The 50865-nt window shown below is 50.6% G+C and carries 48 protein-coding genes (1 of these 48 cut by a window edge); 33 read left to right on the top strand and 15 right to left on the bottom strand.

Features of this window, described 5'->3' with window-relative positions:
* The 4 genes from KB213_RS09920 to KB213_RS09905 all read right to left on the bottom strand — a co-directional run.
* Positions 1–965 (bottom strand): anhydro-N-acetylmuramic acid kinase (locus KB213_RS09920; RefSeq protein ID WP_249110466.1); only part of this gene is annotated, 965 nt, incomplete at its 3' end.
* Between the two features lie 26 nt (positions 966–991).
* Positions 992–1756, bottom strand: coding sequence for a GntR family transcriptional regulator (locus tag KB213_RS09915; RefSeq protein ID WP_211682655.1), 765 nt, complete (start codon positions 1754–1756; stop codon positions 992–994).
* Complete coding sequence (locus tag KB213_RS09910) at positions 1753–2682, bottom strand: N-acetylmuramic acid 6-phosphate etherase (RefSeq protein ID WP_211682653.1); 930 nt, start codon at positions 2680–2682, stop codon at positions 1753–1755. The genes KB213_RS09915 and KB213_RS09910 overlap by 4 nt, the downstream gene beginning before the upstream one ends.
* Positions 2683–2686: 4 nt before the next feature.
* On the bottom strand, positions 2687–4147 hold the full coding sequence (locus tag KB213_RS09905; RefSeq protein ID WP_346266702.1) for a sodium:solute symporter: 1461 nt from the start codon (positions 4145–4147) through the stop codon (positions 2687–2689).
* A 589-nt stretch (positions 4148–4736) separates the two neighbouring features.
* Between KB213_RS09905 and KB213_RS09900 the strand changes: the two genes are divergently transcribed.
* Positions 4737–6890 (top strand): TonB-dependent receptor, encoded by a 2154-nt coding sequence (locus tag KB213_RS09900; protein WP_211682649.1) that lies wholly within the window; start codon positions 4737–4739, stop codon positions 6888–6890.
* A 196-nt stretch (positions 6891–7086) separates the two neighbouring features.
* Here KB213_RS09900 and KB213_RS09895 read toward each other — a convergent pair whose 3' ends face one another.
* Positions 7087–8094: a magnesium transporter CorA family protein gene (locus KB213_RS09895; protein WP_211682646.1), complete on the bottom strand. Its 1008-nt coding sequence runs from the start codon at positions 8092–8094 to the stop codon at positions 7087–7089.
* A gap of 32 nt (positions 8095–8126) precedes the next feature.
* Entirely contained in the window at positions 8127–8999 is an 873-nt protein-coding gene (locus KB213_RS09890; protein ID WP_211682645.1) for a glycosyltransferase family 61 protein, read from the bottom strand.
* Between the two features lie 581 nt (positions 9000–9580).
* On the opposite strand from KB213_RS09890, the gene trpB reads away from it, so the two are divergent.
* Together trpB and trpA are read left to right on the top strand one after the other, a co-directional pair.
* A complete protein-coding gene (gene trpB / locus KB213_RS09885; protein ID WP_211682711.1) occupies positions 9581–10825 on the top strand; it encodes a tryptophan synthase subunit beta in 1245 nt (414 codons plus the stop codon).
* Complete coding sequence (trpA, locus tag KB213_RS09880) at positions 10822–11649, top strand: tryptophan synthase subunit alpha (protein ID WP_211682643.1); 828 nt, start codon at positions 10822–10824, stop codon at positions 11647–11649. The genes trpB and trpA overlap by 4 nt, the downstream gene beginning before the upstream one ends.
* Here trpA and KB213_RS09875 read toward each other — a convergent pair.
* Entirely contained in the window at positions 11646–12200 is a 555-nt protein-coding gene (locus KB213_RS09875) for an HdeD family acid-resistance protein (RefSeq protein ID WP_211682641.1), read from the bottom strand. The genes trpA and KB213_RS09875 overlap by 4 nt on opposite strands.
* 239 nt (positions 12201–12439) lie before the next feature.
* Between KB213_RS09875 and accD the strand changes: the two genes are divergently transcribed.
* The 3 genes from accD (at position 12440) to KB213_RS09860 (ending at position 16278) form a co-directional block, all read left to right on the top strand.
* Positions 12440–13312 carry an acetyl-CoA carboxylase, carboxyltransferase subunit beta gene (gene accD / locus KB213_RS09870; protein WP_068171009.1) on the top strand — a complete coding sequence of 291 codons (873 nt, stop codon included), beginning with the start codon at positions 12440–12442 and terminating at the stop codon, positions 13310–13312.
* A 6-nt stretch (positions 13313–13318) separates the two neighbouring features.
* Positions 13319–14662, top strand: coding sequence for a bifunctional folylpolyglutamate synthase/dihydrofolate synthase (locus tag KB213_RS09865; protein WP_211682639.1), 1344 nt, complete (start codon positions 13319–13321; stop codon positions 14660–14662).
* Between the two features lie 107 nt (positions 14663–14769).
* The gene (locus tag KB213_RS09860; protein ID WP_211682637.1) at positions 14770–16278 is read left to right on the top strand and encodes a replicative DNA helicase; all 1509 of its coding nucleotides are present in this window, start codon (positions 14770–14772) and stop codon (positions 16276–16278) included.
* A 138-nt stretch (positions 16279–16416) separates the two neighbouring features.
* Here KB213_RS09860 and arfB read toward each other — a convergent pair whose 3' ends face one another.
* The 5 genes from arfB to KB213_RS09835 all read right to left on the bottom strand — a co-directional run bounded on the left by arfB (position 16417) and on the right by KB213_RS09835 (position 23791).
* Entirely contained in the window at positions 16417–16842 is a 426-nt protein-coding gene (gene arfB / locus KB213_RS09855; protein WP_211682635.1) for an alternative ribosome rescue aminoacyl-tRNA hydrolase ArfB, read from the bottom strand.
* Between the two features lie 126 nt (positions 16843–16968).
* Positions 16969–18594, bottom strand: a complete 1626-nt coding sequence (locus tag KB213_RS09850) for an efflux transporter outer membrane subunit (protein WP_211682633.1) — start codon at positions 18592–18594, stop codon at positions 16969–16971.
* The gene (locus KB213_RS09845) at positions 18591–19772 is read right to left on the bottom strand and encodes an efflux RND transporter periplasmic adaptor subunit (protein ID WP_211682630.1); all 1182 of its coding nucleotides are present in this window, start codon (positions 19770–19772) and stop codon (positions 18591–18593) included. Before KB213_RS09845 ends, KB213_RS09850 begins: the two co-directional genes overlap by 4 nt.
* Positions 19772–22936, bottom strand: a complete 3165-nt coding sequence (locus KB213_RS09840; protein WP_211682628.1) for an efflux RND transporter permease subunit — start codon at positions 22934–22936, stop codon at positions 19772–19774. The genes KB213_RS09845 and KB213_RS09840 overlap by 1 nt, the downstream gene beginning before the upstream one ends.
* Before the next feature lie 462 nt (positions 22937–23398).
* Positions 23399–23791, bottom strand: a complete 393-nt coding sequence (locus KB213_RS09835; protein WP_211682626.1) for a helix-turn-helix domain-containing protein — start codon at positions 23789–23791, stop codon at positions 23399–23401.
* A gap of 101 nt (positions 23792–23892) precedes the next feature.
* On the opposite strand from KB213_RS09835, the gene KB213_RS09830 reads away from it, so the two are divergent.
* From KB213_RS09830 to pgm, 24 genes are all read left to right on the top strand, one after another.
* On the top strand, positions 23893–24213 hold the full coding sequence (locus KB213_RS09830) for a transcriptional regulator (RefSeq protein WP_211682624.1): 321 nt from the start codon (positions 23893–23895) through the stop codon (positions 24211–24213).
* A gap of 65 nt (positions 24214–24278) precedes the next feature.
* Positions 24279–24758, top strand: a complete 480-nt coding sequence (locus KB213_RS09825) for a hypothetical protein (protein ID WP_211682709.1) — start codon at positions 24279–24281, stop codon at positions 24756–24758.
* A 125-nt stretch (positions 24759–24883) separates the two neighbouring features.
* A complete protein-coding gene (locus tag KB213_RS09820) occupies positions 24884–25324 on the top strand; it encodes a hypothetical protein (RefSeq protein ID WP_211682621.1) in 441 nt (146 codons plus the stop codon).
* Positions 25281–25808 carry a hypothetical protein gene (locus KB213_RS09815; protein ID WP_249110465.1) on the top strand — a complete coding sequence of 176 codons (528 nt, stop codon included), beginning with the start codon at positions 25281–25283 and terminating at the stop codon, positions 25806–25808. The genes KB213_RS09820 and KB213_RS09815 overlap by 44 nt, the downstream gene beginning before the upstream one ends.
* Positions 25789–27105, top strand: a complete 1317-nt coding sequence (locus KB213_RS09810) for a phage terminase large subunit (RefSeq protein ID WP_211682619.1) — start codon at positions 25789–25791, stop codon at positions 27103–27105. Before KB213_RS09815 ends, KB213_RS09810 begins: the two co-directional genes overlap by 20 nt.
* A gap of 43 nt (positions 27106–27148) precedes the next feature.
* Positions 27149–28585 (top strand): phage portal protein, encoded by a 1437-nt coding sequence (locus tag KB213_RS09805; RefSeq protein ID WP_211682617.1) that lies wholly within the window; start codon positions 27149–27151, stop codon positions 28583–28585.
* A complete protein-coding gene (locus tag KB213_RS09800) occupies positions 28582–29079 on the top strand; it encodes a phage scaffolding protein (protein WP_249110464.1) in 498 nt (165 codons plus the stop codon). The genes KB213_RS09805 and KB213_RS09800 overlap by 4 nt, the downstream gene beginning before the upstream one ends.
* A 64-nt stretch (positions 29080–29143) precedes the next feature.
* On the top strand, positions 29144–30523 hold the full coding sequence (locus KB213_RS09795; RefSeq protein ID WP_211682615.1) for a DUF4043 domain-containing protein: 1380 nt from the start codon (positions 29144–29146) through the stop codon (positions 30521–30523).
* A gap of 55 nt (positions 30524–30578) precedes the next feature.
* Positions 30579–30980 carry a hypothetical protein gene (locus KB213_RS09790; protein ID WP_211682612.1) on the top strand — a complete coding sequence of 134 codons (402 nt, stop codon included), beginning with the start codon at positions 30579–30581 and terminating at the stop codon, positions 30978–30980.
* Positions 30981–30991: 11 nt separating this feature from the next.
* Positions 30992–31591 carry a hypothetical protein gene (locus KB213_RS09785; protein ID WP_211682609.1) on the top strand — a complete coding sequence of 200 codons (600 nt, stop codon included), beginning with the start codon at positions 30992–30994 and terminating at the stop codon, positions 31589–31591.
* A 9-nt stretch (positions 31592–31600) separates the two neighbouring features.
* A complete protein-coding gene (locus tag KB213_RS09780) occupies positions 31601–32569 on the top strand; it encodes a hypothetical protein (RefSeq protein WP_211682607.1) in 969 nt (322 codons plus the stop codon).
* Between the two features lie 83 nt (positions 32570–32652).
* Positions 32653–34137, top strand: a complete 1485-nt coding sequence (locus KB213_RS09775) for a phage tail sheath protein (RefSeq protein ID WP_211682605.1) — start codon at positions 32653–32655, stop codon at positions 34135–34137.
* Positions 34138–34139: 2 nt separating this feature from the next.
* Positions 34140–34565, top strand: coding sequence for a hypothetical protein (locus KB213_RS09770; protein WP_211682603.1), 426 nt, complete (start codon positions 34140–34142; stop codon positions 34563–34565).
* A gap of 2 nt (positions 34566–34567) precedes the next feature.
* Complete coding sequence (locus tag KB213_RS09765) at positions 34568–34882, top strand: hypothetical protein (protein WP_211682601.1); 315 nt, start codon at positions 34568–34570, stop codon at positions 34880–34882.
* Positions 34883–35048: 166 nt separating this feature from the next.
* Positions 35049–35795 (top strand): hypothetical protein, encoded by a 747-nt coding sequence (locus tag KB213_RS09760; RefSeq protein ID WP_211682599.1) that lies wholly within the window; start codon positions 35049–35051, stop codon positions 35793–35795.
* Positions 35796–35823: 28 nt separating this feature from the next.
* Positions 35824–36708 (top strand): hypothetical protein, encoded by an 885-nt coding sequence (locus tag KB213_RS09755; RefSeq protein WP_211682597.1) that lies wholly within the window; start codon positions 35824–35826, stop codon positions 36706–36708.
* A gap of 233 nt (positions 36709–36941) precedes the next feature.
* Complete coding sequence (locus KB213_RS09750) at positions 36942–37988, top strand: hypothetical protein (RefSeq protein WP_211682595.1); 1047 nt, start codon at positions 36942–36944, stop codon at positions 37986–37988.
* Positions 37988–38572, top strand: coding sequence for a phage baseplate assembly protein V (locus KB213_RS09745; RefSeq protein ID WP_211682593.1), 585 nt, complete (start codon positions 37988–37990; stop codon positions 38570–38572). Before KB213_RS09750 ends, KB213_RS09745 begins: the two co-directional genes overlap by 1 nt.
* Positions 38569–38928, top strand: coding sequence for a phage tail protein (locus KB213_RS09740; protein WP_211682591.1), 360 nt, complete (start codon positions 38569–38571; stop codon positions 38926–38928). The genes KB213_RS09745 and KB213_RS09740 overlap by 4 nt, the downstream gene beginning before the upstream one ends.
* A gap of 28 nt (positions 38929–38956) precedes the next feature.
* The gene (locus tag KB213_RS09735) at positions 38957–40096 is read left to right on the top strand and encodes a baseplate J/gp47 family protein (protein WP_211682590.1); all 1140 of its coding nucleotides are present in this window, start codon (positions 38957–38959) and stop codon (positions 40094–40096) included.
* A gap of 15 nt (positions 40097–40111) precedes the next feature.
* Entirely contained in the window at positions 40112–41344 is a 1233-nt protein-coding gene (locus tag KB213_RS09730) for a hypothetical protein (protein WP_211682588.1), read from the top strand.
* Between the two features lie 3 nt (positions 41345–41347).
* The gene (locus KB213_RS09725; RefSeq protein ID WP_211682586.1) at positions 41348–42031 is read left to right on the top strand and encodes a hypothetical protein; all 684 of its coding nucleotides are present in this window, start codon (positions 41348–41350) and stop codon (positions 42029–42031) included.
* Entirely contained in the window at positions 42031–43287 is a 1257-nt protein-coding gene (locus tag KB213_RS09720) for a glycine-rich domain-containing protein (protein WP_211682584.1), read from the top strand. Before KB213_RS09725 ends, KB213_RS09720 begins: the two co-directional genes overlap by 1 nt.
* 159 nt (positions 43288–43446) lie before the next feature.
* Entirely contained in the window at positions 43447–45096 is a 1650-nt protein-coding gene (gene pgm, locus KB213_RS09715) for a phosphoglucomutase (alpha-D-glucose-1,6-bisphosphate-dependent) (protein WP_211682582.1), read from the top strand.
* 43 nt (positions 45097–45139) lie between these two features.
* On the opposite strand, the gene KB213_RS09710 is transcribed toward pgm, so the two are convergent.
* The gene (locus KB213_RS09710; protein WP_346266701.1) at positions 45140–46204 is read right to left on the bottom strand and encodes a threonine aldolase family protein; all 1065 of its coding nucleotides are present in this window, start codon (positions 46202–46204) and stop codon (positions 45140–45142) included.
* Between the two features lie 86 nt (positions 46205–46290).
* On the opposite strand from KB213_RS09710, the gene folD reads away from it, so the two are divergent.
* From folD to KB213_RS09695, 3 genes are all read left to right on the top strand, one after another.
* Positions 46291–47202, top strand: coding sequence for a bifunctional methylenetetrahydrofolate dehydrogenase/methenyltetrahydrofolate cyclohydrolase FolD (gene folD, locus KB213_RS09705; protein ID WP_211682580.1), 912 nt, complete (start codon positions 46291–46293; stop codon positions 47200–47202).
* Entirely contained in the window at positions 47199–47939 is a 741-nt protein-coding gene (locus KB213_RS09700; protein ID WP_211682578.1) for a methylenetetrahydrofolate reductase, read from the top strand. The genes folD and KB213_RS09700 overlap by 4 nt, the downstream gene beginning before the upstream one ends.
* A 226-nt stretch (positions 47940–48165) precedes the next feature.
* Complete coding sequence (locus KB213_RS09695; RefSeq protein ID WP_211682700.1) at positions 48166–50094, top strand: M1 family metallopeptidase; 1929 nt, start codon at positions 48166–48168, stop codon at positions 50092–50094.
* 18 nt (positions 50095–50112) lie between these two features.
* Here the strand turns inward: KB213_RS09695 and KB213_RS09690 are convergent, their stop codons facing one another.
* Together KB213_RS09690 and KB213_RS09685 are read right to left on the bottom strand one after the other, a co-directional pair.
* Entirely contained in the window at positions 50113–50505 is a 393-nt protein-coding gene (locus KB213_RS09690) for a flagellar biosynthesis regulator FlaF (protein WP_211682576.1), read from the bottom strand.
* 74 nt (positions 50506–50579) lie between these two features.
* Positions 50580–50865: the final stretch of a flagellin N-terminal helical domain-containing protein gene (locus KB213_RS09685; protein WP_211682573.1), read on the bottom strand. Its footprint extends 1229 nt past the window's final position; 286 of the gene's 1515 nt are visible here — the last part of the coding sequence; the start codon falls outside the window, past its right edge — the gene reads right to left on this strand; it ends in the stop codon at positions 50580–50582.

The following is a 50865-nucleotide window of genomic DNA, read 5'->3' as shown; positions in this document are numbered from 1 at the left end:
CGGACCGCCAAAAAACCAAAACATTCCGCTTCCAGATTGTCACCATTCCAGCCCAAATGTTCAACAGGAAAAACCGCAGTAGGTAAAAGACGCTTGAGTTGTTCCATTAGAACTGGGTTGTGGCGCCCCCCTCCACAGACGTACCATGCTGTTGGAGTACATGGTAGAGGTGTACGTTGAATAGCTTCTACCGTAAACGCGACCAGTGTTGCTGCTCCATCCTCTGGTGACAGTGTCTTTATGGCGTTCATGGCACGGTGGAATGTTAGACGGTCTAACGATTTTGGTGCCGGGCGAGCAAAGTATGGATCGCTCATCAGGGTTTGAAGAATATCTTCGTGAATTCTTCCTGAGCGTGCCAGCGTGCCGTCAACATCACAGGCGGTCCCTGTATGAAGAAATGCCCAGTCATCTAGAAGGGCGTTTCCGGGGCCGGTATCACAAGCATGGATTCCTCCGTTTGCGTCCACTAAGGTTACATTTGCAACGCCGCCGATATTCAGGATAGCAACGGGGCCTGTATATTTATGAAGTAGTGCGGCATGATACCAAGGGGCTAGAGGTGCCCCTTCTCCGCCTGCAGCGACATCTGCATTGCGAAAATCATGGATGACTGCAAGGCCTGTTTCACGAGACAGTAGAGCTGCGTCACCGATCTGCCAGGTCAGGCGTCGTTCCGGTGCGTGTAGGATGGTCTGTCCATGAAACCCGATTAAATCGACCGTGTCAGCTTTCTGTTGCAGCATTTTTACGGCTTCGACGTGCCGTAGGGTGATGTCCCGTTCAATAGCATGCAACTCCGGATCTTCCGGGTTTATTGTTTCAGCGCGGGATAGCAAATCACGAGCGCGGGCTCGTAGTTCCGGAGAATACTCTAGGCTCAGGCCGGGACCATGCGAGATGATTTTTTCGCCATCCGTCTGGACAAGGGCAGCGTCTACGCCGTCCAGGGATGTGCCACTCATCAGCCCTATTGCGGTTAGACACTGCATTAGCCAAGCTCCTGAGACGTTTGTAATTCCACAACGAAATCATAGAGATCGGCGCGATAGCAGGAAAATGTGACTTCAAGGACGCGTCCGTCTTGGAGGAAGGAACGTCGTTCGATTTCGAGAATGGCTGTGGGGTGGTTGATATGAAGCAGTTCGGCCTCGTGCAGCGTGGCCATTCGTGCTCGGATTCGTTGAAGTGCTCGGACTGGTAGTAATCCGTGAGCCTTAAGGGCCGCGTAGAATGACTCTTCGAGTAACTCGGGAGATGCCAAATCTCGACGTGAAATGACTGCTGTCTCGATGGCCATAGGCTCGCCGTCTGCAGTCCGGATCCGTTTCAGACGCAGGACTGGGGCAGACGGCGCAATACCCAGCGCCATGGCTTCGTCTGGGCTGGCCCCTACTGCGCGTTTGTCCAGCCAGATTGAGGCCGGTTCGTAGCCACGTGCCCTCATATCCTCTGAAAATCCCATCAGCACCGAGAGAGGCTGCTGGATCCTGCGTGATACAAATGTTCCCGCTCCTGGGCTTTGTGTTAACAGTCCAGCCTTCACCAGTTGTTCAAGGGATTTACGGATTGTTACCCGTGATACGCCTGTTAGCTCGGCCAGTGAGCGCTCCGGCGGAATGACGTCACCTCCGCGGAGCGTTCCGTTGTTGATCAGTTCGCGCAGACGTTCAGCCAGTTGCAGATACAGAGGTTTTCGGTCTGTCGGATCGGGTTTTAGAGTGGAAAAAATGTTTTCCGTAGGCTTCACGTTCATAAACGTTTCAGCCCTGCCATGACGGCACGTAAATCGCCCCCATGTTGTGTTAGGGTGGTTTCTGCTTCTTCTGCTGTCAGTCCGGAGCGAATAAGAATGGCGCGCTTGACGTTTTTGTGGCTGGCCTGCAGCGAGGCTTCTATTTCTGCGGAAGTTCCGCCGACGAGATCATGCACCATGCGGGCTGCCCGTTTTTCAAGCTTGGCGTTGACTACACGCATATCTACCATCTGCCCGCGATAGCCGTGTCCAAGTTTTATCATCAGCGTCGTGGATAGTATATTGAGGACGGCTTTCTGCGCGGTGCCTGCCTTGAGCCGCGTGGAACCTGCAATGACCTCTGAACCTGTTACGATGGTAATTCCCAGTTCTGCTTCTTTCAGTAGACGACCATTTTTGTTGCAACTGATTCCGACGGTTAATGCACCTGCGGTGCGTGCAGTTGCGATTGCTGCGCAGGTGTAGGGTGTTGCGCCACTGGCCGCGATACCGAAGACGATATCGTTCTGGTTTGGGTTGTGGGAGAGCATTTCCTTGATAGCGTTGTCTTCACGGTCTTCTGCACCTTCCACGGCTTCGAAGAGGGCGGTGGGGCCTCCTGCTAGCATCAGGATAAGGCGTTCGGGCGGCCAGCCAAAAGTTGGTGTTAATTCTACGCCGTCCTGAAGCCCGACGCGTCCAGATGTGCCCGCGCCCACATAAAATAGTCTTCCTCCTGCGCGCAAACGCGGTAGTGCGAGGGTAACGACGTCGTTCATTTGTGGAACGGCTGCCCGGGCGATGGCGGTTGCTGTCATCTGTGCTTCTGCTAGAGCATCCATTACTGACGTTGCGGGCCATAGGTCGATGTCTTCGTAGCGCGGGTCGTGCCGCTCGGTTCCAGTTGGTACAACTGAAGATGTCAGGGGCGTGATCTCTGATGTCATGGTTTTAATCTTTCCGGGTGGTATGAGCCGATGGGGGTTCTAGTCGGGGTGTTCTCGTCAAAAGCATGGAAAAACGAGCAGCAATCAACATTCCGGCCATGCCGAGAGGTACGAGCCAGGGAAAAGCAACGTGATAGCCTGCATATTGCAGGAACTTCATGATCGCTGCCATGACCGCCAGTGAGACTAGGAAGCCTGCTAGAGCATCTCGTGTACGTGCTGAAGGATAGAGTATGCCAAATAGAAAGGCTCCCAAGGTCGGTCCGTAGGACCATCCTGCGATTGTCAGGCCTAGAATAACCGCTGACTGCTGCCCCTGTGTGAACCAGAGTGCGACCAGAATAAGCACGCTGCTCCACAGCAGTGTCATGATGCGGGGGGCGAATAGTGGGCTGTCTCTGAACCCACATGTACGGCCCCATCGTTTGAGAAGACGTTCTGGCAGTGGTCCGAAATCCGTCAGGGCCGCGCCGCTCATGGCATTGAGTGTGGAGGATAAGGAGCCCATCGTAGCGCTGAGAACGCCTGCAAGAAGCAGCCCACCAAGTCCGGCCGGTAGGCCGGAGACGATATAGCTTGGGAACAATTCGTCGGGTGAAAGTAGTCCTATTGTGGCCAGTGAGGCGCCCTTATGCGTTATCCAAAGCTGTACACCGACAAGGGAAAGTAGCCCAAATAGCAACGCCACTACAAAGGCACTTCCTACAAGCGCATAACGGGCATCGCGGATGTTTCTAGCTGCTAATAGTCTTTGAACCATAAGTTGGTCTGAACCATGGGAGGCGACTGAAAGAATACCACCTCCGACGAGTGCTGCGAGAGGTGTAAACGGATCGGAGATCAGGGTTCCGACGTGTAGGGCGTGGAACGGGGACATTTTTCCAGCAGTCCAAGCGAGTTTCCAACCCTCTGACGGAAGCCTGTGCATCAGCAGGTAAGTGCAGGCTGCTGCACCAAAGAGGTAAATGCAGAGCTGTATGCTGTCAGACCAAATAACGGCCCGCAAACCGCCCAGTACCGTATAAGTTAGTGTAAAGGCCATGATGAGGCTCAAAACAGCCAGATGGTTTATGGAGATGCCATTGTGCTCCAGCATCCACGTTAGGGGCAGTAATCCTGCAGATAGGCGGACGCCCTCGGCTAGAAGTCTTGTGATGAGGAAGGCGCCGGATGCCGCGCATTGCAGTTCTGGTCCAAAACGTTCACCCAGATACTGATACGCGCTTTTGATCTGGCCTTGTGCATAAAGTGGTAGAAACCAGATTGCTACGATCAGCCGACCGATGAGATACCCTGCAGCAAGGCCAAGGAATACTATTCCTGTCGTATAGCCAATGCCTGGGATGCTTATGAATGTCAGGGTTGAGGTTTCTGTTGCTACCAGTGAAAGGCAGATCGCCCACCAAGGAAGGTCATGCGATGCGGAAAGAAAATCTCCTGACGTTTTTCTGCGCCCTGACATCATGATTGATACAAGGGGAAGTAGCAGAAAATATGCACAGATTACGATTATGTCGGCAAAGTGCATGAAGCATCCCCCCTAATTTACTTTAATGCTAGAAAATCTGTAATACCAAATCAATACCAAAACTCGTGATGGCATTCGGAATTTAAAGTGGAATGTTATGGGATAAGCATGATTGTGAGCAAAAAACATACCACAATAAATAGGATAAAAGTCATATATTTGTATTTACGATTCGTTTTCGAAATATATTGAATGAGGGGGTTTTTGGTATTACATTGGACTTAATGGTGGTGTCTGCCGGTACATCATATCAACAACTGGACTTCCCTCTGTGTGGAATTTTTCGGGGAGAGGGAGCGGAGAAGCAGCAATGCAGAATCTTAGTAGGTCTTTCCTTGTTTCTGTCTCGTTGATTGCAATTACCGCGACATCTGCCAATGCTACCAGTCCGTCGCCGCCCAAAGTGCCGCTCTCGAAACAGAAGAAGCCGGGGGGCGTAGGTGTTCATTCCGACCCTGAACGGATTATCGTTCACTCGGACCTGCAGAGCGCGACGGGGGTGATAGGTGCGACCCCAGGTGGCGGTATGATGCCGCCCCAGACGGCTCCGAAATCACGCAGCGGCTTGACGCGTGATTATATTGCGAAGCAGAGTCCGACCAGCAATCCTACCACTATGATTGCGGGTCTCCCGGGGGTTATCACAGGAAGTGGTGATCCGCTTGGAACGAGTGATCAGCAAGTCAGTCTGTCCGTTCGTGGGCTGAATCAGTTTGAATTAGGCTATACCTATGAAGGTATTCCCGCTGCGGATCCCCTTAATTTTTTCATTTTCACGGGTACGACCGCTGACAATGAAAATATCCAGAGTCTATCGCTCTCGCAGGGTTCAGCCGACATTTCAGCCCCGCTCTATAATGCGGTAGGAGGCCAGTTAAGTGAGACCCTCCGTGACCCCTCTCACAAAACGGGTGCTTTGCTGAATCTCGCTTATGGCTCCTATGCGCTCAACCGAGAATTTGCTCGTCTTGACAGTGGAGACATTGGTCATAGTGGTATCCGCAGTTTTGTGTCTTTTTCATATGAGGGAGCGGATAACTGGCGCGGACCGGGCCGGACTACGCGGTATCATGTAGATGGTAAGGCCCTGAAGGAGTGGGGACAGGGTAACCGCATCTCGTTCATTCTCTCTTATAACAGTCCGACGGGATATTATCTCAAGACTCCTTCGATGGGGCAGTGGAATGCTCAAGGTACGAAGGCCAATTATGCAGCCATCTTCAAGGCAGGAGGGGCTTCCTATTATAAATTCCAAGAAAACCAGCGGAATTCGCTTATTCTGGGTGCGCCTGTCCATTTGCGTCTTAGTCAGACCCTGGCCGCTGACATTACTCCTTATTATGACTACTTCTGGGGTTATGGAGATGGCGGAACCGCGCTCCCAACGGGTTTTAGCTATGTTGGAAATCAGTATACTGGTCCACTTCATGTATCCCAGAGCGGGTCATCCGTTATTGGAGCGGCAATCGATACGTTTACAGAGCGGAACTCGGGCCTTAACAGCGTCATCCACTGGAAGATGAAGCATAATACTCTGTCATTCGGCTATTGGTATTCCTATTACACCCAGCAGGAGCATTCTTATTATGCCGAGGCGGATGGGGCAGGGAATGTTTCTTCTATGACGGGTCGTTATCCTATCATGACACAGGCGGGTATTCCGCTTTCGCGCTACAATATTAACTTCGTCCAGCAGACTAATGCTCTGTTCATTAATGATACCTTCAAGGCGTTGAATGAGCACCTGACGATTGAGGCTGGCTTTAAGGAAGCCATGATCTCGCGTATGTCGACTCAACTCATTCCGGGTGCAAATTATAAGTCGACAGTCAATTATGCTGAGCCGCTTCCGCAGTTTTCTGCGAGCTATCGTATTACGCTCCACGATCAGGTTTATATCAACGGATCGACAGGCTTTAGAGCACCCTCGTCAATTCTGACAATGGCTGATTATTTCAGCACCTCTACAGGCAATATCGCACATACTCGATCCAGTAATCTTTCTCCTGAATATTCGATTGGTGAGGAAATAGGGTATCGGCATACGGGACTAATCAATCTTTCAGCGGCATTATTTAACTATAACCTGACCAACCGTCAGCTTAGCTCTACGGTCTATCTCAGTGGTGTGATGACTACGGCCTCTATTAATGCTGGCGGTCAGACGTCACGTGGTGCGGAATTGGAGCTAGGTCTTCGTCCTTGGCACCACTTCAGCCCCTATTTATCCGGCCAATATCTGCATGCTACGATTGACAATAACTTGGCATCTGGTGGCGATCTTCTTCCGACAAAGGGGAAAACTGCCGTCAATACTCCGACTTTTAGTGGGGCAATTGGGTTGGCTTATGACAATGGTACGGTTTTTGGAAACTTCAATCTGAATTATGTTGGCTCGCAATACGCTACCTTCATGAATGACCAGAAGATTTCGTCTTATTTCACGGGAAATGTGACGTTGGGTTATCGCATGAAGAATTATCGCTTCGTGAAGCACCCCCAGATCCAACTAAATCTTATCAATCTCGGCAATAGTGGTTATCTCTCCGGGGCATCAAGCCTTGTAGGAAATGCTAAGGTGACCAAGGGTGTATACGGGACAAGTATTGCTGCCCAGACGCCACTTTATTATGTCGGCGGTGGTTTTGCAGGTGTGGTCTCAGTGACGGCGGGTTTCTGATGGTTGTAAACTGTTCGTAGAAACGTGCTTTGGTCTCTGCTGGTGTGATATTGCCGATGTGCGAGAAAATGCGGCGATTATTGAACCCGCCGCTCCATTTGAGTGTTGCAAGTTCAGAGGGGTGTTTTTCTCTCCAGAGCATCAATGTTTGGGCGCTGGAGAGATACTGCTGCCAACGCTTGCTTGGGCAAGGGGGTTATAGGCGTGTTAGCCAGCCGCGATGCCAGAACCATAAAAGTGGTACGGCAATAGAGGTAAGCATGAGAGCAATGGCAAAGGGATAGCCGAAGCTCCAGTTGAGTTCAGGCATAATACGAAAATTCATACCGTAAATCCCTGCTATAAGCGTAGGCATAATACCGATAGAACTGGCAACGGTGAGAAGTTTCATGCCGTCATTTTGTTCGATATTGATGAATCCTAAAGTGGCATCTAGTAGAAATTGTACCTTGTTGTTTATTTGAGCATTGAATTCATTCAGTGATGTTATGTCACGACCGGCAATATCGAGGCGGTTATGCTGTATTTTTCCTGTTTCATTCTCAGGTAATACATTGTTTTGCATTGTGGCTGTGTCAAGGTGCAGGCGGATTCTGTCAATGGAAAGTAAAGAATCACGGATCATAGAGGCGAGGTCTGCGGTATTGCCGAGGTGTTTTAACGTTGTTCTGAGTGTGTGGTTAGTACGGGCGCGGTGACGTGAGTGGTGTTCGTCGCTGCCGAAGATATGGCGTGAGAGAGTATCAAGTGTATGGCCGACATTTTCGAGGAGGTCAGCCAAGCGGTTGATGATTTCTTCGAGGAGGTCGATCAGCAAGGCGGTGGGTGTTGGTGTGGGACTGTCGGCGGTGTGTTCGGCGAGGTGTAAACCAATTTGGTCAAAAGCAGCATAATCTGCGTAGCGAATGGTGATGAGTTGTGTGGGGGAGAGCACAAAGCCGACAGGGCGCGTGACTGGGCCGGTGTCATAACGGCGAACGAGGGGGCCTGAGAGGTAGAGTGTGCCATCGCGCTCATAATAGCGGGAGGAACTTTCAATTTCGTTGAGTTCGGCGCGACTAGGGAGGTGAATGCCTAGTTTTTCTTCCGCGAGATTGATTTCAGATTCTGTGGGGTTGAGCAGGTCTATCCATGGGATACTTTCGAGGCGTGTGTGTGGGCCCATTTCGTAGGCCGGCGTACCGATGGGGCGTGTGAGAAGCATGGAAATAAGCCGTATGATGTGAGGGTATTTAGTTATTTCATAGACTCTGCGTAATGTATGATCTCTTTGGCACGTTGCACAATTTTTGGAATATCGAAGGTTTTGTTGGCCGGAGTAATGTGACTGGCGATGTCTACTCCTGTTTCGATAGGTTCACCCCAGTATTGTAATTGCATTTGCATGGCTAAAACCAAGGTGCAGGGGTTTGTATGCTGTTGTGGTACGAGTTCGCAGATGATTGTGCCGGGTTTGCACCATGCGAGATTAGCCATGCCCGCGCCTAAAGCTCCAATGACGATATGAGCTTGTGAGAAAAGACGTATTTGTTCTGTGAGACTGAAGGTTTCAGGTTGGACAGAAGTAAATCCGATCTGTGTCAGGGCTTGGCTGAGCTCAGCCTCGTTACTCACGAAGCGGTTGGGGGATTGGCCGCGTTCAATGAAAAGATTGACGGGGGTAGTCGCGCGGGTGGAGATGTGAGCGGTGTGGGTGAGTGTGTGATAGGCTTGGCGTGATGACGTTAGTACAGAAAAATCAGCCGCTCCTTTAACGCAGTCTGTGTAGAGGACTTTGCGAAAGGCGTATTGTTTTCCGGGTTCTGTGCGTGTGCTGCGGGCCGGATCGAAGCCAAGCATGCGGATGCTCTCTTCCTGCCATTTTGTAAGGGAAGGGAGAATAAGACCGCCATTATAATCGTTGTTTTTGAGGTGGAACAGCGTTGGGATTGTATGGGTAATCCAGTGGTAATAGTTTTGGTGCCAGTGGTCGAAACAGGCAGCCATCATCTCTTGTTCAGGTGGTGCTGAGATGAGGGTGTCTTCTCGTATGGCGAGGGTAGGAATGACATCAGGGGCTTGGAGGTAGGCGGTATCTATGATGGGGTGGCCATTTTGAAAAAACATCATGGACGCGGTGTCTAAGACGACATTTTCTAACGTGTATTGGCGCAGAGTGCAGGGACTACTCCTCCAATTTTGGAAGAGTGAATGAGTTGTGTCGTTTAATGAGCCATTCTTCAGTAGAGCAGCGGGGTATGAGGGGGCGGTTTCGAGTGTTGTTATATGTGTGGCGACGTCGGAGAGCGTAAGAGATTTTCGGGTGTGGTGCAGGCGGCGTCTGAAGAGATGTTTGAGGGGAAACATGAACGGTCGCACCTGCAAGTGAGAAGTATGGAACGAAGAAAATTGAATAAAAATTGTATTTGAGCAAGAGCCTCTCATAAAAGCATTATAGTTTTGATATGAAAACAATAATGCGGGTCGTGCGCGTTATTGGGTGTGGCTGGCGCATTATTTGTGAGCCGAAGGATGAATGGAATGAGGCACCAATTTTAAGGGCCTATTTTGGTCAAAAGCATAATTTTGAGGCGGTGGTGCATGAGAAGCCAGGGAAGATAGGGCCGATAATGAAGTGGTGGCCCGATAGACGGCGGGGGCAGGAATTGGTATCGCAGAGGACTATCGTTTTTGAAGTGAGTGTTAGTACGATGTCTGCTTCTTCTTCCGCCACACCGGCGCAGGTGACTCTTCCGAACTCGTTGCGGTCAGGGCCTGATGGGCGTGGGTGGTTTGGAGAGTTTGGTGGGCGTTTTGTTGCTGAAACATTGATGCCGCTTATTCTTGAGTTGGAAGAAGCGTATCGGGCGGCGCAAGCGGATCCGTCTTTTCAAAAAGAGCTCGCATTTTATTATAAAGATTATGTGGGCCGTCCGAGCCCGCTGTGGTTTGCGCGTCGTTTGACGGAAACGCTTGGGGGAGCAAAAGTTTACCTCAAGCGTGAAGAGTTGAACCATACGGGTTCGCATAAGCTGAATAACGTGATGGGGCAGATCCTTGTTGCGCGGCGTATGGGTAAGACGCGTATTGTTGCGGAGACAGGTGCTGGTCAACATGGTGTGGCAACGGCGACGGTCTGTGCGTTATTTGGTCTGAAATGTACCATTTATATGGGCGCGACGGATGTTGAGCGCCAAAAGCCAAATGTGTTCCGCATGAACTTGCTGGGTGCTGAAGTGCGGCCAGTGACGGCGGGTGCGGGTACGCTGAAAGATGCCATGAATGAGGCCATGCGTGATTGGGTGGCTAATGTTGAAGATACGTATTTTCTTGTAGGGACGGTGGCTGGGCCGCATCCGTATCCTGAGATGGTGCGAGATTTCCAATCTATTATTGGGACGGAAACCAAGGAGCAAATTCTGGCAGCGGAAGGTCGTTTGCCCGATGCCATCGTGGCAGCGATTGGTGGTGGTTCCAATGCAATGGGCATTTTCCACCCGTTTTTAGATGATGTGGATGTGAAATTGATTGGTGCTGAGGCAGCGGGTTTGGGGCTGGACTCTGGGAAAACGGCTGCGTCTGTTTCACGTGGGCGCCCGGGTGTGTTGCACGGGAATCGGACGTATTTGTTGCAAGATAAGGATGGGCAGATTGATGAAGCCCATTCGATTAGTGCCGGTTTGGATTATCCGGGGATTGGGCCGGAGCATTCATGGTTGAATGATATTGGTCGTGTTGAGTATGTGGGTGTGACGGACCAAGAAGCGTTGGATGCGTTTCAGCTTTGCTCACGTCAGGAAGGGATTTTGCCTGCGTTGGAATCTGCGCATGCTTTGGCGCATGTCATCAAAATTGCTCCCACGATGGGGAAAGACCAGATCATTGTTATGAATCTATCTGGGCGTGGGGATAAAGACATCTTCACGGTTGCTCAGCATGTGGGGGTTGAACTGTGAGCCGTATTCAAGCGCGTTTTGAGGCACTGAAGGCGGAAGGGCGCGGGGCGCTTATTCCTTATTTGCAGGCTTATGATCCGGACTTAGAGACGTCTTTGGCGTTGTTGAAGGCGATGCCGGGTGCGGGTGCGGATATTATTGAGGTTGGGATTCCGTTTTCTGATCCATCAGCGGATGGTCCGACGATTCAGTTAGCCGCGCAGCGTGGTTTGAAGGCGGGGTCAACACTGGCGGGTGTGCTTGAGATGATTAAGCGCTTCCGTGAGGGGGATCAGGAAACGCCAATTGTATTGATGGGGTATTTGAATCCTATTCATACATATGGTGCGGAAGCGTTTTGCCGTGATGCCACGCAAGCTGGTGTTGATGGTATTATTTTGGTGGATATGCCGACGGAAGAAGCTGTGTGGTTGCGGCCTCATGCGGAAGCGTATGGCTTGGATATTATCGCGTTGGTTGCACCGAATACGTCTCATGACCGTTTGGTGCATGTTTTGCGTGAGGCGCGGGGCTTTGTTTATTATGTGAGCATTACCGGAATTACCGGTACTGCCAGTGCGTCTGCTGAGCAATTGGCTCATGCGGTACCGAAGGTGAAAGCCGTCACATCGGTCCCGGTAGCGATTGGTTTTGGTATTTCAACACCGGAGCAGGCGCGTGTGGCGTCCCAGATTGGGGATGCGGCAGTCGTGGCTTCTACGCTTATTCGGACGTTGGCGTCTACATTAGTGGATGGGCGAGCAACGGAGAACACTGTCCCTGCGGTCACGCAGCAGATTAAAGAGTTGGCGCAGGCTGTGCGCGGCGGTGAGAGTGCTGCTTAATCGACGAATCGTGTTGTGAAGGCGAGGATCAGAGAGGCTGTGCCTGCGACTAGGAGTTCGAGCGCGAGGAGAACTCCGAGCAGCCATGATGTTGGCCACGGCAAGCTGAGATAAAGTAGGACCCCTGTTAGGGATGTGAAGCAACCGCTACCAACGATGACCCCCCAATTGCGCACATAACGATGTGTGCAGGCCCAGAACATGCGGGCTAGTCCCGCAAAGGCCAAGCAGGTGAGAAGAATGAATGTGAGGAGGGGAGAGCCGCCATCTGGTTCATCAATGAGTGCGGCGCCTGCGGTTAAGTAAAAGGTTGCGGAGAGATTGGTAAGCCAACTGGTAGAATAGGATAATGTTCGGTGTTTGTGTCCGAAGGCAATTTGTATGCTGCCACGTAAAAGCAAAGTGGCGGCTAAAATTATGTTATTGGTTGGGTCCGTTAGTAAAACGGTTAGCGTGTTGATTGCACATAATAAGAGTAAAAAGAGACCAATTCGGAAGCTGCCATGTAGTGGTGCCCCGGATTTTAGGAGTTGGATTCGTGAGAGCGGCATTGGCAATCTGTGCGGTTGGAGCAGGGATACGATAAACCTTAGCGTATTTATTACCGTTTGTTTGTAAGCTTCTTTGTCTGCGGGAAGTTTCTTTGGCTTTGCGTCAGGAGGCTGGCGTAAATGGTGCGTGAGGGGTAGAACGCGCATAACAAGACCGAGGGGCCCGGTTGGTGGTCCCGATTTTTAAAACCCCGCTTGGTTGTTATCTAAAGTAGGTGGGGAGAGAGTGACGAGGCACTATGAGCTGGTTAACTGAGTACGTACGCCCGAAACTGCGTGGCCTTTTACAACGTGAAGTTCCGGATAACCTGTGGGCAAATTGTGATTCCTGTTCGCAGATGGTCCTAGTGAAAGAGCTGGAGCGCGCGCAGAAAGTGTGTCCGCATTGTGGGCATCATATGCGTGCGACGGCGCGTGAGCGTATGGCATGGACGTTTGATGGTGGGGAATATACCTGCATTGACGTGCCGAAAGTACCGGTTGATCCGCTGAATTTCCGTGATTCTAAGCGGTATACGGACCGCTTGAAGGATGCGCGTAACAAGTCTCAACTAGATGAAGCCTTGTTGGTAGCGCATGGCAAGGTTCAGGGGCAGGACGCGGTGGTGGCCGTAATGGCACCTGAGTTTTTGTTGGGTACGATGGGTGCGGCATTGGGTGAAGCCTTTGTGGCGGCCTGTCGTTTGGCGGTGCTGCAAAAGGCACCGTTGATTGTGTACACGGCATCAGGTGGTGCGCGTATGCAGGAAGGCGCTGTGAGCTTGATGCAGATGCCGCGCACGACGATTGGTGTGCAGATGCTGCGTGAAGCCGGTCTGCCTTATATCGTGGTGTTCACGAATCCGACGACGGGTGGTGTATCGGCATCGTTTGCGATGTTGGGTGATGTACATGTTGCTGAGCCGAATGCGCTCATCGCGTTTGCGGGGCCGCGAGTGATTCAGGATACAGTGCGCGAGAAGCTGCCAGAAGGCTTCCAGCGTTCTGAATATCTGCGTGAGCACGGTATGGTTGATATTGTGGAGAAGCGCTCTGAGTTGACGGCTTTGCTTGGGCGTTTGATTGGGATGCTGACCAAGCAGCCTGCCCCTGTTTCTGAAGCAGCTGAGTAAAACATTATGGCGGGTGAGGGAGCGCCGGCGGTGCTGGCAAGTGAGTATCGTGGGCGCCCTGGTGCTGTGTTGGCGCGGCTTCAAGCGCTGTACCCAAAGTTGATTGACCTGTCTTTGGGACGTTTGGAGGCGTTGTTGGCACGTTTAGGTAATCCTGAACGGCATCTCCCGCCTGTGGTGCATGTGGCAGGTACGAACGGTAAAGGCAGTACGTGCGCTAATCTGCGGGCTATTGCTGAAGAAGCCGGGTGGCGCGTGCATGTCATGACCAGTCCGCACTTGGTCGATGTGACCGAGCGGTTCCGCGTGGCTGGTCGTTTGGTGACGGAAGATGCGCTGGTTGAGGTCCTTGAAGAAGTCGAGCGTGTGAATGACGGCGCGCCGATTACAGTTTTTGAGGTTCTGACAGCTGCTGGTTTCTTGTTGTTTTCCCGGAATCCGGCAGATTTAGTCGTGCTGGAAGTCGGGCTTGGTGGGCGTTTAGATGCGTCTAACGTGATTCCGTCACCACATATGTGTGTGATTACGCCGATCAGTTTGGATCATCAGGCATTTTTGGGCGATACGTTGGAGGCGATTGCAGCTGAAAAAGCTGGAATCATTAAGCAGGGTGTTCCTGTGGTGACGGCACCTCAGCAGCCGGAAGCACTGGCTGTTATTCGTGAGAAGGCGGTGGCGATGAATGCTCCGCTTTATGTTGTCGGGCAGGATATTACGGTTTCGGACACGGTTGATGGTTTGGTGTACCGGGATGCGTTAGGTGTATTGCCCTTACCGCGTCCGGGGCTGTTGGGGACGCATCAGGCATTAAACTCTGCGGGGGCTATTGCGGCGTTGCGTCACTCTGGTCTGGCTGTACCGGAAGCTGCTTATGCGGGGATTGCGAAGGCGGTATGGCCTGCGCGCTTGCAGTCTTTGCATGGGACACTCGCTCAGCTTTTGCCTGAGGGGTGGGAGCTTATTTTAGATGGTGGGCATAATCCCGGTGCAGGTGCTGCGTTGGCGCGCGTGATGACGGGATGGAACGATCAGCCGATCCATGTGATTGCGGGTGTAAAGCAAAGCAAGGATGTGGGTGGTTTTTTGGAGCCACTTTTAGAGTCTGCGACGAGTGTGTGGGCTGTCTCTGAGCCGGGCCAGCATATGGCGACCTCTGTCGATGAGGTTATTGCAGCATCTGGTGGGCGTGCGAAGGCTGGACCTACGGTGCGTGAAGCGCTGTTAGCACTGTCTGAGCAGGCTCAGGCTGAGAATGTTGGGCGCGTTGTGCCACCAGCACGGGTGTTGGTCTGTGGTAGTTTGTATTTGGCAGGTGTGGTTTTGCAACAAGATGGTTGGGTTGCCCAATAAGGGTGGCTAAAGGCCATGCTCTGCTTCTCTTGCTGCGTTCGTAACGGAGGGCGTGGCTACGTGTTGATGTTTGATATGTCTTTTGTGGTGAGTGGGTGTCAGGGCGTATGAGTGAAGCGAATGTGGTGGCTGCTGGGCAAGATACATCAGAAGGTGGGCTGACAGCTCTTTTACGGCGTGCGCTTCCGTCCAGCATGCAGGCAGAACATGCTTTGCTGGGTGCGATTCTGACCAATAATAAAGCGTATGAGCGGGTTTCGGACTTTTTGGAGCCGGGGCATTTTGCGGATGCGGTGAATGGCCGCATTTATGAAGCGATTGCGCGGCGTATTGAGCGTGGACAATTAGCAGATCCGGTAACCATGCGTGCTGAGTTTGAGCATACGGGGGTGTTGGAAGCTGCGGGTGGGCCAGCTTATTTGGCGAAGCTGCTCACGGCGATGGTGGGCATTGTGAATGCGGGTGATTATGGCCGTGTTATTCATGATGCGTGGATACGGCGTCAGCTGATTGAAATTGGCGAGACCACCGTGAACAATGCGTATGGTGCGCGCCCGGATTTGGATGGTGCGGATCAGATTTCGGCCTCAGAAGAAGCGCTGTTCAGCTTGGCGACAGAACGCGGCCAAGATGGTGGGTTTGTTTCTTTCGGCGGTGCATTAACGACGGCTGTTAAGATCGCGGAAGAAGCCTTTCAGCGGACGGGTGATGTTGTTGGCCTGACGTCGGGTTTGCGTGATTTGGATAAGCGGACGGGTGGTTTGCATCCTTCCGATTTGATTATTCTTGCGGGTCGTCCTGCGATGGGTAAGACGGCTTTGGCGACGAAGGTTGCGTTCTCGGCTGCACGTGCGTTGATGCGGGATGCTGAGGAGGGAAATACGAAGCCTAAGGGTTCTGTCGCAATTTTCTCATTGGAAATGTCGGCAGAGCAGTTGGCGACGCGTATTTTGTCCAGTGAAGCTGAAGTGTCGGGTGAAAAAATTCGTCGTGGCGATATCGGGCAGAAAGAGTTCGATCGTTTTGTGCGGGTGTCACGCGAGCTTCAATCCTTACCGCTTTATATTGATGATACGCCTGCCATTTCGCTGTCTGCTATGCGTACGCGGTGCCGCCGTTTGGCGCGTACGCAGGGTTTGAGCCTAGTAGTAGTGGATTATTTGCAGTTGATGCGCCCGGCGATCGGGACGCGGCCGGAAAGCCGTGTGTTGGAAATTTCGATGATTACGCAGGGTTTGAAAGCCATTGCGAAGGAATTATCGGTGCCGGTGATTGCATTGTCTCAGCTGTCTCGTCAGGTAGAATCACGTGAGGATAAGCGGCCGATGCTGTCCGATTTGCGTGAATCAGGCTCGATCGAGCAGGATGCTGATGCGGTGATGTTTGTGTATCGTGATGAGTATTATCTTCAGCAGCGTATGCCGAAGGATAGTGCTTATGACAGCAATGATAAATTCCAAGTGGCGACGGAAGAGTGGCAGCGTAAAATGGCGCTTGTTCATAATAAGGCTGAGTTGATCCTTGAGAAGCAGCGTCATGGCCCGACGGGTACGGTGCAGCTATACTTTGAAGGTGAATTTACGCGCTTTGGTGATTTGGATTTGATCCATGAGTGATGTGCTGAAAATGTGATGTGTGTGGGCCCCGTACAGGTTTGTGCGGGGCTTTTTTTTATGGGCCTTTCAATCGGCATGGTGTGCTTGATGGGGAAGAGTTTTTGGGTTCGTCTTTGATAGAACGAATGAAATGTTTCTTTAGTCGTCTAAACGCACGCGACGATTTTTTTTAACGTCGGCGCGGCGGGATTTACCGTCTAGCCTTCTTTGTTTGGCGGCTTTTCCGGGGCGGGTTGGGACGCGGAAAGCTTTGCGTTGAGCGGCTTCACGGATCATGTCTGACAGGCGTTCGAGAACGTCTTCGCGGTTGCGAAGTTGGGTACGAAATTTGCGTCCTGTTAACACAATTTCCCCGTTTTGTGTGCCTCGGCTTCCTGCGATTTGTAGGAGTTTGAGTTTTACGCGGTCTGGCAGGGTTGAGGCTGTGAGGACGTTGAAGCGCAATTGGGCGGCTGATGCGACTTTGTTGACGTTTTGTCCACCGGCCCCGGTGGAAAGAATATAGGTGATGGTGACGTCTTCTTCATAAAACCCGACATGGGGCGCAATGTCTCGGTAGCCCATCAACTGAATGCCTCTAGGGAGAGTGTACGGTGGGGCATTATAGGGGAAGATAAGAAATATGGGAGAGGCCTCTCCGGCTCATAGAAAGACTTAAGGCCGGGAAGACCCGGCCTTAAGGGAGAGTGATTAATGGTTGGTGAGTGCGCCCGTTGGCAGGGGAGCAAGTGAGGTTCCGGTGCCCTTGCCCGGTGTAGAGGGCGCAGGGGCCGCTAGGTTTTCAAATTGCTCTGGGTGTGGAGAAGCGGTGACGCCTCCAACTGGAGCGGGGTTACGCAGGCCATCATATTGGAAGGGGGTGATGGAGAGCGTTTGGTCCATGGTTGGCAGGAGTTTGACGTTCCAGCCGCCACCGAGGCTGCGGATCAAGTCAATATCGGCCTGATAGAGGCGTGTTGCGATTTCGACTTGGTGGATGCGGCTCTCAAGTGTGTTTTCTTGACTGAAGATGGCTTCCAGATACGTGCCGACGCCACCTTGATACAGGGTCATGGTCATACCCTGTGTTTGTAGGTTAGCGGCGACCGCTTGTTCGAGCGCTTTGTTTTCGAGGTTTAGACGCTCTGTCCGGGAGAGGCCGTCTTCCACTTCACGGAAGGCTGCGAGGACCGTGCTGCGGTACTCATCGCGTGTTTCACGATAGGCCGACCATGTGCGCTGAAGTTCAGCGCGGCGTAGGCCGCCATCGAATAAGGGCATGTCAAAGCTGGCGCCGTAGGTCCAGAGTGAGTTTGCGAGGTTTGCGAGGTCAAACCCGTTTGACTCAAAGCCGCCGCCGAAGTTGAACGCAATATGCGGGTAGAATGCTGCACGCGCGATGCCAATTTCACGGTTAGCTTGTGCCATTTCCCGCTCGGCGGAGGCGATATCTGGGCGGCGTTGGAGCAACTCAGATGGAATGCCTGATGGGATTTTAGGTTGGTGGAAGCTCAGCTTGTCAATTTGTGGAATATGGAAGCTGGACGGGGAGGTATTGGTCAGAACGGCGATAGCGTGTTCTGTGACCTGACGTGCGGCTTCCACATCAAGCTTGGCGGCTTGAGATGTATAAAGCTGTGCTTGTGCACGGGCGAGATCAAGGCGAGGGGCGGCTTTGAATTTTAGCTGCGTCTCGGTGATCTGCATGGCGCGTTGGTAATATGCGATGGATTGTGAGTAGATCGCGATTTGTGCGTCGTAGCCGCGTAGTTCGATATAATCACGAGCGAGCTCAGCTTGGAGGCTGAGGCGGGCCATGGCGTAATCGGCTGCGCGTTCTTGGGCTTGTTGTTTTTCAGCGCGTACGTGATTGCGGATTGCGGACCAGAAATCAGGCTCCCATGAGGCGAGGCCTTGGTAGATTTCTTGTGTTTGCGTCAGGGTGGCACCGTTACGGAATAGGCGGTCTGCCGCTTGTTTATTATCCGAGGCACCAGCGTTTAGGCCGAGATGTGGGAGCAACTCTGAGCGGGCTTCTACGACGAGAGAGCGGGCCTGTGTGAAGCGCTCGGCGGCGGCTTGCAGGTCAGCATTCTCGGTGCTTGCGCGGGTTTCAAGCGTGTTGAGAAGCGGATCATCGAGCATGGTCCACCAGTCGGTTGGCAAAGTATTGTCAGCCGGGGTGGCGATGCCGAAGGCGCCTTGGCCGTGCCAGGACTCTGGCACGACGAAGGTTGGGGGAGTGTAGGTTGGGGCGAGGTCGCAGGCGGACAAACCCAAGAGAGACAGGGCTGTTCCGCCAGCGAGGCTAAGGCTTTTGAGGCGGCGCAGGGTCATTCTGATTTTCCGAAGCCAGATTCGTTGTAGCCACGTTGTGGGGTTACGATGTGGACTTGATCACCTTCGAGCAGGTCAGCGGGTGGGTTGTCGATGACGCGGTCATGACCGTCGATGCCAGCTTGGATCTCGGTTGAGCTATCGGCCATGCGGCCGACGACAACTTTTTTGTAATGGACGTGACTGTTTGCGTCGACCGTGGCGACGGTCATGCCTTTTTCTTCAAAGACGAGAGAAGAAGAAGGGAGTTCGTAGAGTTGTGAGTGCTCATTATTAGCTTTGAGTGCAACGGAGGCAAAGGTACCGGGCCACAGCTCTTGTTTGCTGTTTTCCATCGTGAATTCGGTGATGGCCGTGCGGGTGTTGGGGTCGAAGCCTTGTGAGGTGGTGAGGAATTGGGCTGTGAACTTACGGTCTGGATATTGTGGGACGGTTACTTCTGCCGTTAGGTCTGGCTGTAAGACGTAAGAGAAGACTTCAGGGACGGAGACGAACATACGCAGGCGGTGTGTGTCGGCCACGGTGAAGAGTTCTGATGCGCCACCGGCAGAATCGACGCTACCGCCGCCGCTATTGACGTAGTCACCGACGCTGACGTTACGGGCGGTGACGACGCCGTCATAAGGAGCGACGATGGTTTTGAAGCGCTCAAGGGCTTCAAAATGGTCCACGTTGCGTTGGGCGGCATCGAACTCAGCGCGTGCGGATTGTTCGTTTGCGTTAGAAACGGAAACGGATTGTCCGGAGACGGCCTCTGACTGGCCCATGGCGCGCCAGCGTTCTGCGGTCACAGTGGCGAGTTTGTATTTTGCCATGACGGATGCGAGATCGGCCTTGGCTTGTGCGTATTGAGCATCAAGCGCTGGGGCATTGATTTCTGCGAGGACGTCACCCGCTTTTACGTGTGCGCCGTAATCTTTGTACCACATTTTCACGTAGCCAGAGACTTGTGCGTAGATCGGCGCTTGGTACCAAGCATCGATCGTGCCGGGCAGGGTCAGGGCGACTTTGCTCGGTGATTTTTGCGGGGCGATGACCGATACGTTCGGGATAGCGTTGGCGTTCGTTTCTTCCGCGAGGGCGGAAGAAGCGTGAACTTTATCAACGACGAGATAGCCGGCGTAGAGCGCAAGGAGGCAGCCACCCGCGACGGCGACGAGTTTAGGAGAAGTGGCCATCAGACGGTTTCCTTCTGACGCGATGAGCGATTGTGGAGGATAGCGTAAACGCACGGTACGAAGAGAAGTGTTGAGATCGTAGCGACAATGAGGCCGCCGATCACGGCACGTCCGAGTGGTGCGTTGGTGGAGTTGGATGTTGCCATTGGGATCATACCCACGATCATGGCCAGTGCGGTCATGAGGACGGGGCGGATACGGCCGAACCCAGCTTCGATGGCAGCCTTGAGGGCATCACCGTGGATTTCGATCCGTTCACGGGCAAAGGACACCACAAGAATGGAGTTCGCGGTGGCGGTGCCCATGCACATGATGGCGCCTGTGAGGGCAGGGACGGAGAGGCGTGTGCCGGTCAGGAACAATGCCCATGCGATGCCGCCCAAGGCACCTGGCAATGCGGTGATGATGATGAAGGGGTCCAGCCAAGACTGGAAGTTCACCACGATCAGCAGGTAGATCAACACGATGGAGACCAGTAGGCCTTCGACGAGTTGGGTGTACGCGCCGTGCATTGTTGTGGCTTGACCGTGGACGGTGACGTCTGACGAGCGGGGGACGTTGTGTTTGTCGTGTGACAGCACATCGTTCACGCCATTCAGGACGGAGCCGAGGTCAGTGCCTTCTGCGGAGACGTAGATGTCAATTTCCGACATGGAGTTGAAGTGCGAGACTTCGCCCGGTGTGCCGGTGGCAACGACATCCGCCAATGCGCCTAGGAGCTGTGTTTTATCGTTCGGGTCGCCATCGCCCTTATCAACAGGAATGGTCAGCAGGTCTGTCAGGTGAGTGAGTTGATCCTGTGACGTATAAACGTTGAGTGGGAAGGTGACGTTGTCTTCAGGGTCAAGCCAGAACTGGGGGTCAACAACGCCGGAACCGGAGAGGGTCAGGAGTTCGTTGGTGGCCAGATCGTTTTCGGTGATGCCCGTGGCCTGACTAAAGGTACGGTTGCCGTTTACCATCAGTGTAGGCGTTGCCATCGTTTGTTGGATGGTGACGTCGGCTGCGCCGGGGACGTGGCGGAGTTGGCCGATGATGTGGCGTGCGTAGTTGTAGTTGTCTGAAATGCTCGGGCCCGCGATTTGGATATCGATTGGGGCAGGTGAGCCGAAGTTCAGAATTTGAGTGGTGAGGTCAGCCGGTTGGAAGGTGAAGACCGTGCCAGGGAAGCGCGCAGAGAGATCTTTGCGCAGCAGCTTACGGTAGTCCCAAACTGGTGACTCAGGGTCTTTTAGAGCAATGGTCAGGTCACAATCCTGCGTGCCGACGCTTGGTGTTGGCATGAAGGCTTGGTTATGGGGGCCTTCTGGAAGGCCGCAGTTCGAGATGATGTTTTCGACTTTGCCGGGGAGGTCTTGGTGGATGCGGTCATCGACCAAGGCCGCGATACGGCCAGCGACTTCGATACGCGTGCCGAGTGGGGCGCGCATATGCATTTGTAGGGCACCGGATTTGACTTCTGGGAAGAAGTCACGGCCAGCAAATGCGTAGAGGGTGAAGGAGGCCAGTGAGCAAATTAAGAAGATACTCACGAAGGCTTTGCGGCGTGCGACGCAGCGTGTCAGCACGTCATTATAGCCGTTACGGAACGCAGTGAAGCGGCGCTCAAAGCCTTGTTGGAAGCGACCGAAGAATGTTTTCGGGGCTGGTGGGTGAGCGTCATGTCCATGGGCGTGGTGTACCTGTCCGGCAAGAAGGTACTTGGCCATGGTTGGGACCAGAGTACGGGACAGGATGAAAGACGCAATCATCGCAAAAATGATGGCCTTTGCCATTGGCATGAAGAGGTAACCTGCGACGCCGTCCAGTTCAAAGAGAGGGAGCCAGACGATACAGATGCAGGTTGTTGAGACGAAGGTTGGAATAACGATTTGGTTGGCGGCATCAATGATGGCGAGTTCGAGATCTTTACCCATTTCGAGGTGGGTATCGATGTTTTCGATCATCACGGTCGCGTCGTCCACGAGGATACCGACGGCGAGAGCCAGACCGCCGAGGGTCATGACGTTGATGGATTCACCGGCCCAACCCAAAGCGATGATGGAACACAAAATAGCCAAGGGGATGGAAGTGGCGATGATGACGGTGGAGCGCCATGAACCGAGGAAAAGCAGCACGACAATGCCGGTGAGCAATGCGGCTGTGACCATTTCCTGAACCACGTCATGAATTTGATCTTTCACCAAGACGGAGGCGTCAGACAAAATGGAGACGTGAACGTCTGGTGGTAAGATGGCGCGTAGACGTGGCAGGAGAGCTTTGGTTGCGGCCACAACGTCGAGTGTTGAGGCAGAGCCACTCTTTTGCGTGATCATTTCCACGCCTTGGCGACCTTTGACCAGCACAAGGTTGGTTTGTGGGTGACCGCCGCGATAGACTTCAGCGACATCACGGACATAAATCACAGCGTTACCGACGCGTTTGACCGGGATGTTGGCGATGTCATCCATCGTTTCCGGTGTGGCGTTGGTTTGGACCATCCAGTCAGTTTGATCGATTTTTTGGTCACCGGCGGGCAGAACGATGTTCTGATCACGCATGGCTTGCTGGACGTCTGCTGCGGAAAGGTGATGGGCGCGAAGCTGATCTTGGTTCAGCGCGATCATTACAAAGCTGTCCATACCACCATTTGGGTGGGCCACGACGGCGCCGGGGACGGTGGCGAGCAAAGGACGGATGGAAATGACGCCGAGTTTAAACAGATCTGATGGGGTCTGTTTTTGCGAAGTGACCTGCAAAGCGATGACCGGAACCTGAGATGGGTTCAAGGCCATGATCATAGGTGCAGGCACTTTAGGGGGGAGGCCCAAAAGGATGGTTTGGGCGATGGCTGTGACTTCAGCCTCTGCTGTGCCGACTTCTGTGCCGGGCTGGAAATAGATTCGGACAATGGAGCGGCCGTAATAGCTATCCGACTCCATATGTTCGATGCCCTGCACCGTCGTGGTGACGGAGAGCTCGAAGTTATAGGTGATTCGTCCGGCGAATTGCTGTGGCAGCAGACCTGGGTAGGTCCAGACGACAGCAACGACGGGAACTTTAATGTTTGGGAAGACGTCTGTCGGGGTCTTGAAGATCGACATGACCCCGAACATGACAATTAAGATCGATAAGACGACGAATGTAAGTGGTCGTCTTAGCGCGGTCACGACGATGGCATTCATGGAGCGGTAGTTCCAATCCTGTGACTAGCTTTGAGGGATTGGCTCTAAAGCTAATCGTTTGCTGCCGTTTAGTCTCATAAATCATGCTTTATATTGTGGATGAATGATTACCACTTTGTCATGATTAGGTTTGTTCTTCTTTGGTGTGTTCTTAATGTTGGGTTTTTGTGTGGCATTTTGCGAGGTGCGAAGTGAAATGCCACGAACTTTATTAAGGGAATTGATTAAGACAATTGGCATTAAGCCACATTTCATTCTTGACCCAATGGCATATTGCCATTAATTTATCGTTAATCGCTGAGTTTCATGGTGACTTTCAGCGTTTAGGGGGAGGGGTTCTTTGACGATGTCGTTCCGGAAATCACGCTCTATCCCGGTGATCTTTTTCGTGTTGATGCGGAAGGGGTTGGTCATGACGGTCAAAGAAGTCCTGAGGGCGTATGAAGAACAAACAACCCAAAATCAGTGCACCTCCTCATCTGGTGTCGTGGGCAGATCAGGTGTGTCAGAAGGACTGTTTTTGTCCTTGTGCAACGCCGTGTCTTGCCGCTGGAGCACCAACTCTGGGTGCAAAGCAGCCAGCCTCAGGGCCAATTCTTCGTCGGTACGACCGTTCAGGACGCCTTTCAGAAGAAAGTCCGTTGAAACGCGCAAGCGGTTCGATAATGCGGCAATGAGGAACACGTTGGGTGCTCGATCTCCGCGTTCAATTTTGTTGAGTGTTGATGCGTCGATACCCAGCAGACGAGCGCATTCGCTCTGGTTGGGGATAACGAGTTCTCTGGCCCAAGCAATGCGCTGTCCAATCGCGCGTTGGAGTACCGTGAGAGAATCTGATCGTTTCTGTTTGGCCATGAGGCTTTTCTAGCAATGGCTTTATGCCAAATCTAGTCTCTCTTTTTTTTCATATATTTTATGGCAAAATGCCATAAATCTGATTTTGTAAGGATTTTTTTATGTTCAATCAAACAAATATAGTTGGAGCAGGAGCACGGGTCTCAGCGGGAGCTTTGGCGGCTATGCTTGCTGCGGATGGTTGGGCGCCGAAGTTGGTCGGGAAGTCTCGTTTGTCTGCTGGGGTTTCTGGTACCTTATCGGGTGGAAAGAAAAAGGGCACTAAGGTGGCGTCCCGTAAGGTGGTAGAGCGTGACACGGTTGAGGCGTTACCGGCGGGGCATCCTGTAAGTTGGGCGGCTTTGTGGGGAGCGGATAAGGTTCCGGCATTTCCGGGGCTGGTGCCGATGGGTGGTCGTGAGTTGGTGGAGGGTATTCACTGATGTTGGCGCAAGGTGCAAAGAGACTGGGCGTGAAGACGCGCGGTCGTCAATTGAGTGATGCCATGATGATGCCGACGAAAGAGCGCCGCCAACATGATGTGCTGCGGGAGCAGAAGGGTGTGTATCGTGTCGTGAATACGGTGCAGTCTATGTATGATGCGCATGACATTGGTGATGATGAACTGGCGGCTGCGGATCGTTGGTATCGGGAATATCTTTTTGCCACGACGGGCGTGGTTGAAGAGGTGCCTTCTGATGGTCGGTTCCGTGAAAAAGGCGATATGCACACATGGATGCTTGGGCGGGGTAAATGTTCTGCACGGATATCGGCTATTCGTGATACGTTAGGTTTAGCGGCTCATGTGCGGTTAGAAATGTTATTGGCGCGGGAAATGACGTTTTCGGCGATGGCGCGGCATATTTATCCGGGTTTATCGGAAGGGCGTGCGCGGATGAAGGTTTCGGCTCAATGTTCCTTAGTATTGGAGCAATTGGTGCATGTTTATGGAAATTTGAAGGGCGTTGAAAATAAAAAATACCATTAACGATAAATTAACCCTTGCATTCCGAACGCAGATTATTTATAAGAAGACTATATTGAAGATTTGTATTTACCAACGAAAGCCGCTGACCTTCTGGGTGAGCGGCTTTTTTTATTGGGATTTATTTTATGACTGTATTGAATACTATTCAGTGTGGGGCAGTTGTTTTTGTCGGTTGGCAGACCATGGTGGTTCTGGAGGTGGGGCATGGTCAGGCTGTGTTGTGCCCTTTGGTGTATGAAGATGAGGCGCCTCATCGTGCTGATATGGCGTTACATTGGTCAGAATTGGTTGAGGCTGGTTTGAACCGCATTGATGTGCGGTGTCGGGCTATTCCGTGTCAGCGAGATGTACGGAAGTTACGCCTTTTGGGCCATGTGGGCAGCGAGGTGATGGCTCGTATCGTGCCGGCGGCTCTTCAAGAACAAAAAAGACGTTTGGCTGAGCAGAGGAGCGGAGAGCGCTGGGCTGAGGCACGATCGCGGCAGGTTGTGGCTCGGACGCGATTGGCTCGGGAATGTCGAGATGAGCAGCATGTACAGAAAGCTGTGCGGCGGCGGCTTGGTTGAAGAGGGGCGGGTTTTGGCAAAGGGGCAGGGCATGGTCGGTGAGCGGTTAGTAAAGAGTGGGCGGTCAGGTGGTGGCCGGACACGTAGGCGCCAAGAGAAATTCCTGACGCATTTGGCATTAAGCGGAAATATCTCTGAAGCTGGGCGGGTGGCAGAGGTACAGCGAGGGACGCTGTATAAGTGGAAGGATACAGACCCTGATTTTTGTGCGCGTTGGGAAGATGCTTTGGAAGAGGCTGCCGATTGCCTAGAGGCGGAAGCGCGGAGGCGGGCTGTCGAGGGGTATGATGAGCCGATTACTTATGGTGGGAAGGTGGTGTGTAACCCGGAGACGGGACATCCTTTGATCCGTAAAAAATATAGTGATGGGTTGATGGCGTTTTTGTTGAAGGCGCATCGTCCATCACGCTTTAAGGCGGCGGAAGGTGCTGCGGTGTCTGGCGCAATTTCGATTAATATTAGCCATGACGACAACGCTCTTTAAACTTAATGACGGGCAGCGTGAGGCTGTGCGGCTGTTGGGGGGGGATGCACGGCATATTCTTTTGCGGGGTGGATCTCGTTCTGGGAAGACGTTTGTTCTGATGCGTGCGGTTATTATTCGTGCGTTGAAGGAGCCGGGGAGTCGGCATGGGGTGTTTCGTCATCGTTTGACGGCGCTGAAGGCCTCTGTGCTGCGGGACACGTTTCCGAAGGTTATGCAGAAATGTTTTCCGCAGGTAGTTTGGAAGTTGGACCGGCAAGATTGGGTGGTGACGTTTCCGAATGGCTCGTCAATTTTATTCGGCGGGTTGGATGATGAGCAGCGCACGGAAAAAATTCTTGGGTTGGAATTTTCAACGGTTTATTTGAATGAGGCGAGCCAGATTAGTTATGGCGCGCGGAATATGCTGCTGACGCGGCTTGCGCAGAAAACGGGTTTGGTGAACCGGGAATATATTGATGCGAACCCGCCGAGTGTAGGGCATTGGTTATATTCATTATTTGAGACGGGTATTGAGCCGAAGTCGGGGGAGCCTCTGGGTAATCCCGCATTATATGCGACGATGATTTTGAACCCGCACGCTAACCGGGACAATTTAAGCCCGGAATATTTGGCGGCGTTGGAAGCATTGCCAGAGCGAGAACGGCGACGTTTTTTACATGGTGAGTATCAGGTGGCCGTTGAAGGAGCGTTGTGGCGCTTGGAGATGTTCCGGCGGGAAGGGGCGGTGACGTCTGCGACCCGGCAGGATGTTGCGGCACGGATGCGGCGTATTGTGGTGGCGGTTGATCCTTCGGGGGCGTCTGGGCCGGAAGATACGCGGTCTGATGAAATCGGGATTGTTGTGTGTGGTGTGGATGGACAGGGGGTTGGCCATGTTCTGGAAGATGTGTCTGCCCGTGATAGTCCGGCGGGTTGGGCGGCACGTGCGTTGCGTGCCTTGGATGAATGGGGTGCTGAGCGCATTGTTGCTGAACGCAATTTTGGCGGTGCGTTGGTGGAAGGAACGCTGCGCAGTGTGAGGGCGCATGCACCGGTGAAAATGGTGACAGCAGCGCGGGGTAAGGCGGCGCGGGCTGAACCGGTTGCAGCGTTATATGAAGTTGGAAAAGTTGTTCATCATGGGCGTTTTGCGGCTTTAGAGGAGCAGCTCTGTTACTTCTCTGTGAGTGGTTACCGTGGGGCGCGGTCTCCAGATCGAGCGGATGCGATGGTCTGGGGGTTGAGTGAAGTGATGTTGTCATCAGGGGGGCAGGTAGCGAGTTGGGGCTCGTCTGGTTTTTCCTTGATGCGGTGATGAAAGCTACGGGCTTTTTTTCGTTTTCAAAATTGGAGAGCTCATGGACTGGTTGTCCCTGCAACAGCGTTATGCTGTGCCGACAGGTGCTTCGGCGCGCACGGCACGTTTGCTGGCGCTTCGACGTGTGTTGGATGGTACGCAATATGATGCGCTATCGTATCCTTTTGCGCAGGAGCGTTCTGGGGCGGGAGAGTATATTCCGCTTTCGAACCGTCGTCCTGCTGTGCGGACGAATATGTGTCGGACGGTTGTGGATGATGCGGTGTCGCTTTTGTTTGGTGACTCACATTGGCCGAGTTTGGTGGCGGATGATCCGCGTGTGGCGGATGCCATGGGGATGTTTGCGTCTCAGACGCGGTTGGCGTCTTTGATGATGGAAGCGGCGACGTTGGGCTCTGTTGGGTCTGTGGCGATGCTGTTTGAGGTATCTGCTGGGGTGCCGAGATTATCAGTGTTGGATACGGCGTATTTAACACCGTTTTGGGATGATGCCAGTGGTGAGCTGCTGCGGGTTGAAGAGCGCTTTTTGGTTTATGGGCGTGATTTAGCGGCGCAGGGGTATCCGATTGCTCAGGATTTGTTGGGTGCGCAGTTCTGGTGGCAGCGCATTTGGACGCCGATGGATTGTATTGTGTCCGTTCCTTGGATGGTGGGGATGGATGGTGGGGCGCGTGATGAGCGGCGCTCTGTGCATCATGGGTTGGGGTTTGTTCCGATCGTATGGATGCGAAATTTGGGCGTGCATTCTGGGCGTGATCCAGAAGGTGAGTGCACGTTTGAGCGGGCCATTGATACGGTTATTGAGGCGGATTATCTGCTTTCGCAGGCGGGGCGGGGGCTGAAATACGGTTCTGACCCGACGCTTGTCTTGAAAACTGGTGGTTTGGCTGAGGGGGTTGCGCATCAAGGTGGGGCAGCGGCGGCGCTGACTTTGCCGCCAGAAGGTGATGCGAAGCTGTTGGAAATTAATGGCAGTGCAGCGGGAGCGGTGCTCGATCATTACCGGGAATTGCGCCAGATTGTGTTGGAGCAACTGCACGGCAATCGGGCGCATGGTGATCGACTGTCCGGAGTGCAATCGGGGAGAGCGATGGAGCTGATGTGCCAGCCTTTGATTTGGCTGGTGGATCGGCTGCGCCATTCTTATGGCGAGGGGGCTTTGCTTGAAGTGTACCGGATGGCGTGCCGTTTTTCGCAGGTGTTGGACAATGGGTTGCGGCTGGGTGGTGTGTTGGTCAAGGACCTGCCGCTGTGTCGGTTGAGTTTACGTTGGCCGCCATGGTTTCCAGTTGCTGATCAGGAGCTTCAGGCTTTGGCTCAGGGCTTGGTCACGGCGGTGTCGAACGGAATTGTGAGCCGGGAAACGGCGGCGAAAATGTTCGCTACGGCGTCTGGTCATCCAGATCCCGGCTTGGAGTGGGCTGCGCTTGAGCGGTGTTCTGCATCTACGGGTGCTTTTAATTCGATGAGGAAATGATGTCGAATTCTCGAGAGAAATCCGTAAGCGATGATGCGCTGCGGCAAGCGTTGGAAGCTGCGCAAAATGAAGTAAACTCTATGCGTGGTGAGATGGATGCGTTGTTGGCGCGCCAAGACGCTATGACACGGACGCATGAAGAAGCTTTGTTACGTGTGAAGACGGAGAGCAATCGTGAGGTTGTGACTGCGGCTTTGCGTGCAGAGGCGATGCGGATGGGGGCGCATAACCCGGATGATGTTGTACGTTTGCTTGATGTGAGTGGTGTGCGGCGTGATGATGGTGGTGCCGTTATTGGTGTGACAGAAGCTTTAGAAAATGCTCGGCGTGAGCGGGCATATTTGTTTGGTGAGCAGGTACGGCCGGGTGTGGCTCTGGGTACGACGATGGCGCATGGAGCGCCGCGCCCTGGGGGGCTTGAGCCTTTTGATGCGCGTTCGGCATCAAGTTCGGACTATGAAGCGCGTAAGTGGCAGTTTTTAGCGCGTTCTTAAGAAAATTTCTGACGGATTTAACAATTTCACGTGTGTTTGGCGCGGTATTTTACGGGGTATATTTATGAGCATTGATAATTTTCCAGTTCAGCTTCAGGCCGCAATTCAGCAAGGTTTTCTGGCTCGTGAGTTCGAGAACGGTTTGAAATCTCGTTTGGGTTTTCGTCAGGTGGCGGATCGAGAGGTTTTTCCGAACGCTATTGGTGAAACGCTGACGAAGACGCGTAAAAGTTTGAAAGCGCCAGTGACGACGCCGATGAACCCAACGGCGAACACGAATTTTGATAATGGTATGAGTCCATCAGGTTGGTCGATTGAGCAATATACGCTGGGGATTAACCAGTATGGCGATACGATTGACCTGAATATGGTGACGTCCGGTGTTGGGATTGCGTCACAATTTTTGGCGAATGCGAATACGAACGGTATTCAGGCGATGCAGTCTTTGGATCGTCTGGCTCGGAACACATTGTTTGGTGGCGCGCCGGGCGGTGTAGGTGGTTATCTGGGCGGTAATACGCGTGTTATTACGACGCTAGGTGCCGCTGCGACGGCTGTGCAAGTTGATGATGTTCGTGGTTTCCAGTCGGTTATTCTCGGCGGTCAGGTCGTTCCGGTCGGTACGAGCAGCGGCATGACGGTGACGGTTGGTGCGGGTTCGTACACGTTGATTGCCGTTGTTCCAGATGCAGTGAATGTGTCCACCGCGCCGGGTGGTGTGTCGGGTGTTCTGCAATTCTCGGCGAATGTATCGGTTTCGGATGGTACGGCGGGTCAGGCTGTTGTTGCGGCGACGGCGCCTATGGTTATTCGCCCTAATGGTCGTTTGACGACGGCAGCGTTGCAGACGGCGAGCGCGAAGGGGCTGGCGGATACGCTGGGTCTACAGCAGGTTCTGGCGGGTGTGGCGACGTTGCGTCGTAATAACGTACCGATGATTAATGGTGCGTATCATTGTTATTTGGATGATCTACAGCTTCTGTCTCTCTTCCGTGATGATGATTTTAAGCAGCTTTATCGTGGTGCTTATGGTTCGGAAGAGTATCGTTCTGGCCAAGTGATTGAATTGCTGGGTGTACGATTTATTCCGACGACTGAAGCGCCGCAGCAGGCTTCTTTGGGGGCGGGCACGATTCATCGTGCGCTGTTGTTGGGGCAAGGCGCATTGATCGAAGGGGATTGTGCTTTGACGGGGCATTCGGACATTCCGGATGCCGAGCGTGCGCTGATTGAGATGGTGGATGGTGTTGCAATGGTGACGCGTGAGCCGCTGGATCGTTTGCGTCAGATTATTGCGCAATCTTGGTATTGGATTGGTGGTTTTGCGTTGCCGACTGATGTGACGGCTAATGTGAATGTTATTCCGACCGCAACGAATGCGTATTTGAAACGTGGTGTTGTGATCGAGAGTTTGGGTACGGATGCTCTGGGGCTAACGTTCTAAGGTGGACGGAAGAGGCGGTGTGTTGAGCACTGCCTTTTTTTAATGTGAGGTGGGTATGTCTGAATCTTTGGGTCTGTCGGTCGATATTTTGACGGATAGCGAGAAAATGGATGTGCGCCGCTTTTGTGGGTATCCGGCGATTGGGGCTTTGAATACAGGCCAAGAATCATGGCGCTTTTTCGAAGTCGAGGGAGCGTTAGAGTGGAGGATACAAAACTTGTCTGCGGCAGAATTGCAGCAAGTACGTTTGTATTTGACGCAGCTTTATCCGTTGGAAAAAGCGGTATTGGGTGCATCAGATAATCTGGATACTGCGCAGGCGGCGAGTTGGACGCATAATGCGCGGGAAGTACAAGATCGTATGGCGTTATTTACGGTTTGGCGTAGGCGGTTATGTGCGTTTCTGGGGGTTACTGGCGGACTTGAGTTGCAGGACGGCCGTGCTGTTGTCATTTGAGGGGACACGGCGTGCGATCTGATCTTTTGGCGTTAAAATTAGGCCGTGGTTATGCGAAGGCAGCTCAAATTTTGGGGCGGTCTGGGGTGCAGTACAGGCCGACGGATGGGATGTCTGCGCTGACAGTGCCGTATGCGTCTCCCATGTTAGCGTTTGATGTGGACCCATCTTTCTCTGGTGTAAAGCCTGCGGGATGGGGGGTGGTTGCACGGTATGTTTTGTCTGATCGGTTGAGTGATACTCGGGTTGGTGATGTTCTGACATGTGGTGGTCAGAATTTTTTTGTGGCGGCGGTTGATGTCAGCACGCCAGCCTTGTGTGTGGCTTGTGATCAGATTGTCAGTGTGAGTGCGGTGAGCGGTGGCAGTGGGATGGTCGTATCAGGCTGCCCCGCGGCTATTATTTTGCGGTCTAAAGGGGAGAGTGCGCAGAGTGGTATGCCGGGCTCGGCTCGGCCTGGGCAATTCGTGTTGTATTTACCGCATTTGCCGGGGATTATGTTGCGCCCTTATATGACGGTAACGTCAGATAATGGTGCGACATATACGATTAACTCAGCAGAAAAATCAGCGTGGGGATTCCGCTGCGTATTGTCGTTGCAGCAGGTTTGAGGGGGAAAGATGGCGGGTCTATCGCAGGTCGGTCAAGCTTTGGCCTATCAATGTGCTCAGGTGACTTATCCGCAAGGTTTGCATGCAGAAAGTGTGACGGGGCGGCAGGTTATTATTCGGCGTGGGTGGTTACTGCCGAACGATATGTTTGCGGTGCAGGGAATACGCAATAATGTTGATTATCTGACCATTACGATGGTGCCGCGTAATACGCAGACATTGCCGGAGCCTTTGGGGAGGCCATGGACAGTCCGGCGACGTGTTGCGGCGACGGTTGGCGTTGTTCAGATGAGTGGTGGACGAGTTCAGGTTACCTTTCCTACTGGTGATATGCCGACTGGCGTGGTGGGGCTTTGGGCTGAGGATGGACGTTCTGCTGCGAGCGCGGTGATGGCTGGTGATACGCCGGGGTCTGTTGCGCAGGCATTGGCGTCTCAATTGAGTGGGGCGACGGTCGATGGGGCGATGTTGTCCGTGCCTGAATGTACTTTGTTGGGGCGTGTGAGTGGATATGGTGAATCTGTTCGGACGGTAAGGCGCCAGATACAGCGTTATCGGGTGTCTATTTGGACGGCGGATGCATCTGTTCGTGAGGTACTTGGGGACGTCGTGGATACGGCTTTGGCCGATATGAGTTGGTTGCCTTTAATTGATGGTGGGCAGGGTCAAATTCGTTTTGCGGGCGTTGAAGATGTCGATACGATGCAAAATGAAACCTTATTCCGGCGTGATTATTTCTACGATATTCAAGTTGATGCGGAACAAGTGCAGTGGTCGTCAGAATTAATATTTGGCGGTGGGCAGTTTGATCATGGTTCCGTTGAAGGATGGGGAGAGCATGTACCGCGGTTTAATACGGCAGTGGTGGAGCATGCTTTGCAGTCCATGAAAAATGCTGAAATGCAGCAGGCAGGGAAAGCTATTTACCCCGGTTTGGTTGTGGATGCTTTTGGAACAGTGAGTGCTGTAAGCGATTGACCGTCGTTCGCTGAGTATAGTTTTTAATGTGTAAAACCTCTGCCTTTTGGGTGGAGGTTTTTTTGTTTTGGGAATGAAGCAGAATGTCTCTGATTTATCAGGCTGGGACGCTGAATACGACGGCGCTGACGGTTCCAAATTTATATGTGCAAATTGCACAGCCGCAGGCTTTGTCGTTGGCGGGTGCGGCATCGTCTAAATTAGGTATTGTGGGGACGGCGGGGTGGGGGCCCGTTGGGGTGCCGGTGACGTTGGGCAGCATGGCGGATTATGCGGCAGCGTTTGGCCCAAAACAGAAGCGGGTTACGGATGCTGGTGTGGCGCTGAACATTGCGGCGATGCAGGGGGCGTCTTTTTTCTCTGTTGTGCGTGTGACGGATGGCAGTGATAGTGCGGCAGCGGCTACTTTTGAGGGTGTAACGCTTCAGGCTGTATGTACTGGGTCCGTGGGGAATGCGATTAATGCCGCGGTAACGGTGACTGGGAATGGGTTCGCTCTTTCAGTGTCACATCCTGTTTTGGGTGCGGCGAGTTATGCAGGGGCAGACTGGCCTAGCCTTCAAGCGGCAGTAGCGCAGGATTTATCGGCACTGATCAAAGTTATCTTGCCCGCTACGGTGCCAGCACTGGTTGTTGGTAGTGCTGTATTGTCTGGTGGTAGTGATGGTGGTGTCCCATCCTCGCTGGCGTTTGTTGGGCAAGATGGGGCGGTTAGAACTGGCTTGTATGCTTTGCGTGGGCAAAGTTGTTCTGTTGGGCTTTTACAGGGTGTGACGGATAGCACTTTGTGGGCAGCGCAGGCAGCTTTTGGCTTGAGCGAAGGCGTTTATATGATTGCCGCGACGCAGGTGTCTGACACAGTGTCTAATGCTGTTGCTGTGAAGGCGGCGAGTGGTGTGGATAGTGTGGCGCTGAAGTTAATGTTCGGCGATTGGTTGTATTGGAATGATGATACGTATGGCATGATGCTTGTGAGTCCGCAGGCTTTTGCGGGTGGCATACTTGCGGCGTTATCGCCTGAGAAATCGAGTTTGAATAAGCCTCTTTCTGGGGTTGTTGGTAGTCAGAAAGCAGGTTTGAATGGTGGGAGTACGAGTTACTCCTCTGCTGAGCTTTCAGCGCTGTTTACTGCTGGATTGGATGTTATTTGTAATCCAGCTCCAGGTGGTGCGTATTGGGCTGTGCGTTGTGGGCATAATAGCTCGAGCAAGAATGTTGTTAATGGTGATGCCTATACGCGGTTGACCAATTATCTGGCGGCCTCCTTAGCAGGAGGTATGGGGCGCTATGTTGGTCAGGTGATTAACGATACCTTGTTTGGCGATATTCGAGCGACTCTCTTGGGTTTTCTGTCTTCTCTTTTGGCGCAGGGTATTCTGGGCCGTCAGGGGGGCGATCTACCGTATAGTGTGGTGTGTGACGCGACTAACAATCCACAATCACGTACGGCGTTGGGCTATGTGCAGGCAGATATTGCGGTGCGCTACCAAGGTATCAATGAGAAATTTATTGTGAATTTACAAGGTGGGTCATCGGTAAGTGTGTCCACCCTTGGTGGGAGTATTTAAGTATGGCCAATCCTTACAGTATTGGGCGTGATTGCCGCATCACGGTGTTGTGGAATGGTGAACGGATTGATTTGCGGGATGTGACGTCTTTTGGTGCCTCACAAGAAACGCAGGCGCTGCGAGCACATCCACTTAATGGTGTGCCAATGGAATTTAATGTTCCAGATGGCTGGCGTGGTTCGTTTCAAATTGCACGCGCTTCGGCTGCTTTGGATAATTTGGTCGCTGCGATTGAAGCTGCTTATTGGAATGCTGGTACGGTTGGAGCGGGGACGATTTATCAATACGTCTCTGAACCGGATGGGACGACCAGTACATGGGAATATACAAATGTTTCCATCAAATTGAAAAATGATCCGTGGCAGTCGGATCAGATGATGCATCAGACGGTGCAGTTTTTTGCGTCAACACGTACAAAGGTTTCGTAAAAATGTTGCCCAAAGATATCACGTTAGAAGATGGACGTAAGCTCTCCCTGCGAGAGTTGGACCCGGCAGATATGTTGGATTTGATTGAGGCTGCAGGTGCGACAGTTAATGGTCCCGCTGCGGGGGCATGGTTGAGTTATGCGGAAATGATTTGTTCCGTGACGGCGATTGATGGTGTGCCGGTGCAGATGCCCGTGACGAAAGATGAAATTCGCGATTTGGCGCGGCGTTTGGGGAAAAGCGGACTTGCTGGTCTTCAGCCTCTTTTTGAAGAGGTGGGGGATCAAGAGGCGCTAAAAGTTACTGCAAAAAACTGAGTAGGCACCCTGATTTTCAAGAGATTTTGTATCTTTTGAAGGTGGGGGTGCCGTGGGATCAGGTGACATCTTGGTCGCGTGCGCGGCGTATGGCGGCGTGTGTGGTAACGGCGGAACGTGAGGGTTTCTGTTTTGACTGGGATGCTCTGTGTTATCGAGAGCAATCATGAAAATACAGAAATGGTGGGGTACTCGTCTTAGGCCCAGGGCATTAGTGCGTGGTATTTTGGAGGGTAAAATGAGGTATGCGCGTTTGTCGCATGTACCGCATTTTTTTTTCTTAAGACCCAATGCGCATCAATGTCATATCGAATCAGAAACTATGGTTTCTGGAGAGATGATGCGCCCTTGGCGTTTACCGAATATTAAAAGAAAAATATTAAAAAATAACGATGCTTTTCCTGTAAAAAATCATCACGTACATGTTGAGCATAAAAATAAAAAAAACAATGCATCAAATAATCATGTTTGTACGTTGTTGGGTGAAAAAATACCACCCTCTGAATTTGGTTCTACGCAGCATTTAAAGAAAAATGTTCTTAATAATTTTCAGAGTTATAATCGTCCGATTAACATTTCTCCTGCTCGGCAGGTGTTGATGAAAAAGCAAAAATACAGGCACTCTGTTGTGCCGGCACCATCTAGTGTTGAGAAAAAACATAGTTTTTTTGAGGCGAGAGGGTGTTTGTCAAAACAATACCAAACCGGAAGTGTCATGGATGAGTATCAACGATGGGGAGAGAGCCAGAGCGTACAGCAGAATAAATCGTTATTTATGCCCCAGGAGGGAGTATCTTGTGCAGAGAGTAGCACTCGAGGAGCAACGCAGCGCTTAGCATTGCGTCGCCGGTCGGGGGGGGTAGATGAAATGTCTTCGCCTCAATATCCCGGATTAAGTGTAGGTTATCTATAATAAAATATTCATATATTGAGAGGAATTTATGGATTTAACTCTCTCAAATATAGGCAATGCCATTGGTGCAATGGCAAAAATTGGTTCCTCTTCACCTGTGATTTTGGGGGATGTAGTTCTAACTGGTATTGAGGTTCCGGATTACTTGCAGGTTGGTGGGAGGCAGATGATGGTAATTCATCGTTTGCCAGGCGGTCAGCGTATCATTGATGCATTAGGTAATGACCCGGGGCGTTTGGAGTTGCGTGGTCGCTTTCTCGGTGGAGGAGCTCAGGCGAGAGCTCAGTCTATTGAGCGTATGCGTAATGTAGGTAAAGCAATTTCGTTCTCAGCTGCGGGTTTGTCATTATCTGTTTTTATTTCAGAATTTTCGTATCGTTATGAAGATAAAGGTGCTCTCTGTACTTATTCTTTGACATTAGAGGCCGTTCATTCAGCGACATCACACGAGTCCACGAGTGATGTTGAATTGTTCGGAGAAAATATAGATAAGGTAGAGAATTTGCTTTCATCTGTGATTTCAGGACCTATACGAGATGCTTTTAATTTAACGTCTCAAATGGGTACGGTTGCTGCGCAGATTATGCCTGTTGCCGCAATGCTTGGGGCAGGTGGGACCGTTAGTCGGGTAATGAATGCTATATCGAAGGTTCAATCTATTGCGCAGGCTAGCCAAAACTGGGGGGAGTCTACTGTAGCGCTACAGCGTATTGGGGAGCAGCTGGGCGTTGCAGGTGGAGAACTCACGTCTCTGGCTGGTGAAACAGGCGATCAGCTTGATACGTTATTGATTAATAATATGGGTGCTTTGGGGCTAGCTAATGTACATGCTGGCTTAGAAAGTACTGCGGTTGACGCATCATTACAAGTAAAGAGAGCTCTTTCTCGTATAGGTAACATGCGAGGGGCGTAAGAAATTTTTTATTTGTGAGTTGGTATGAAAAATATTTACATCGGACCCGAAGATAATTCACTTTTTCATTTGGCAGCGAAGTATTGTGATGACCCATTTTTTTGGTGGAAAATTTTAGAAATTAATCAACTCACAGATTATAATTTAAGTAATTTTGAAGGAAATGTAGAAATAAAAATTCCATCTCAGTCGATGGGTATAAATACAGGGCTCCCTCCTGAAGTTTTGTTCGTATGATACGTAAATTTGAGACCCGTATTTTATGGGATGGTCAAGCAGATGAAGAATTATCTGTTTTAGAGTTTGAGATAGATGCTAGCCGTTATGAGACATCCGATGTTGCGGTGATATCGTGCGTCTTAAAGACATCAAAAAAATCACAATGGTATCAAAATGATTTTGTAAAATCTCCATGGTTGACTTTACAGATCAGAGATATAAATAAATCCAATTGTTGGAATAATATTTTTGAAGGTCGTGTTGATTATATACGACGTTGGTATGGAAAAAGTAATATAGAGTTTGAATGTCGTGATGCTATTTCATCGTTAATTGATTTTAGAATACAGGATGGTTGGACAAATTATAATAGTCGAGATATTTTTTCTATTATAGCGCAGAAGGTTGGGTTGGAAATTGATGTGGAATTTCCAGATCAAATTGATGATAAAATGTGTGGTCAATTCTGGCAAATTGAGCATAAGCGGAATCTGTTTTTATCTCAGCATCGTTTTCAGACTGGTGCGGATATTATTTTTGACATTGCTCGAGATATGTCCTGTGATGTGTATGCAGATGGCCAGAAAATTATGTGTCGGCCGATCCATGGTACTCCGCAGAAAAATGATGAGATATTTGATTTTCGTGAGGCATCTTGTCATGGGGTTTTATCGTCTGATGTTAATTTAAATAAAGGAATTATAGTATTTTTCTCTTCATGGGATTCTAGGCAGCGTGTGAGTACACATGTTTATTATGATGGAAATTCTTTTTCTCAGAGTATAGCAGAAGGTAATAATAAAATTTATAGCTTTCGTACTCCAGGAAAAAGACTTGAAGATTTAAAACGTTTGGCGCGTGCAAAGTATAATCGTTTAATTTCTCATAGTGTGTCATCTGAGATTTCTGTGCCGGGGTTAATAGGGCTTAGGCCAAGGAAATTTGTGGCTCTTTTGCTGGAAGGTATGACGTCTTATTTTTCTATTGAGCGTGTGGTTTCTCATTTTTCTCAGCAGTATGGGTTTATCCAGAATATTACAGTTAGAAAACGGGTGGCATAATGAATGATATAAGCCTTTTGGCTGCCGCGCAGATGAATCGGATGGCGCACGCTGTTTTTGGTATTGTGTCTGCGGTAGATCCGACCAACCATGCGATTAAAGTACGTGTGCAACCTGAAAATATTGAGACAGGTTGGATGCCTGATGTGTCTGGTGTGCAATCAGGCGACCTTAAAATTGCGTGCCCATCTTCTATCGGCACTCATGTTGTATTATTGCCTATAGAAGGAGATGCAGAACAGTTTATTGCTGTGGGAGCTTTATTTGATGCGGTGGTATCTCCTCCACGTGTGCCTGGTCTGAATAGAGTAGTTCAGACAGGCGAATGGTTTATGCAGGCAGGTGGAGAGAATTCTCTGGGTGCCTCAATATTTGTATCCGATGATTCATTGAAAATGAATGTAGGTAATTCAGGTTTTTCTATAAAAAATAATGAAGTAATAATTTCTGTTGATGGGGTTGTGCTGTCTGTGAATTCCGAAGGAGTGCAGGTGCAGGGGGGAGACATACGAACTGAGAGTTTTAGTTTAAATAATCATTGTCATTTCGTAGGGGCTCAAAAAAGTACAGGGCCTACATTATGATCTCTTTAGGTCATATATACGGTGGAGATCTACAAATTTCTGCTTCAGGTCTGGCATGTGTATCGGGAGAAGAGGCAACAAAACAGAGAGTATTACGTGGTATTTTGACGAATTCTGGTGGTTATGTGTGGCATTATGACTATGGAGCAGGACTGCCCCGTATGGTTGGTAATGTTGTCGAGGAGGGGGTTATATCTGCGGCTATTCGTCAAAGTTTGGCAGCTGATGCGGGTGTTGATTCGTCTCGACCTATTGAAGTGAGTATTATTCAAGGTTTGGGTGGAGTAGTGCAGTGTGTAGTTTCTTATTTTGATAAAATAAGTGGTAATATAATTTTATTAAAAGAGAATATTTAAAGTAAAATCCGCGTCAACGGAGATTGTAATGCCGTTTTATTTTCGTTCATTTACAACGATGGTTTCGTCATCGTTGACTGCGGTGCAGGCTTCCTGCGCTCAAATTGTAGATGTTTCCATTGGATCACCAACAAGGGCTTTAATGGAAGCTGTTGGGGGAGTTGGGCTTTGGTTGCAGTATGCGGTGATACAAGCATTACAGCGTACCCGTTTGGGAACTTCGACGGGAGATGATTGCGATAGTTTCGTTGCTGATTTTGGTATGACGCGATTACCTGGCGTTGCTTCTACCGGAGTTGTGACTTTGATGTCCTTTACGCCCGATGCTCAATCAGCGGTAATTTTACCGAGTGTTATGGTCCGTACAGTATCAGGTTTATCTTTTGGGGTTGTCCGGAATGAAGCCCATCCTGCTTGGTCCAGTAGCATTGGTGGGTATGTCCGCTCTCGCGGTCAAGAAAGTATTGATGTTCCTGTTGTTTGCCAAAAATATGGAGTTATTGGAAACGTTGATGTTGGAGCTATATCCTTGATGGGTACTGCTGTGGCTGGTATTGATACAGTTACTAATGAAGCGGCCTTCTCAAATGGCTTTGATGCTGAAAGTGATGAACAATTACGTGCACGTTTTCCACTTTGGTTGGCCGCTCAAGCGACTGCAAGTAAGGCGGCGATAGCCAGTGCGGTGACTAACGTACAAAATGGTCTTAATTATACCCTGGAAGATGGTCGGGCTGCTGATGGTAGTTTTTGTTCGGGGTATTTTACGGCTATTATTAACGATGGCAGTGGGGCGCCTTCAAAGCAGTTACTTCAAAATGTTTATAGTGCCATTGATAATGTCCGTGCATTGGGCGTTGGGTTTGCGGTGCATGGGCCGACAGTGCTTCCGATTTCTATTTCTATGACGGTATCTGTGCAGGGGCTTGTTTCGGAGCAAGAGGTACAAGAGGCGATTTCAGAAGCGATTAGACATGATATAATAAATTCCTCTATTGGGGCAGGGTACGCATATAGCCGTCTTTCTTATCTGGCTTATGTTGGAACAGGTATTGATGTTAAATCTGTATCTAATGTTTTATTGAACGGCACAAAAGAAGATATTCCTCCTTTTGAGGCGCAGTCTCTGAGTGTTGATAATATCTCTATTAATGTAATTAAAAATTAATTTTTAGGTATTAATATGTCTAAATTTAATAATTACCCAAGGATTTCATCATTAACAGGTGATGAAATTTTGGTTCTGGCTGATCAGTCTGGTGTTATGACTGTAACGGCGACTGCTGGGCAGTTAGCTAGTGTTCCTGCCAATGTGCAAGAGAGTGGAGAGTTTTATCAAGATAATGGTGCTATTGTTAATCGATTTTCTGATCGGCTTCTTGTAGGCAATGCAGCTAAAAATCCGGCATTAAGTGATCGTGACAAGTCTTCTCATAATGACTGGTTGTCACAAACGATGGCTAATACGTCTATCGGGCCTTGGGCTCTTCAAGGGGCACAGTTTGCGTCGGTAGCGCAGTTTGGAAGTAGTGCTATTGTTGCAGGATCACGTACTTCTGATGCAAAAAAATCTCCGAGTGTACTGGGGTTTCAGCCGAGTTCGATTGGTGTCTCAGCTTGGGCGGTGTCTGATGATACCACTAATCCAACAACGACCACAGCTTATGCTTTTTATGGCGAAGGCTGGAGGTTGGCTGGGGTAAATTACCAGCCGACTTTTTGTATGGAGTTGGAGGGAGTTAATTTCGGCGGCCCTGTCGTTGGAGAGACAACTCCTTATTCTATAAATGTTGGTGGTGGGGTGTATGGTATTCAACTGGGGGTGGGAGGGGGGCAGACTTCTGGTACATCTGACGCCGCTGCTGGTATCACCTTTGTTTCTAACCCCAATAGATGGCAGTCGGGTATTGTTTTTGGTGCTACGTCTTTGGTCGGCACTGATGGAGAAGATGCAGGCTATGCATCAGCTATGTCTTTGGCACGTAATCAGGGAATAGAGTGGCATACTCCGGTTTCTGGTAGTGGGTCGGGTGGGGTCGGGGCTTTTGTACGTTCCACGGTCTCTGACCGCACGAGTGGTGTACGGCAAGAGTTTGTTGATAATGGTGTTTATTTTGGAAATATTTCCGGAAATTCAATCTTTTCTATAAAAAGTACAAATAATCCGAATAATACTTTGCAAATTCAGCCTGGTGATGGACAGCAGGCGGCGGGTATTTATGTACAAGAAGGAACACAGGGCTCAGCAAATTTAGGTTTATACCCTGCTCCTGGAGGGGAGCTGCAAATTACGTCGCCTGTTAGTAATGTGGGAGGGAATATTCCTGCGCAAGCGGGAGGAGGTTTTCTCCACTTTAATGTAAATGGAATAGATTACCGTATTCCTCTTTTGACAGTTGAGCAGGCGGGGGGATAATTTGTGGGTATATTGCGAGATCAAAATAACTCAATATTGCGTAGTACTGATGGTAAAGCTCTTTTTGATAATCAGCCTTCTTCAGGTTCTGTAGACGATTTTTCTCTTCGCTTTCGGCGGCTGTTGCCGATGGGGTGGTTTCCTGATGCGCCTAATGATGGGGAGCAGGAAACGGCACCAGTTTTGGCAGCTATATTACAGGGCTTTGGCTGTGTTTTTTCTGGTGTGTGGGAGCAGATACGAGCGCTGCGCCAGTGTTCGCGTTTGCAAACAGCAACAGGTTCTTTTGTAGACATGATTGCTGAGGATTATTTTGGACGAGGTGTCTTTCCGCGTAAGTTACGAGAATGTGACGTAAATTATCGGCAGAGAATTGTCCAAAACATTGTATTGATTAGAAATACAAGGGCTGCAGTACGGGCGGTTTTGATTGCGGAAACAGGAAAAGATCCAACCATTATTGAGCCGATAAACGCGGCAGATTGCCATGCACTGGGTAGTATTGCGCAGCCATCTTGTGGGGGTGGGTATGGGTATGGTGTTTCTGGACTACGTTATGGCGGACAGAGTGGACAATTTTTTGTCGAAACATCGTTAGGTAACGCAGAAAGTTTAGAGGCGATTTGCCGTTCTTTGCAGCCTGTTGTCGCATTGGGTGTTGTTGGCTGGGTGAAGGTAGAAGTATAATGGATCGTGCACTTGTTTATCCTGGTTCTGTACCTATGGATACAGATATTTTGCGGGTTGGTCGTTACGGTAAAGCAGCTTTAGGAACCATAGCTGATATGGTTTTTGGAGCTGGCGTTACTGCGGCTTCTGGTTTGGCCTGTACACCCTCACCCGATGGTTTGTTTTTGACGATTGGTCGTGGTGTTATTAGTGCTTCTGGGGTGATGGACGCGACTAATTTGGGTGGTGCGGGAGCCGGTTTGCCGGCAGATTTTTCATCTGTGACAGTGCAGTATGTCAACGCGTCTGATGTGAATGTTCCTGTATTAAGTACGGGAGCAAATTTCACAGTTTATGCGGTATGTTCTGAGCAAGACGTTGATGCGAGTGTTTTACCATTTTATAACGTCGATAATCCGTTACAAACTCAGGCAGGGCCTAATAATACAGGGCAGGCTTTGCCTACGCGTCGTATGGCTGGAATGTCGTTTGTTGTTGCAACGTCTATGCCGTCTGCTCCTGTGGGAGGAGTAGTTGTTGCACTGTATACGATTAATGTGCCGAGTGGCGTTCAAAATTTAAGTGCCTTGCATGCCGTACCGCTGGAGGTCTTCTGGCCTACTATTCCTCAAATGGCGACGCGTAATTTGGTAGCAGATGTTACGCAATCTACTCAATTTTTGATCGCGAATACATCGTTACAAGTGCCACAATGGGCTACAAGTGTGGAATTGCGCGTGATTGGAGGGGGAGGAGGAGGAGCGGCGTCGACCACAACAAGTGTTAATGGTTCCTTATCTGGTAGTGGTGGTGGTGCCGGTGGGGATGCTTGGGGAGTGTATGCCGTTGACCCTTCTAATAGTGCGCCGTTGGTGGTGACGATTGGACAAGGTGGCAGTAGTGGTCAAACGGGTGGAACGACCCTGATGACATATCAGGGGCGTGTCTTGTTGCAGGCAAATGGTGGGCAGGGTGGCTCTTTTTATTCACCTACCGGATCTGCTGGCGGTAGTGGTGGTAGTGCGTCTGGAGGGACGGTTTGGAATCAAACGGGTAGTACCGGTGCAGATGGGCAGTGTGGTGCTTTAGTGTTTGCGGGCTGTGGTGGCTCTGGACCGTGGGGTGGTGCGGGCCGTAGCGGTAGTCAAGGGGGGCGTCCAGCGACACATTATGGAGCTGGCGGTGGAGGTGCCTATTCTGTGTCTACAGAAGGTTTACCCTCTTTGGGGGGAGCAGGCTATCAAGGGTGTGTACTGTATCGTTTTTTGCCCTGATCAATGAAAAATATTAAGATATTTTTTTGAAATACTTACCAGCAAGAGCAATAAGGTATCGCTCTTGCTGGACACTGCGGCATGATCGGGCCATTCTTGCCAATTAGTAAACACATCAGTGTTTCATTTTCTGCGGATCTGGCAAGGATGTCTGCACCTATGGCTTCTATCAGTCCTCTAGCGGGTAAACCGCTTGATGCTTCTCATTTAACGGACATTCCGGCTCTTATAGAGGCGTATTATCGTTTGAAACCGGATGTATCAGTTGCAACGCAACGTGTCGCATTTGGTACGTCGGGTCATCGTGGAACTGCGTTACATGGCAGTTTTAATGAAAATCATATTCTTGCGATTTGTGAGGCAATTTGTCGGTATCGTAAGGCTGAAGGAATTGATGGGCCTCTTTTTTTAGGGATTGATACCCACGCTTTGTCAGAGCCAGCTCAGCGCAGCGCAATTGAAGTCTTTGCGGCGCATGGAATTGATTTGCGTATTGACGCTGAGCATGGATATACGCCTACCCCCGTTATTTCCCACGCTATTTTAACGTATAATCGTGGACGTGTTTCGGGGTTGGCGGATGGTGTTGTAGTCACGCCATCTCATAATCCGCCGGAAGATGGCGGTTTCAAATATAATCCTCCCCATGGTGGCCCTGCCGATACGGCTGTTACACGCGCCATTCAAGATATGGCGAATGGTTTTTTGGCAGATGGTTTGCGTGATGTACGCCGTTTGCCGTTTGCTACAGCAAGCCAATCAACCTGTGTTCAGGGTTATGATTTTATAACGCCCTACGTAGATGATCTTGTGTCGGTTATCGACATGGACGCTATTAGGGATGCTCAAGTTAAAATTGGTATTGATCCTTTGGGTGGAGCCGCTGTCCGGTATTGGCCACGCATTGTAGAGCAGTATGGTCTTAATGCTGAAATTGTCAGTGATACTGTGGATGCAACGTTTAGTTTCATGACGGCTGATTGGGATGGAAAGATCCGCATGGATTGTTCTTCCCCGTACGCAATGGCACGGCTGATCGAATTAAAGGATCGGTTTGATGTTGCCTTTGCTAATGATACGGATGCGGATCGACATGGAATTGTTGCTGCTCCAGATGGCTTGCTGAATCCCAATCATTATCTCGCTGTTGCAGTGTCGTATTTGTACCGTAATCGCCCGGATTGGAAGGCGGATTTAGGGGTGGGGAAGACTTTGGTAAGCAGCGGTCTTATTGATCGTGTAGCAGCGGAAATGGGCCGGAAGCTCGTTGAAGTTCCTGTTGGCCTCAAGTGGTTTGTGCCCGGTTTGATGGATGGGTCTCTTGGTTTTGGCGGAGAAGAAAGCGCTGGAGCCACATTCTTGCGTCGTGATGGTTCCGTATGGACGACGGATAAAGATGGCTTGGTACTTGATCTTTTAGCGGCGGAAATTACGGCTCGTACGGGTAAAAACCCTAGTGCTCATTATCATGAGCTAACGGCTCGTTTGGGTACGCCATTTTATGCGCGTATTGATGCGCCGGCAGACCCAGAGCAGAAAGCAAAGCTGTCTAAATTGTCACCTGAGCAATTTCCGTTGGATGTATTGGCAGGTGACCCTGTAACGGCAAAGCTAACACGGGCGCCGGGTAATGATGCTGCGATTGGCGGCTTGAAAGTGACGACGGATAATGGCTGGTTTGCAGCTCGTCCCTCCGGAACGGAAAATGTGTACAAAATTTATGCTGAAAGCTTTAAAAGTGCAGAGCACCTGAAGGCTATTCAGGATGAAGCGCAGGCGGCTATTGCGCAAATTTTTGTCGCGCTATGATGTGATTGTGGAGGCTTCCTGGGAGAAGCCTCCACAATATTTCTTATGGAAATATGTGGGATAAAAATGCATCCACATCTTTTTCACGAGTATCAAAACTTGTAACCAGTCGGATCATCGTCCCGCTTATGTGCGGTGGTGTTGGCCAACGATAAAAACCAAATCCAGCTTTTTCTAATGTATTGATTGTGGCATTTGGTAGGGTAACAAAAACCTCATTGCTTTCTGTCGGATAAGCTAAGGTTATAGATGGATGTTTTTTTAGCCCGTTACTAAGACGTTGTGCCATTCTGTTGGCATGTGCTGCATTACGTAACCAGAGGTTGCCTTCTAAAAGGGCGAGAAGTTGTACGCTGAGATAGCGATGTTTAGACCATAAATGCCCACTGCGTTTAATGCGGCGTTGAAAATCTTGAATATGGGGGCGTGTTCGCTCGTTTAGGAAAAAGATTACAGCTTCCGCGGCCATGGCACCGTTTTTTGTCCCTCCAAAAGTGAGGACATCAATGCCAGCTTTCCATGTAGTCTCTGCCGGAGTGCAGTTTAGCGCGGCGATAGCATTTCCTAAGCGTGCTCCATCTAGATGCACGCTTAATCCTTCTGCATGAGCGGCAGCACTTAAGGCGGTGAGGTGGGGTGGTTGGTAAACGATTCCCCATTCATTCGTCTGCGTTAAAGAGAGTGCGTGAATGGGGGGGGCAAGGAGGCCGGCTGCTTTTTTCTCATGTATGGTTTTTTGCAATACATCAACCTGCATGAGTCCGTTTGAAGACGGGACTGTCACGATTTTTGCGCCATGCATAAAAAACTCAGGCGCGCCACCTTCGTCATTCTGGATATGTGCGACCTGGTCACAGATGACAGATCCAAAGGGAGAGACTAGGGCAGAAAGGGCGAGACTATTACTCGCAGTACCCGTGACAATGGGGAAAACTGCCACTTCTGTTTCAAAAATTTCGCCAAAGCGTGTGTTCAGTAGGTCCGTATGTGAATCGTTGCCATAGGCGGATGCACTGCCATTATTGGCTTCCACAAGCGCTTGCATGACTTCGGGGCATACCCGAACGACGTTGTCACTGGAGAAGTTCTTGCGTATGTCCTCAGGCACGGAAACATCCTTGATATCGCGACCGAAAGTGTGGTCGGGGTTTTTATCGTACCTATCCTTAGCCTTTTTGTCATCCGGAGCCCCCTATGAGCACCCATCCTTCAGAGCAGGCCGGTCAACTCATTGACGGTAAAGCTATTGCACGCGCGTTAACCGAGAAGATCGGTCAAGATGTTGCAGCTTTCATTGAACAAGGGAACCCCCTGCCAGGTTTGGCAGTGGTTTTGGTCGGTAATGACCCTGCATCTGAAGTGTACGTGAAGAATAAAGCTATTCAGACACACCGTGCCGGTATGCGTTCTTTTATGCATATGCTGCCGGAGAGTACGTCCCAGGATGAATTGCTTGATTTGATTGCCCAGCTTAATGCGAACCCACGTATTCATGGTGTTCTGGTGCAATTACCTTTGCCTAAGCAGATTGACCCTGTAGTTGTGACGAATGCTATCGCACCGCATAAAGACGTTGATGGTCTCGGGGAAGTGAATGCGGGAAGACTAGCGCTGGGGATGGATGGAATTGTTCCATGTACTCCGCTTGGGTGTTTGATGCTGTTGAAATCCGTACATAAGGATTTAACGGGCAAGCATGCCGTTGTGATTGGTGCATCAAACTTGGTGGGCAAACCAATGGCTCAGTTGCTCTTACGAGAAAACTGCACAGTGTCGGTCGGGCATATTCATACGCAGGATATACGAGGTCTAGCACGTACAGGTGACATTCTGGTTGTGGCTACTGGTAAGCATGGCCTCGTGCGTGGTGATTGGATTAAGCCTGGTGCAACAGTTATTGATGTGGGGATTACACGTGTACCGACCCACGAAGGGCGGACTCGTTTAGTCGGGGATGTTGCTTTTGATGAAGCGCGCCATGTTGCAGGGCATATTACGCCTGTACCTGGTGGGGTGGGGCCGATGACAATCGCATGTTTGCTACATAATACCCTTCAGGCGGCACGAGTTACTCAGGCTCTGTTGAAGAATGGTGACGCGTCATGACGCGGGTTTCCTTAGAGCTGGTTCCGCGTACTCTTGAGGCTTTGTTAGAGGATGTAGCTCTTTCTAGGCGTATTCTGCCGCAATTGGATCTTTTGAACATTCCAGATCTGTTGCGCTTTGATGTGCGGAGCTATCGTGCCGCCGAAGCTGTTGTGGGTGGAACTGGGGTAGAGAGTATTCCACATGTTCGTGCGATTGATGTGGACCCTGATGCACCGTTGCCGGGGGCTCATAGTGTAGAGTTGAAGGCAGTGTTGGTTGTGGCGGGTGACCCTGCTCCAGAAGGGCACAAAACATATCCTCAGAGTTCGGTAGATGTTATTGCGCGATACAAGCGTGAAGCGCCTCATTTGGATGTATATGCGGTGTTCGATCCGTACCGCCGTGCGCCGTGGCAGGAACTTGAGGAAGTAAAGCGTAAAAAAGATGCAGGTGCGAAGGGTTTTTTTACGCAACCCTTATTTGATGTAAATATGCTGCGCCTTTGCATGGATTGGATGCGTGACGAAACGGTTTTTTGGGGGATTTCACCTGTTCTGGGTGAGAAATCTCGTGCGTATTGGACGCGTGTAAATCGTATTGTTTTTCCTCAGGATTACGACTTGTCTCTGGATGGGAATATTAAGCTGGCCCGGACTATGTTGGCGCTTATTCGGGAGGCTGAAGATAATGCTTATCTTATGCCTTTACGTGTTGATTTGGGGGCGTACTTGCGTGGTTTGGAAGACCTGATATAGCATTATAATACGCTTTATAAATAAACCGTAATGATATACGTGGGCGGGCTAATGTGATAAATATCCCATGAGCTCGCCTCTTTTTTCAAAGAGGGTATCGGTAACAAAAAATGAAAAGATAAGATTGAGTATGCAGGCTTATTTTATACAGCTTTCTTCGCGGCTGAAAAAACATGCTCGTGTGTTAAGCAGCACGTCTTTATGTGCCGTGGGTATACTCAATATTATGCCTCTTGTTGCTAAGCCTCTTGCAGATCCACATGCTATTTTTGCTCCTTTTAGTCTGCCTGATGCGCCGAATGTATATCGCGCTGGAAGCGGGGTTCCGGGGCCACATTATTGGCAAAATCAAGTTGACTATAAGATTAAAGCGCATCTGGATGCCGTTCATCATCGGTTGAATGGTGATGAAACTATTACATATACGAATAATAGTCCGGATACTTTGGATGTTGTGTGGTTACAGCTTGAGCAAAATCGATATCGAGCAGATTCACGCTCTAATATAGCGGGTGTTGTGCCTTCGGAAACATCTGAAGGAATGGTATTAGAGAAAGTTTGTGAAACGAGTGGTGGAATAGAAACGGGGCAGGCATATTTAGTCTCTGATACTCGTCTGCAGTTAAAGCTGTCTCACGCGATTTTGCCACATCAAAAAGTCAACTTTCGGATTCAATGGCATTACACTATTCCGGGTACATGGGGAGGGCGCACCGCCGTTTCTAAAGCCCAGGATGGTGATGTATTTGAAATGGCGCAGTGGTATCCACGTCTGAGTGTTTATGATGATCGGCGTGGATGGAATACACTGCCCTATTTGGAGCAAGAATTTTTCTTAGAGTACGGAAATTTTGATTACTCCGTGACGGTTCCGTGGAACTTTACGGTAGTGGGGTCTGGCGCTTTGCTTAATCCCGTTGATGTTTTGACTGAGACAGAGCGGGCGCGCTTGACACAAGCGGCCGGAAGCGAAAAGCGAATCTTGATTCGTGATTTGCATGATGTAACAACTCCTTCCAGTCATAAGAAATTGAGTGGTGAGGCAACGTGGCATTTTGCAATGCAAAATACACGAGATGTTTCTTTTGCCACCTCACCGGCATTTTTGTGGGATGCCGAGCGGATTAATTTACCAGATGTTTCACCATGGCCTGGTTATGCAAAGCAGCCTCGGTTGGCGATGTCTGTTTACCCGCGTGAGGGAATTTCTCCTCATGGTTGGGATCGGTCAACGGATTATGTGAAGCACGCAATTGAGTATTTCTCGTCACAGTGGTTTGTTTACCCATGGCCTAATGCCATTAATGTCGGAGGCTACGGTGCGGGAATGGAATATCCCGGTATTGTTTTTGACGGCATGCATGAGCGCGATCCAGAATTATTCTGGATTACGACGCACGAGATTGGCCACGATTGGTTTCCTATGCTTGTTGGCACAGATGAACGGCGTAATGCTTTTATGGATGAAGGTTTTAATACCTTTATTGACGCTTATGCATCGGATCACTTTAATCACGGAGAATTTGCTCCCAAGAAAGATCCTGAATTTTCGCCGCAAACAGGCAATCCCGCTCATGACATAGTGCCAGTGCTACAAGATAGTCATGCTCCTTCATTGATGATGGCTGCTGATGATATTTCTGAAACGTATCGTCACTCTATAAGTTATTTCAAAGGGGCATATGGATTAAAGCTCTTGCGAGAACAGATTTTAGGTCCGCAGCGTTTTGATGCAGCGTTCCGGCGCTATATTGCCGAATGGGCGTATCGTCATCCATCACCATCAGACTTTTTCCGGATTATGGAGAGTGAAGGGGGTGAGGATTTAGGTTGGTTTTGGCGTGGCTGGTATTTTGAGAATGCAGCCCCTGATTATGCTGTTACCATGTTGAAAATGCAGACAAATGGTCAGGTGAAAGTTGGGGTGGCGAATTATGGTAACTTGCCTCTGCCGGTCCATCTGCGCTTGCAGTACGCAGATGGCACGATGAGTGACCGTATCCTTCCAACCGAGACGTGGCGTCAGGATAGTGCTGTGGTGTTGACGTTACCGGTAGAGAAAAAGGTGGTGTCGGCAACTTTGGACCCGGACGTTATGATTCCGGATGTGGACCGTAGTGATAATACTTTGGCAGTATCTACTGCTCATCCGTAATGACTCGGTCACCTTTCATCAGCCTGTGAAAGCGAAGCTTTTCGTAGGCTGATGGGGTGGAGCATTGTGCGATATGCTAGAAAGTCCGGCAATCATATCGTGATTAATGTCGATGAGTGGTTCTAAGCTCAGTGGGCGCATCATAGCATCATTTGATTGTTTTAAAGACCATGTACTCAGAGTTAATAAGTCTTTTTGTAAAACGGAATCTAGCGGGCAATCTTTTCGCTGTAAGCTATGCAGGAGAATACCCCATAATTTTTGGTTCTGATGCAGGGCATGATGTCGCTCTTCGGGTGTTTGGGCTTGTGTCATGAGTGTATTAATATGACGAAAGGCCATAGCCTCTATTTCTCGGGAGGAAAGATATCCTCCAGATTGCGCTTGATACTGTGACGCCGCGTAATTCACGCCACGTTTCTCCTTCAAAAGGGGGGGGAGTTTATCGGTACCGACCTGTCGATACCGATAAAAAGCATTTTATATTAGCCGCGGAACAGGCTCATAATTTGTGAAGACTGCGAGTTGGCAATTGATAGTGATTGTACCGCAAGTTGTTGTTTCGTTTGCAGTGATGTGAGTTTTGCGCTCTCGGCCGCCATGTCAGCGTCTGTGAGCGCGCCTACGCCGGATGTGAGTGAGTCGGATAATGAAGAGGTAGAAGATTGAAGCTGGGTGACGGAGTTTGTCGCCACGCCCATTTTCGAAGAGATACGCTCAATACTGGAAAGTGCGGCACCAACAGCTAATTGTACCACGGAGGTCCCACTT

This window comes from Neokomagataea anthophila (assembly GCF_018122595.1).
In the GTDB taxonomy this organism is placed as follows: Bacteria; Pseudomonadota; Alphaproteobacteria; order Acetobacterales; family Acetobacteraceae; genus Gluconobacter; species Gluconobacter anthophilus.
The sequence above is the reverse complement of the archived record's forward strand: the minus strand, read 5'-3'. Positions and strand labels throughout refer to the sequence as shown.

What these genes read in the sequence shown, in the direction of transcription:
- KB213_RS09850 (WP_211682633.1), bottom strand. Translation starts at nt 18,594, where the DNA reads ATGACCCTGCGCCGCCTCAAAAGCCTTAGCCTCGCTGGCGGAACAGCC.
- arfB (WP_211682635.1), bottom strand. Translation starts at nt 16,842, where the DNA reads ATGGGCTACCGAGACATTGCGCCCCATGTCGGGTTTTATGAAGAAGAC.
- trpB (WP_211682711.1), top strand. Translation starts at nt 9,581, where the DNA reads ATGTCTGCTTCTTCTTCCGCCACACCGGCGCAGGTGACTCTTCCGAAC.
- KB213_RS09765 (WP_211682601.1), top strand. Translation starts at nt 34,568, where the DNA reads ATGTTGCCCAAAGATATCACGTTAGAAGATGGACGTAAGCTCTCCCTG.
- KB213_RS09795 (WP_211682615.1), top strand. Translation starts at nt 29,144, where the DNA reads ATGAGCATTGATAATTTTCCAGTTCAGCTTCAGGCCGCAATTCAGCAA.
- KB213_RS09735 (WP_211682590.1), top strand. Translation starts at nt 38,957, where the DNA reads ATGCCGTTTTATTTTCGTTCATTTACAACGATGGTTTCGTCATCGTTG.
- KB213_RS09745 (WP_211682593.1), top strand. Translation starts at nt 37,988, where the DNA reads ATGAATGATATAAGCCTTTTGGCTGCCGCGCAGATGAATCGGATGGCG.
- KB213_RS09830 (WP_211682624.1), top strand. Translation starts at nt 23,893, where the DNA reads ATGTTCAATCAAACAAATATAGTTGGAGCAGGAGCACGGGTCTCAGCG.
- accD (WP_068171009.1), top strand. Translation starts at nt 12,440, where the DNA reads ATGAGCTGGTTAACTGAGTACGTACGCCCGAAACTGCGTGGCCTTTTA.
- KB213_RS09900 (WP_211682649.1), top strand. Translation starts at nt 4,737, where the DNA reads ATGATGCCGCCCCAGACGGCTCCGAAATCACGCAGCGGCTTGACGCGT.
- KB213_RS09910 (WP_211682653.1), bottom strand. Translation starts at nt 2,682, where the DNA reads ATGACATCAGAGATCACGCCCCTGACATCTTCAGTTGTACCAACTGGA.
- KB213_RS09875 (WP_211682641.1), bottom strand. Translation starts at nt 12,200, where the DNA reads ATGCCGCTCTCACGAATCCAACTCCTAAAATCCGGGGCACCACTACAT.
- pgm (WP_211682582.1), top strand. Translation starts at nt 43,447, where the DNA reads ATGGCTTCTATCAGTCCTCTAGCGGGTAAACCGCTTGATGCTTCTCAT.
- KB213_RS09820 (WP_211682621.1), top strand. Translation starts at nt 24,884, where the DNA reads ATGACTGTATTGAATACTATTCAGTGTGGGGCAGTTGTTTTTGTCGGT.
- KB213_RS09780 (WP_211682607.1), top strand. Translation starts at nt 31,601, where the DNA reads ATGGCGGGTCTATCGCAGGTCGGTCAAGCTTTGGCCTATCAATGTGCT.
- KB213_RS09815 (WP_249110465.1), top strand. Translation starts at nt 25,281, where the DNA reads ATGAGCAGCATGTACAGAAAGCTGTGCGGCGGCGGCTTGGTTGAAGAG.
- KB213_RS09845 (WP_211682630.1), bottom strand. Translation starts at nt 19,772, where the DNA reads ATGGCCACTTCTCCTAAACTCGTCGCCGTCGCGGGTGGCTGCCTCCTT.
- KB213_RS09810 (WP_211682619.1), top strand. Translation starts at nt 25,789, where the DNA reads ATGACGACAACGCTCTTTAAACTTAATGACGGGCAGCGTGAGGCTGTG.
- KB213_RS09700 (WP_211682578.1), top strand. Translation starts at nt 47,199, where the DNA reads ATGACGCGGGTTTCCTTAGAGCTGGTTCCGCGTACTCTTGAGGCTTTG.
- KB213_RS09860 (WP_211682637.1), top strand. Translation starts at nt 14,770, where the DNA reads ATGAGTGAAGCGAATGTGGTGGCTGCTGGGCAAGATACATCAGAAGGT.
- KB213_RS09770 (WP_211682603.1), top strand. Translation starts at nt 34,140, where the DNA reads ATGGCCAATCCTTACAGTATTGGGCGTGATTGCCGCATCACGGTGTTG.
- KB213_RS09800 (WP_249110464.1), top strand. Translation starts at nt 28,582, where the DNA reads ATGATGTCGAATTCTCGAGAGAAATCCGTAAGCGATGATGCGCTGCGG.
- KB213_RS09740 (WP_211682591.1), top strand. Translation starts at nt 38,569, where the DNA reads ATGATCTCTTTAGGTCATATATACGGTGGAGATCTACAAATTTCTGCT.
- KB213_RS09865 (WP_211682639.1), top strand. Translation starts at nt 13,319, where the DNA reads ATGGCGGGTGAGGGAGCGCCGGCGGTGCTGGCAAGTGAGTATCGTGGG.
- KB213_RS09760 (WP_211682599.1), top strand. Translation starts at nt 35,049, where the DNA reads ATGAAAATACAGAAATGGTGGGGTACTCGTCTTAGGCCCAGGGCATTA.
- KB213_RS09835 (WP_211682626.1), bottom strand. Translation starts at nt 23,791, where the DNA reads ATGGCCAAACAGAAACGATCAGATTCTCTCACGGTACTCCAACGCGCG.
- KB213_RS09790 (WP_211682612.1), top strand. Translation starts at nt 30,579, where the DNA reads ATGTCTGAATCTTTGGGTCTGTCGGTCGATATTTTGACGGATAGCGAG.
- KB213_RS09730 (WP_211682588.1), top strand. Translation starts at nt 40,112, where the DNA reads ATGTCTAAATTTAATAATTACCCAAGGATTTCATCATTAACAGGTGAT.
- KB213_RS09805 (WP_211682617.1), top strand. Translation starts at nt 27,149, where the DNA reads ATGGACTGGTTGTCCCTGCAACAGCGTTATGCTGTGCCGACAGGTGCT.
- KB213_RS09720 (WP_211682584.1), top strand. Translation starts at nt 42,031, where the DNA reads ATGGATCGTGCACTTGTTTATCCTGGTTCTGTACCTATGGATACAGAT.
- KB213_RS09695 (WP_211682700.1), top strand. Translation starts at nt 48,166, where the DNA reads ATGCCTCTTGTTGCTAAGCCTCTTGCAGATCCACATGCTATTTTTGCT.
- KB213_RS09750 (WP_211682595.1), top strand. Translation starts at nt 36,942, where the DNA reads ATGATACGTAAATTTGAGACCCGTATTTTATGGGATGGTCAAGCAGAT.
- KB213_RS09840 (WP_211682628.1), bottom strand. Translation starts at nt 22,936, where the DNA reads ATGAATGCCATCGTCGTGACCGCGCTAAGACGACCACTTACATTCGTC.
- KB213_RS09905 (WP_346266702.1), bottom strand. Translation starts at nt 4,147, where the DNA reads ATGATGTCAGGGCGCAGAAAAACGTCAGGAGATTTTCTTTCCGCATCG.
- KB213_RS09825 (WP_211682709.1), top strand. Translation starts at nt 24,279, where the DNA reads ATGATGCCGACGAAAGAGCGCCGCCAACATGATGTGCTGCGGGAGCAG.
- KB213_RS09890 (WP_211682645.1), bottom strand. Translation starts at nt 8,999, where the DNA reads ATGATGTTTTTTCAAAATGGCCACCCCATCATAGATACCGCCTACCTC.
- KB213_RS09895 (WP_211682646.1), bottom strand. Translation starts at nt 8,094, where the DNA reads ATGCTTCTCACACGCCCCATCGGTACGCCGGCCTACGAAATGGGCCCA.
- KB213_RS09915 (WP_211682655.1), bottom strand. Translation starts at nt 1,756, where the DNA reads ATGAACGTGAAGCCTACGGAAAACATTTTTTCCACTCTAAAACCCGAT.
- folD (WP_211682580.1), top strand. Translation starts at nt 46,291, where the DNA reads ATGAGCACCCATCCTTCAGAGCAGGCCGGTCAACTCATTGACGGTAAA.
- KB213_RS09775 (WP_211682605.1), top strand. Translation starts at nt 32,653, where the DNA reads ATGTCTCTGATTTATCAGGCTGGGACGCTGAATACGACGGCGCTGACG.
- KB213_RS09755 (WP_211682597.1), top strand. Translation starts at nt 35,824, where the DNA reads ATGGATTTAACTCTCTCAAATATAGGCAATGCCATTGGTGCAATGGCA.